The organism is Pseudomonas sp. MSSRFD41 (assembly GCF_014230245.1).
Lineage (GTDB): Bacteria > Pseudomonadota > Gammaproteobacteria > Pseudomonadales > Pseudomonadaceae > Aquipseudomonas > Aquipseudomonas piscis.
Genome location: NZ_JACKZK010000006.1, coordinates 1 through 57,282, shown reverse-complemented (window position 1 = coordinate 57,282; position 57,282 = coordinate 1). Strand labels below are relative to the sequence as shown.

Sequence of the window (57,282 nt, the reverse complement as noted above, 5' to 3'; positions counted from 1 at the left end):
CGACGGTCAGCATAGCCTGTGGGTGGAGCGCACGCCGGCCGGCCAATTGCGCGTGGTGGAACAGCCATGAACCGTCGCCAGGAAGGTTTCACCCTGATCGAGGTAATGGTGGCGATCATGCTCATGGCGGTGGTCAGCCTCATCGCCTGGCGCGGCCTGGACAGCGTGAGCCGGGCCGACGCCCACCTCAAGGCCGGCACCGAGCAGACCGAAGCGTTGTTGCGGGCGCTCAACCAGCTGGACCGCGACGTGGCCCAACGGGCCACCATCGAGCTGCGCGAACCACAGCTTGGCGAAAGCGAGAATGCCGAACCCGAGACCCCGGCGCCCCTGAGCGTGCGCAGCTCCGACAGCAAGGGGTTTCGCCTGGAGGTGATCCGCAGCGCCGCCACCTCCGGCGAAGGCCTGCAGCGGGTGCGCTGGTGGCTCAAGGGCGACACCCTGTACCGCGCGGTGGCCGAGGCTCGCGATCGCTACCCGTTGCCGGCGCCGCGCGACGGCGTGGCGGTGCTGGAGCGGGTCAGCGATCTGCAGGTGCGCGTGTGGAACCCGGACAAGGGCTGGCGCCAGCTCAGCGGCAACCGCCAGGACAACCCCGCCGGCCTGGAGATCCGCCTGGTGCGCCAGACGCCCCAAGGCGAAGAACGCTACCGCCAGGTATTGGGCCCGCTGGATTGAGCCCGGTCCTGGAGCACTTGGCGGACACCGGCGGCGGGTCAGGTCCGTCGGGATCTACGGTCGCTGCGCAACCGGGCGCAGCCTCGCAGGCTCGACAGCGGCTACAGGCCGAACGGTACACGGCTTGGAGTAGCCGCTGTCGCAGGCTGCGCATGGCCGCGTAGCGGACATCGGCGGCGGATCAGGCCGAGCGCGGAGACGGTATCAGCTGAGCAGGACCACGCCGCCAGGCAACTCGGTGCACTTGGCGCCATAGGCGTCGCGAATCAACAGGGCCACGCCGGCCAGTTGATCGAGATAGAAACGCGCCTGGACCTTGCGTTTGCCGAGCTCGGCATTGAGCAATACCAGCATCCCGGGACGGTAGCGGTTGATCTCGCGGACCACGGTATCCAGCGTAGCGTCGTCGAACACCAGCACCTGCTCGCGCCAGGCGATCACCGCATGGGGGTCCACCGCCACTGGCTGGCCCACGCCACGCTCGTCGTAGGTCAGCTGGCGGCCGCTGTCCAGGCCAATGCTGCGCCCGGCCACCTCCACCTGCAGGCTGCCCTCGATACAGGTCACGCACACCTGGCGCTCGGTATTGCGCAGGTTGAAACGCGCCTGGCGCGCGCTCAGCCAACCTTCCCCGGCCTGGACCTTGAGCGCCTGCACGCCCTGGCTGAACACCTCGACCTCGCCCTCCAGCAACTCGATGCCCTGCTCTCCCACTCCCCGTTCACGGCGACTGATACGGGTCTGGGTGTTGAGCTCCAGGCTCACTCCATCGGCCAGGTCGACCCGCCGCTGCTCGCCGACCTCGGTGGAAAAGTCCGCCGTGAGCCCGGCGAAGCCGCCGGGCACCGTAAGGCGCACCATGAACAGTGCCGCCGAGGCCGCCAGCGCGCCGCCGAGAAAGGCCCGGCGCCCAAAAGTCCGGAAGCGTGCCTGCTGTTCCAGGCGCTGGGCCGCCGGCTGCAAGCCATGCCACAGGGCCTTGGCCTGCTCGAAGGCCGCCGCGTGCCCTGGGCTGCGCGCGCACCACTGGCGCAGCGCCCGGGCGTCGGCCGCGGTGGCCCGGCCCGACGTCAGGAGGACCAGCCAGTCCCGGGCTTCGCTCAGCAGTTGCTGGTCCGCCGAGGCCCGGGGAGAAGAAATGCTAAAGATGTTCAAGCGCGCAGATACTCACGGATTGATCAGGGACTCTTTGTCTAGGACGGTTTTCCGGCCCCGGGACCGAACCGCTGAATGACTTTTCTTTCAAGACGCAGGGCGCAATGGCCCAGGGCGGCCTTGAGTTCCTTTTCCACCATCCGTGTGGAAATGCCGAAGCGCTGGGAGATTTCCAGGTGCGGCGCCTCTTCCAGGCGCGCAGCGATGAAGATTCGCCGGCGGCGTGCCGGCAGCTCGTAAAGGGCCTTGAGCAGGATCTGGATTTCCTTCTGGCCACCCACCACCCGGGAGGGGTCCAGGGCCTCGTCGGCGACCTGCAGCAGTTCCTCGACCTCCTCGCCGGTGAGCAGGCGAGCGTCGGACTGACGCCGGTCGGCGGCGATGTTCAGGGCCATGCGATACAGGTAGGCATTGGGTTGGGCAAGGTTCGGCGGCTCCTCCATGCGGTCGACCCGCAGGTAGGTTTCATGCAGGACATCGTTGGCCAGGTCCTCCGACCCCAGGCGCCTGCGCAAGCGCACCCGGAAGTCCTCGTAGGACGTCAGGAACAGCCTGACCATCGCACTGTGCCCGGTGTTCTTCATACCCCGGAAGCTCCTTCCCATTCCTTGCAATCCATGCGTTTCCCTGTCGTGTCCGGTATCAAGAGTAAGGTCAGCGGCTGGCTCAGCGAGCTGGGTGCCTGGCGCTCGACGCGAACCTGCGCCAGGCGCTGCACCAACGCCTCGTCCCGTTGCCAGTCGCCGGTGCTAGTGACCAGGCGACTGTGCTGCACCCTGCCGTCGGCCCCCACCCACAGTTGCAGCAGGGCCCTGAAGCTTCCCGGCCGGGTCAGCGCCGAGGTGCACAAGCTGCGCTCCACCGCCCGCTGCAAGGCCGTGGCATAGCTGCTGTTGAGGCGTGTCCCGCGCCCGCCCCCCGCAGCGGGTTGCGCAGCCGGCTGGCTGGCCGGCGGCACTTGCAAGGTGAAGGCGTCGCTGCGGGCGTAACGAGCCATGAGGCCACTGCCAGCCAGCAAACGCCCGAGCCCCTCGCGAGCGTTGTAGTGTCCCTTGACCCCCACCGAACGCCGGCCTCGAGCCAACTCCCGGTCCACCAGCACCGCCATCCCCGTGGCACGACTGAACGACTCCAGGGCCTGGGCCAGGTCCTGGGCCGGAATATCCAGCGCCAGCAGGGCCTGGGAATCGACCCGGGGCGGCCCTTGCGGACTGTCCTGGGCCCCGGCTTCGGACGCTTGCAGCCACAGCGCGAACCCCAGCACACAGGTCGCCAAGCCCCCGTGCAATGAAGTCCATCGCCCGACCTGCGCTCTGCGTCGCTGCACGGCCTTCCAATCCCTGAAAAGCGTCATCCTGAGGCCAATTTATGAATCTGGTGTTACGGCCACGGCAAAAAAACCATCACTTTTTCAGCACGGTCTTTGCACTACACTCGGCCGCTATCGAAGCCCGCTTTCCCGGGCCAGCCAGGAGGCCTTGATGAAACGATTCAGTCTATATGCCGCAGGTCTGCTGCTCAGCGTCCTGCCGTGGGCGGCCCAGGCCGAGGAAGCGCGCGAGGGGTGCGTGGAGGTCAGCGTCGGCGGCTACAAGGCCCCCGACTACAACTGCCTGAGCCGGCAGATGGGCAACGATCCACAAGCGACCAAGGCTGCCCGGGCCAATGCCGAGGCGATGCGCAAGCCCGTGGAGAAACGCCCGCCGAACCAGCTCGGCCTGTCGACCCCGGCCGCCACCGGCGTGCGCATGGGCAACACCTTCGGCAACTCGGTCACCCCGCAACAGCGTCCTTGAACGACCCGAGGCTAGCGCCGATAGCCCCGGCGCCCCGTGCCCGGCCACTTGCCACAGTTCTTACCGGGCCCGCGCCAGGGCTTCGCTTCGGGCCTCGGGGTGGGCGAACTGCAACGGCTGGGCATCGAGGCACAGCGGGTCCTGCACGCCGATGAAGGCAAAGGCGGCCCGCCGTGCCGGGTTCAGCGCATCCATCCAGGCCATGAGGCTACTCGGGCGCGGGTCGGCGCCACGGCTGGTGAGAAACCGCACTTTCTGCCGGTTCACCTGGCCGAGGACGGGGTATCCGGGTATGTCAACTCGGTGCGGCCGCCGGAACTCCCGGGCCAGGTCCAGGCAGCCGGTTTCCAGGTCCAGCCCCTGCTCCTGCAACTGCTCGATGAAATAACGGCCCAGGGCACGGGAATCGGAACGCTCGCCCTGGGCGCTGGCGTCGATATGAAGCAACTTCATGGGACCACCTGTACCGCCAAAAAGCAGGCCATTGGCAAGCCGGATACTTATACCCGCCTGTAACTTGTTGTCGACTAGATTGCGCGACCATCTTCGGCACTAGTTCAGCAAGCAGACAGTCATGTTGCTCTATGGTGTCGAACCGCTGGCCACCGTATATTCTCGTACCCTTGGAACTAACGAGCGCATGAACAACTTGATGAGACAGGTCACCCAAAGACCTTGCCTGAGTATCTTTCTAGTAGCGCTTGCGCTGTTCATGGGTTTGCAATACAAGCCGGGGATTCTCAACTACACCACGCGCTTCGTCGACTTTGCCGACTATATGCTCCAGCACGGCATGACGCTGTTTCCCATTGCCGATGATTTACAGCCCTATCCTGACTACACCATCGCCAATACTTTCCTCATCTACTTGTCCTCTCTGCCTTTCGGTCGTTTGTCGATACTTTCGATGGGCCTGCCTTATTGCATCAGCGCGGCACTGATCCTGGTCTTCATCTACAAGTTGGGAGCGCTGCACGACAAGCAGTGGGGGTTGTACGCCGCGCTCTTTTCACTGCTGACCTGGGGGTTCCTGGATGCGGTCAACTCGCTGGCCCTGGATGTCTATCCCGCCCTGTTCAGCGTGGCGTGCTTCTACCTGGCCTACTCCGGCCAGTTGAAGCGCCAGCCCTGGCGCCTGGCCCTGGTATTCGTCGGACTGGCCCTGGGCTTCATGTTCCGCGGCCCCATCGGCCTGATCGGCCCGGCGATCGTGGTCGGCGGCTATTACCTGCTGAGCCGGCAATGGCGCACGCTGGTGCTGTTCGGCCTGGTCTCGGGACTGCTGCTTGTCGTCGGCGTAGCCTTGCTGGCCTGGGCCGCCCACGTGCAGGGCGGCCCGACCTTCATGCACGAAGTGCTGATGATGCAGGGCCTGGACCGGGTCGCCAGCGATCACAAGCCCCGTTACTACTTCTACTTCACCGGCGGCCTGATCACCTATGGCATCACCGTGTTCTTCGCCCTGAATGTCATCGCCAGGAAGTACAAGTCGTTCTTCGGCGCCCAGCGCCAGGCCGATAGCGAGCTGCTGCTTTATCTGACGCTATGGTTCGTGGCGTTGATCCTGTTCTTCACCATCCCCAACTCGAAGAAGGCTCGCTATATCGTTTCCATCACCCCCGCCATCGCCTTGCTGGCCGCCTATATCTTCGTCGACAAGAACGATATGTTCATCCGCGCCAGGAACTGGCTACTGGGGTTGTGCCTGAAGTTACCTGCCATTGGTATCGGGCTGGCCGTGGCGGTCTGGATATACAATTTTTACGCGGCCAAGCCATTGCAACCGAACTATCTCGGCGTGTTCGCTAGCTTTATCGCACTCACCGTGGTTCGTTACTTCATCGACCGCAACTACTATGTACATCCCCATCGCCAATTGATCGTCCTGGCCTATGGTGTTGCGGCGTTCCTTGCCCTGGATGCGTTCTTTTTCAACCCCATCACGTTCCACCAGGAACTGGCCATAGAACCGACACCCAAGTTCCTGCCCTACTGGTTCTGGTGAACTTGTCCCGGCTGGCCTGCAGCCAGGCAACTACACCAATGGCCGCACGGACTTACTTGGCCGCGTCATTGGGCATTTCGCGCAAGACGGTAGCCGATGCCTACGCCCTGCCGGCCCCTGAAAACGGCCTGGTGGGCAAGATCGGCCGGGGCACTTGCGCCAGTCCGCGCCCGGTCTAGGCCGAACGCAAGCAGCGTGCCCAAGACCTGGCCTGCGCCACGAGGCCCTATTGGAGCACGCGCGGGCCAGGCCACCGTGCCTCACCTGACAGGCCGGAGTCGAGCCCGTCGGCTCGCAGCATCCGGTGGGCCAGCGCCAAGCAGACCCAACCGGCCAAGCTGCTGGTGTTCAGGCTGATGGACACCCAGGATGAGCTGCTGACGCCCCCTGGAACATGGATTTTGCAAGCGCCGCTGCGCGCCTACGCAGCTTGCGGCAGCGGCGACACGCAGCAGGTTGCAAGATTTGGTAACACTACCGGATAAACACCCAGGTGAAACCCAATGGCCATCATGTTGTCCCATCGCTATCGGTAACGATCGAGACCGCCCGATCCGACTTTCGGGCCCGGCGGGTTGCGCAGCGCGCTACCCCTCTTCGAGCGACCTCGAACCTCTGTTTACCGGCGCGTGCATCCTCCTGCGCAGAATGCCGCACCCACTCAATCAAGGCTGAAAGAGCGAACCATGAAACAGAATATTCTCCTCGTTGCCATCTGCGCCGCCCTGCTCCAGGCCTGCACGCCGGCTTCCACCTCCCATGAAGGATCGCCTTCCATGCCCGCCGCCTCGTCCACCGCTGCCCAACCGGCGCTCCCGGCCTATTACTGGAACCTGGTATCGGCCACCGATGCCTCGGGCAAACCCATCCCGGCCATGGCCAAGGGCACCCAGGGCAAGCTGCGCCTGACCTTCGGCGACCAGAGCCTGAACATCAGCGGTGGCTGCAACGGCCAGTTCGGTGGCTACACCTACCAGAACGGCGTACTGAAGGTGCAGCAACTGGCTTCGACCAAGATGGCCTGCGACAAGAGCCTGATGGAGCTGGACAGCCAGGTCGACCGTCTGTTCAAGGGTGACCTGCGCACCACCGTCACTGGTGATACCCCCGAGCCGATGCTGCAACTGACTACCCAGGATGGCTCGGTGCTCAAGTTCCAGGGCGAAGAAACCCCGGAGACCCGCTACGGCAGCCAGGGTCAGACCATGTTCCTGGAAGTGGCCGCCAAGACCGTCAAGTGCAGCCACCCACTGATCCCCAACTACCAATGCCTGCAAGTGCGCGAGCGGCGCTATGACGACGCCGGCCTGCAACTGCCGACCCAGGGCACTTGGGAGCCAATGTACGACTCGATCCAGGGCTACGAGCACCATGACGGCGTGCGTACCGTACTGCGGGTCAAGCAGTACGAGTGGAAGAACCCGCCGGCCGATGCCTCGTCACACGTCTATGTGCTGGACCTGGTGGTCGAGCAGGACGCCTCGGGCAAGAGCAAGTAAGCACTGCTCTCGCCCAGCCAATACCTGGCGATCCTTATTTTGCCATCGTAGTTGTCCTTCACCCGACAAAAAGCCAAAGCGCAGCCCAAGGGCCGCGCTTTCGCCTTCAGGCGACTGTATGTCGCCAGCTCTGCTTCTGCTGGCTGCTCTTGGCGACGGAGCGGCCCTTCCTACCCCGATCCCCAGCCATAAACGCCTCCCGCACAGACGGGACCAGTGTCACCGCATCCACGGCCTCGCCATAGGTTTGCGCGTGCTGCGGCACCACGCCCAGTGCTTCTTCCCGTTTCTTCATGACTCGCGATTGTTCGATGTGCAGCCGTCCGGCGGCGCAGGCGAAGTGTGGATCTTCAGCGACGGCCTGGAAGCGCCGTGAATGTCTGAACGCCATCGCGATCAGTTATGCCGTCTTACCCTTCCCAACAGCACGAGCACCAGGATCGCCGTCGCTGCCGCAGCCCCCGCCAAGACAAGAAGCTGAAAACGGAATGCGCCTTCATATGCCTGCAACAGCAGCGACCGTCCAGCCGTTGGCCAATGTGCCAGGGCATTGTGTAGGTCACTCATTGCCAACCGGTTGGATGCTTCGACCAAATCTGCATTCGTCATTTGCCCTGATGCGCCATTCGGCACGCAAACCACCAGCCCAGAGAGAATGTTGGCGGCCATCATGGCGCCCACGGCGGCAATGGCCATCCCGTCACCGGCCAGGCGCACCGCATTGAAGATTCCCGCAGCCATGCCCGCCCGCTCCTTGGGAACAACACTCACGGCCAAGCCATCCATCAACCCCCAGGGCAGGCCGATGCCAATGCCGATCACCAGCATCGCCAGCAAGCGCGCGCTTTGCGCACCGCCCGATAGCGTCAAGCCCAACCAGGCCAGTCCGGCTGCCGCAATGGCCAGGCCAATGCCAGACAGCACGCCGACGTTGATCCAGCGCGCCAGCACGCCGGCAATGAAGGGCACCACCAGTAGCGGCGCGGACAGCGCGATCATCATCTGCCCGGCTGCCAGTGCGCTGTATCCTTCGACCCCGATGAATCGGGCTGGCAGCATGACCAGTAACACGATGTACGCATAGGCCGGCGCAATCGCCAACACCTGCACTCCGACGAACCGGGCATTGGCGAACAGCGACAGGTCCAGCATGGGCCTGGCCTGCCGGCGTTCGATGACGACAAAGGCGGCCAGCAACATGAGCGCGCTCGTCAGGCAAGCCAGTACCCAGGCATGGCTCCAGCCTCGCTCGGGCGCAAGAATGATGCCGTAGGTCAGCACGGCCAGACCGGTGGTAAAGCTGATGGCGCCAGGCCAGTCCAGTCCCGTGGCGTCGGGGTCGCGTGTCTCGCGGGCCAATGGTGCAACGAGTGCCGATGCCAGCAAGGCGACCAGCGCCGGCAGAAAGAACACCCATTGCCACCCCAGGGTGTCGATCAGCAGTCCAGCCATGAAGGGGCCGAATGCCGCTCCAGCGCCGAAAGTCGTACCGATCAGGCTGAATGCGCGCGTGCGGGCGTGTCCATCGAACTCTTGTGTCAGTGCAGCCATCGCGCCCGCAAAAGCGGCTGCCGCGCCCAGGCCCTGAATGAGCCGCAGGATGTCGATCCAGAACACCGACGGCATGAAGGGAATGGCCGCTGTTACCAAGGCGAACAACAGCATGCCGGACAGCCAGACCCGCTTGCGCCCATAGGTGTCGGCCAGGCTGCCGGCGGCCAGTGTCGCACTGCCGTAGGTCAGGATGTAGGCGTTGATGATCCAGGTCAGCTCGACCGCGCTGCCACCCAGTGCCTGGTTGATCGAGGGAACGACCACCGCGGGGCCGGCGATGCTCAATGGAATGACGGCGGCGGTCAGGCAACCGGTGACGATCAACGGAGCTTGGCAGAATTTCGCGTCCGACTCGGACACGGTGGTGGTACTCATCGGGTATCCCTCGAAGATAGCGAGGCCATGCATGGCGCCCTCGGACTCACGGTTGCCGCGGCAATGTCGCGACCACCTTGGTGAACAATTGATGATAGAAAGGAACTAGATATGGAAAAATAGGGAAAACATCACGATTAACATGACTATCTAGTCATCAATCGGAGCGTGAAATGGATAGCCACAGCGGCATGACGATCTTTGTGCAGGTAGCCGAATTGCGCAGCTTCGCGACAGCGGGACGGCAGTTGGGTATTTCCGCGTCGGCGGTTAGCAAGGCCGTGGCCCGGCTGGAGCAGAAGCTGGGCGTGCGCCTGTTTCAGCGCAGTACTCGCAGCGTGAGTCTCACAGCGGAAGGCGCGCTGTTCCTGGAACGCTGTCGGCGCATCCTCGCCGAAATCGCCGCGGCCGAGCATGAGTTGGCCAGCACGACGGCGACCCCGCAAGGCCGACTGCGGGTAAGCCTGCCTCTGGTCAGCGGGTTGATGTGGCCGGTGTTGTCGGCTTTTGCCAGCCATTATCCGCAAATCGAACTCGACCTGGATTTCAGCGACCGCTTGGTGGATGTCGTGGACGAAGGGTTCGATGCGGTGGTGCGCACTGGAGAGTTGAGCGACTCCCGACTGATGAGCAAACGCTTGGGCATCAGCCGCTTTGTCTGCGTGGGCGCACCCGGCTATTTCGAGCAGCACGACAGACCCGAACAGCCCGCGGACATCGCCCGACACGCTTGTCTGCTGCATCGCGTCCCAAGCACCGGCCTGCTGGAGAAATGGCGTTTGCGGCGCGGCGACGAAGACGTCGACCTGCGCCCGGCGGCAAGCATGACGAGCAACCATCTGGAGACGCTGCGGCATATGGCCATCCAGGGCCACGGTATCGCCTATCTGCCGGACTTCGCGGTCAAGGCGGCCCTCGATCGTGGAGAACTGGTGACGGTATTGGACGACTGGGCCGGTTCGTCCAGTACCTTCTGGGTATTGTGGCCCTCCAATCGGCAACTGTTGCCCAGGGTGCGGGCGTTCGTTGATTTCATGGCTGAACATCTGTTCCCGGCGGGATCATTCAGATGATTGGAAGTCCGCGTTGCCAGCCAATCTCCACGACACACCTGTACCGTGTACCCCGGCGGCAAGCTGTTGGCCTAGGCGCTGCTCGATCACAGGCTTCCTTGGCAGCAACGAAAACCCCATGCCGTCATCAAGCATGGCCAAGCGCCCGCTGGCGAGCATGATGCAGCGCCGGTAGGTACCGGCCACGCGCTGTCAACGACCAGTGGAGCGATGCAAGGGTCGATGACAGCCTGCGCTGAGTGCGCCTTTTTCCCGAATCCATTGGTTCCTCCTGAGGAAAGGTCAGAAGATGTAAACCTTATTCAGGACGGGACAGCACCATGAAAAAAGCCCCGTATCTTGCGATACGGGGCTTTTGCGTTGCAGCGGGGTCGGTGGCTTACAGGCCCGACTGGCCGCTCATGGCCAGGTCCAGCAGTTCCCGGTTGGCCACTGCGTACATGGCGTAGTCGGTGCCGCTGGCGGCACGGATTTCCACCATCATCGCGCGCCAGCGCTCGACCATGCTCAGGTTCTGCTCAAGCCACAGGGCCACGCGGGCTTCCATGTCTTGCGGGCCGTCGGCCATTTGCAGGACCGAGATGGTGATCGCCCGCTGCTGCCAGTCCACGTCGTCGCGGAAGGCTTCGCGTGCCTGGGCCTGCCAGTTGTTGGCCACCGGCAGATCGCTGATCTGCTGCAGGTACCACGGCAGGTCCAGGGCGCTGCCCACGGCGAAGTAGGCCTTGGCCACATCGGCGGCGTCGTGCCCGGTGACATCCGCGGCCTCGATGATCGGCAGCAGGGTGTACAGGTGGGTCGTACCGGCGACCATGCGTGCCAGCAGCTCCGGTACGCCAGCCTCGACGTAGGCGGTGTAGCGCGACTGCCAGCCTTCACGGGTCGGACCTTCGAGCAGCTCGTCGAGCTTCAGGCCCAGGGCCGCCAGGTGCGGACCGAAGTGCGCCACGTCACGGGCGGCATCCTGCTCGTTGCGACGGCTGCGCAGGAACCAGCGGGTGGCCCGACGACCCAGGCGCATCAGCTCGTCCATCAGCTCCAGCTGCACCTGTGCCGAGACCTGGTGGTCCAGGGCCTCGATCTGTCGGAACCAGTGCGGCAGGTGGAAGATGTCGCGCACGATCACATAGGCGCCGGCCACGTTGGCCGGGCTCATGCCGGTGGACTCCTTCAAGCGCTGCACGAAGGTGATGCCCATGTGGTTGACCAGGTCGTTGGCGATCTGGGTGCTGACGATCTCGCGCTTCAGGCGGTGACGACGCATGGCTTCGGCGAACTTGCTGACCAGGGTCGGCGGGAACGCGGTTTCCATGTCGCGGGTCAGGTAGTCGTCGTCCGGCACCAGGGAGCCCAGCAGCTGCTCCTTGAGGTCGATCTTGCTGTAGGAGATCAGCACCGACAGCTCCGGACGGGTCAGGCCCTTGCCAGCGGCGACGCGCTCGTTGAGCTGCTCTTCGCTGGGCAGGAACTCGATGGCCCGGTCCAGCTTGCCACGGCCTTCCAGGTCGCCCATCAGGCGCTTGTACTCGGCGATCCGCTCGTAGGCGCGACGCGCAGCCAGGGACAGGGCCTGGGTCTGCTTGTAGTTGTTGCCCAGGACCAGGCCCGCCACTTCGTCGGTCATGCTCGCCAGCAGCTGGTTGCGCTGCTTGTCGGTCATGTCGCCGGCCTGCACCACTTCGTTGAGCAGGATCTTGATGTTCACTTCGTGGTCGGAGCAGTCCACGCCACCGGCGTTGTCGATGAAGTCGGTGTTGGAGCCGCCGCCGTTGAGGCCGAACTCGACGCGACCCAGTTGGGTCATGCCCAGGTTGCCGCCCTCGCCCACCACCTTGCAGCGCAGTTCGTTGCCGTTGACCCGCAGGGCGTCGTTGGCCTTGTCGCCGACATCGGCGTGGCTTTCGCTGCTGGCCTTGACGTAGGTACCGATGCCGCCGTTCCACAACAGGTCCACCGGCGCCTTGAGCAAGGCGTTGAGCAGCTCGGTCGGGGTCAGCTTGTCGGCCTGGATGTCGAAGCGCTCCTTCATCTGCGGCGAAATGGCGATGCTCTTCGCGCTACGGGAGAAGATACCGCCACCCTCGGACATGATGCTGGTGTCGTAGTCGCTCCAGGCCGAGCGCGGCAGGTCGAACAGGCGCTTGCGCTCGACGAAGCTGGTGGCCGGATCCGGATTCGGGTCGACGAAGATGTGCAGGTGGTTGAACGCCGCCACCAGTTGCAGCTTGTCGGACATCAGCAGGCCGTTGCCGAACACGTCGCCGGCCATGTCGCCCACGCCCACCACGGTGATCGGGTCTTGCTGGACGTTGATGCCACGCTCGCGGAAATGACGCTGCACGCCGACCCAGGCGCCACGGGCGGTGATGCCCATCTTCTTGTGGTCGTAGCCGGCCGAGCCGCCGGAGGCGAAGGCGTCCCCGAGCCAGAAGCCGTAGTCGATGGCAATGCCGTTGGCGATGTCGGAGAAGGTCGCGGTGCCCTTGTCGGCCGCCACCACCAGGTACGGGTCATCGTCGTCGTGGCGCACCACGTTGGCCGGCGGCACCACGCCACCGTCCTTGAGGTTGTCGGTGATGTCCAGCAGGCCGGAGATGAAGATGCGGTAGCACGCTACGCCTTCGGCGGCGATCTCGTCACGGCTGCCGCCCAGCGGCAGGCGACGCGGCAGGAAGCCGCCCTTGGCGCCCACCGGCACGATCACCGAGTTCTTCACTTGCTGGGCTTTTACCAGGCCCAGGACTTCGGTACGGAAGTCTTCCTCGCGATCCGACCAGCGCAGGCCGCCGCGGGCGACGTTGCCGAAGCGCAGGTGCACGCCCTCGACCCGTGGCGAGTAGACGAAGATCTCGAACTTCGGCACCGGCTTGGGCAGCTCGGGGATCAGCTTGGGATTGAACTTGAAGCTGAAGTACGACTTGTTCTGGCCGTTGGCATCGGGCTGGTAGAAGTTGGTGCGCAGGGTGGCCTTGATCAGGTCCAGGTAGCGTCGCAGGATGCGGTCCTCGTTGAGCACCTGGACGTCGTCCAGGGCGGTGAGGATCGCCTGCTCCAGGCGCTGCTGCTTGTCGTCCAGGTCTTCCTGGGTCAGCTTGCGCGCCAGGTAGAAGCGGGTCTTGAACAACCGGGTCAGCTCGCGAGCGATGTCGGTGTGGTTGTTCAGGGTGCTGGCGATGTAGCCCAGGTCGAAACCGAGGCGGATCTGCTTCAGGTAGCGGGCATAGGCACGCAGCAGCGCCACATCGCGCCATGGCAGGCCGGCGGTCAGCACCAGGCGGTTGAAGGCATCGTTCTCGGCATCGCCGCTGACGATGTGGACGAAGGCGTCCTGCAGCGTGTCGTTGAGCTGCTGGATGTCCAGGTCCAGGCCTTCGGCGGCGGTGAAGGCGAAGTCGTGGATCCAGAACTCGCGGCCATTGTTGTGGCGCAGGCGATACGGGAACTCACCCAGGACCCGCAGGCCGAGGTTTTCCAGGATCGGCAGCACGTCGGACAGCGCCAGCGGGGTATCGGCGTGGTACAGCTTGCAGTGCAGCTCGCGCTGGCCGGTCACCTGGCCCAGGGGCTGGTAGAAGCTCATCACCAGCGGGTTGCTTTCGCTCAGGCTCAGCAGGTGCTGCATGTCCACCACCGCCGAGTGGGCGGCGAAACGCTCGCGGTAGCCGGCCGGGAAACCTTTCGGGAAGTCGGCCAGGACGTTGGTGCCGTGGGCTTCGCCGAAGCTCTCGACCACCAGGCTGGCGTAGTCGTCCTGCCAGCTGCGGCAGGCCTGCACCACTTCGCGCTCCAGCAGCAGCGGATCGATGTCGATGCGCTGTTTCGGGTCGACCCGCAGGATCAGTTGCACACGGGCAAGGACCGACTCGGAGAAGAAGGTCCAGAACTCGCAGTCGGTGGCCTGCAGGCGCTCCATCAGGACCTGCTGGATCTTCTGCCGCACTTCGGTGGAATAGATGTCGCGCGGCACGTAGGCCAGGCAGTAGCAGAAACGGCCGTACGGGTCCTTGCGCAGGAATACCCGGATCTTGTTGCGTTCCTGGATCTGCACGATGGACATCACGGTGCTGAACAGCTCGTCCACCGGCGTCTGGAACAGATCGTCACGGGGCAGCACTTCCAGGACCTGGGCCAGTTCCTTGCCCAGGTGGGCCTTGGGCTGGAAGCCGGAGCGCTGCTCGATGACCTCGACCTTGCGACGGATGTACGGGATCACCCGCACGCTCTCGCCATATACCGAGGAGGTGTAGAGGCCCATGAAGCGGCATTCCTTGATCACCTTGCCGTCGGCATCGATCTGGCGGATCGATACGAAGTCCGGGTAGGCCGGGCGATGCACGCGGCTGGGCAGCGAAGCCTTGGCGAACGACAGCGGCGTCGGTTCGCGCAGGTAGTTCACGGCGTAGTCTTCGATGTGCAGGTCGTCCCCGGTGAGGCCGGCGCGCAGCAGCTTGGCCAGGCCCAGGAAGGAGTTCGGGTCATATTCGATATGCCCGCCATCCTGGTCGGTGCCGACCACGAATTCCTCGTAGCCCAGGAAGGTGAAGTGGTTGTCCACCAGCCACTCGAGGAAGCTCTTGATCTCGGACTTCTCGTCGGCGGCGATGGCGAACTGGCTGTTGTCGATGCTCTGGATCAGCTCCTGGACCTTGGCCTTCATCGGCTCGAAGTCGGCCACGGCGACACGCACCTCGCCCAGCACCTGCTCCAGCTCCTTGCCCAGCACGCTCAGTTCGGCGGCGTTGGCGCAGCGGTCGATCTCCAGGTACATCAGCGACTCTTTCTGCACGCCTTCGCCCTGGGTGCCCTTGGGCAGGATTTCCAGCAGCTCGCCCTTGCTGCCGCGACGCACGCTGAGCACCGCGGTCTGCAGGGTGTGGATGCTGTAGCCGCGACGGTTGAGCTCGGTGCGGACCGAGTCCACCAGGAAAGGCAGGTCATGGTGCAGGACTTCCACCGCGGTGTGGGTCGACTGCCAGCCATGACGTTCGTAATCGGGGTTGTAGACGCGCACTTGCGGTTGCGCGTGATCGAAGCGCTCAAGCAGGCGCCAGGCAGAAAGGGTGCAGCCCGCCAGGTCGGACATGCGACGCTGGGTGAGTTCGTCCAGGGAAATGATGCCGAAGAATTGTTCAGCGAACAGCGCCACTTGTGGCAGTGCCTGTTCACTGATGTGCTGCGCCAGTGCCGCTTGCAGTTGATGCTGGAAGTCGGCCTTGCTGGCTGCGGTGAAGAACGCCATCTGTGGTACTCCGCTTGGGCTTGTTATTGATGGTAGCGTCGCGTATGGCCCCTTGAGGGGCGCCGGGGCATCCTGCTCCTGAATCTCGGGCAGAGGTCGCAGGATGCCAGGTGAATGAAGCTGGACGAGACGCGCAGGTCACATTCACTCCTTCCCGGGATGCGCATCGGCCAAGGCGAACGGGGCCATGCCCTGGCCGGTGATCATCACAAAACAGACGCAACCTATCGCACTTGAGAACAAATTGTCCGCTGCGCAGCTTAACGAGTGCGATGCGACAGCTGCTTGCGATGCTGCGACATATTCGGTCAACGGCACGCAACGGGTCGTTCCCGCCCAGAACAACACTAGCAGCCATGGGAGAAAAACCTTGGATTTTCCCCGCTTTCACGGGACTTACGCACCAAAAATGACCGAGACACCGATTGCGTTCACAACCTGTCCACCATCAGACAAATCAGCAGAAATTCCCCGGCGCTGGCAGAATTGCCTCTTTTGCCCTGCCCCAGGAATGCCTCCATGCAGATGACCACCGCCCACCTGATCGCCAACCCCTGCGATGACGAAGAAGACAACATGGCCATGCTCTGCTGCCACAGCACCCAGGGCGAGATGTTCCTGATGAGCCGCTATCCGGACGAGGACGAGCTGGAAATCACCCTCGACGGCGAACCCTCGACCCTGGACGGGATCAAGGTGACCCTCAGCCCCACCACCCTGCTGATCGAGATCGCCGCGACCGACACCGATGCCCTCAACGGCTCGGACCACCTGCACATCCACCACGCCACCAGCGCCGCCGACCTGGCCGAAGTGGAGTTGACCCTCAAGAACATCCTCAAGGGCACCGGCACCTACATCAGCCAGCTCTGATCCCCCCGGACAACGGCCGCTGCGCGCCCGGGCGCAGCCTCGCAGGCTCGACAGCGGCTACAGGCCCACGTCCCAGTTTCAGGTAGCCCAGGCTTCGTGTAGCCGCTGCCGCAGGCTGCGCATGCCCGCCTGGCGGGCACCAGGCTCCCGTCGTGCCAGCCGCCTTGGGAAAAAGCCGGGATTTTTTCGAAATCGCTCTTTCCCCGTTAGTCGGCGGGGCCCGCTATGGATTAAAGTATCGCCCCCAGCCCGGGCGTTATCACCACGTCCAGGCGCACCCTCTCCAGGAACAGTCACCGATGGAACATCGTGAAGCGCTATTGGCGCTGCGAACCTTTCTTTCAACGCAGATCCTTGGCCAGGACAAACTCATCGAGCGCTTGCTCATCGCCCTGCTCGCCGATGGCCACATGCTGGTCGAGGGTGCTCCGGGCCTGGCCAAGACCAAGGCCATCAAGGAGTTGGCCGACGGCGTCGAAGCACAGTTCCATCGGATCCAGTTCACCCCCGACCTGCTGCCCGCCGACATCACCGGCACCGAGATCTATCGCCCGGAAACCGGCAGCTTCGTGTTCCAGCAAGGCCCGATCTTCCACAACCTGGTGCTGGCGGACGAAATCAACCGCGCCCCGGCCAAGGTCCAGTCGGCGCTGCTGGAGGCCATGGCCGAGCGCCAGGTCAGCGTCGGGCGCAGCACCTATGAACTGTCGCCACTGTTCCTGGTGATGGCGACCCAGAACCCCATCGAGCAGGAAGGCACCTACCCGCTGCCCGAAGCCCAGCTCGACCGCTTCCTGATGCACGTCAAGATCGGCTTCCCGGATGCTGCGGTTGAGCGCCGGATCCTCCAGCAGGCCCGGGGCGAGGCCTTGAACGGCGAGACCCTGCCCGAGCGCCGGGTCAGCCAGCAGGCGATCTTCGCCGCCCGCAAGGAAATCCTCGGCCTGTACATGGCCGACGCGGTGGAGGAATACCTGGTGCAGCTGGTGATGGCCACCCGCACCCCGGGCAAGTTCGACCCGGAGCTGGCCGAGTGGATCGCCTACGGCGCCAGCCCCCGCGGCTCCATCGCCCTGGACCGCTGCGCGCGGGCCCACGCCTGGCTGGCCGGGCGCGACTTCGTCAGCCCCGAGGACATCCAGGCGGTGCTGTTCGACGTGCTGCGCCATCGCATCATCCTGTCCTTCGAAGCAGAAGCGGCCGGCATCGACCAGGACCGTGTGGTACAGCGCATCCTCGACGTCGTTGCCGTCGCCTGACCTCCATGACCCACGCCAGCGCCGAACCCGGCATCCGCATCACCCTCGGTGAATTGATCGAGATGCGCCACCGCGTGCGCGAGGTGCAGCTGTTCTCCACCCCCAGCCAGCGCAGCCCGCTGGTGGGGCTGCACCATTCCAAGCTGCGCGGGCGCGGGGTGGACTTCGACCAGGTACGGGTCTACCAGGCCGGCGACGACGTGCGCACCATCGACTGGCGCGTCACCGCACGGACCCAGGAACCCCACACCAAGTTGTTCCATGAAGAGCGCGAGCGACCGATCTTCATCATGGTCGAGCAGAGCCGCCAGCTGTTCTTCGGCTCCGGGCTGATGTTCAAGTCGGTACTCGCCGCCCAGGCCGCGAGCCTGATCGGCTGGGCCGCCCTGGGCCACAACGACCGGGTCGGTGGCCTGGTCTTTGGCGACGACGAGCACTACGAGATCAAGCCCCGGCGCAGCAAGCAGAGCCTGCTGCAACTGCTCAACCGCCTGGTGCGGGTCAACCAGTCGCTGCACGCCGATGCCCAGCCCCAGCGCGACGCCCTGGGCACCGCCCTGCTGCGCGGCCGCGAAGTGCTGCGCCCTGGCAGCCTGGTGATCGTGATCTGCGACGAACGAGCGCTGAGCGATGCCGCCGAGCAACAACTGAGCCTGCTGTCGCGTCATTGCGACCTGCTGCTGATGCCGCTGTCCGACCCCCTGGACCACGCCCTGCCCGCCGCCGGCCTGATGCGTTTCGCCGAGCGCGGCGCGCAGCTGGAACTCGATACCCTGAGCTATGAGCTGCGCCAGGCCTACCGCGCCCAGAGCGAGGCGCGCATCGCCCGCTGGGAGCGCCTGGCGCAGAAGCTGCGGGTCCTGCTGATGCCCCTGAGTACCCAGAGCGAGATGGTCGAGCAACTGCGCGAGTACCTCAACCCGCAGCGTCCGGGAGCCGGCCGATGAGCAGCCTGGAACAACTGCAACCCCTGCTACCGCCGCCATCGGTGGGGCTGTGGCCACCGGCGCCGGGCTGGTGGCTGCTGGCCGTGCTGCTGCCGGCCCTGGCCTTCGCCCTCTGGCACTGGCGCCACCTGTGGCCACGCAAGAAGGCCCCGAGCCGCGCCGAACAGCCCCTGGACCCGGTGCGCCTGGCCGCCCTGGCGGAACTGGCGCTGCTGCCCAAACCCTACGACGGCGCCCCGGCCGGGGCCTGGCTGCAAGCGCTCAACGGGCTGCTCAAGCGCCTGTGCCGCAACCACTACCCCAACAGCCAGAGCCATACCCTCAATGGCCGCAAGTGGCTGGCGTTCCTCGACAACCGCTGCCCGGCCGCCGGCCTGACCCGCTGGATGGTGCTGGTCGAAGGCGCCTACAAGCCCGAGTGCAAGCTCGACGACAAAGCCATCGCCGGCCTGACCCAGGCGGTGGACACCTGGATTCGCAAGCATGTTTGAGTTCGCCTGGCCGTGGATCTTCGCCCTGTTGCCGCTGCCCTGGCTGCTGCGCCTGGTGCTGCCGGTGGCCGACAGCGGCGAGCCGGCGCTCAAGGTCAGCTTCCTCGGCGACCTGGAGGGCCTGGCCCGGCGCCGCGCCCGGGCCAACCTGCCGGCCTGGCGCCAGCAGGCGCGCTTCATCCTGCTGTGGGTGCTGCTCCTGCTGGCGGCGGCACGTCCGCAATGGCTGGGCGAACCGCTGCCGGTGGCGGCCAGCGGTCGCGACCTGCTGGTGGCGGTGGACGTCTCCGGCTCCATGGACTTCCCCGACATGCAGTGGCAGGACGAGGACGTCAGCCGCCTGGGCCTGGTCAAGCACCTCCTGGGCGATTTTCTCGAACACCGCGAGGGCGACCGGGTGGGCCTGATCCTGTTCGGCAGCAAGGCCTACCTGCAGGCGCCCCTGACCTTCGACCGGCACACCGTGCGGGTCTGGCTGGATGAGGCGAAGATCGGCATCGCCGGCAAGAACACCGCCATCGGCGACGCCATTGGCCTGGCCCTCAAACGCCTGTGCCAGCGCCCGGCCCAGAGCCGGGTGCTGATCCTGATCACCGATGGCGCCAACAATGGCGGCCAGATCGCCCCCATCACCGCGGCGCGCCTGGCCGCCGAGGAAGGCGTGAAGATCTACCCGATCGGCATCGGCGCCGACCCGGACCAGAGCGCCACCCTGGGCATCCTCGGCATCAACCCGAGCCTGGACCTGGACGAGCCGGCGCTCAAGGAGCTGGCCGAGGTCACCGGCGGGCGCTACTTCCGCGCCCGCGACGGCCAGGAGCTGGCGGCCATCAAGGACACCCTCGACCAGCTGGAGCCGGTGGCCCAGCAACCGACCCAGGCCCGTCCGGCCCAGGCCCTGTACCACTGGCCCCTGGCCGCGGCCCTGCTGCTCAGCGTATTGCTGGTGCTGCGCGAACGCTGGCCGCACAACCCCCTGCAACGCTTGCTTACCCAGGAGCATTTCCTGCAACCCTTGCCTCACTGGCGGCAACGCCTCAAGCGCCTGCGTCTGCGGAGGCGTCGATGATCGGACTCTGGCCCCATTGGTTCCGGCCCTGGTGGTTGCTGGTATTGCCACTGCTGGCCCTGCTGCTGTGGAAGCTCTGGCACCGGCAAAAACGCGCCGGCCGCTGGCAGATGATCCTGCCACCGGCCTTCCATGCCGCCCTGCTCAGCGGCGGCAACGGCCGCGAGAGCAAGCTGCCCTGGATCGCCCTGGGCCTGGCCTGGCTGCTGGCGGTACTCGCGCTGCTGGGGCCCAGCTGGCAGCGGGTCGAGCAAACCAGCCAGAAACCCGCCGACCCGCTGGTGGTGCTGCTGGAACTGACGCCACAGATGCTCGCCGGCGACGTACCGTCCAACCGCCTGGACCAGGCCCGGCACAAGCTGCTGGACCTGTTGGCCCTGCGCAGCGACGCCCAGACCGCTATCGTGGTCTATGCCGGCAGCGCCCACACCCTGGTGCCGTTGTCCGATGACCTGGCCACCAGCCGCAACCTGCTCGATGCCCTCAAGCCGTCGATCATGCCCGAGGCCGGCCAGCGCGCCGACCTGGCCCTGCGCAAGGCCCTCAAGCTGCTGGACCAGGGCGCCCTCGGCCAGGGGCGGGTGCTGCTGCTGGCCTCGTCCCTCAGCGAACAGGAGCGCCAGGGCATTCGCCAGGCCCTGGACGGCGATGGCCCGCAGTTGCTGATGCTGGGTATTGGCAGCCGCGACGGGGCTCCGGTGCCGCTGGACGATGGCAGCTACCTCAAGGACGACCAGGGCGCGATCCTGGTCTCGCGCCTGGACAGCCCCGGGCTCAAGCAATTCATCGGCGAAGTCGGCGGGCGCTATCGCCAGGCCCGCCTGGACGACAACGACCTGCGCGGCCTGGGCTTGCTGGGCGGTCCCCGGGGCGTGCGCGACGACGGCCAGACCCTGCGCCTGGACACCTGGGCCGACCAGGGCTATTGGCTGCTGTTGCCACTGTTGCTGCTGGCCGCCTGCGCCGGGCGCCGGGGTTGGTTGTTCTGCCTGCCGCTGTTGTGCCTGGGCCTGCCCCAACCCAGCTACGCCCTGGACTTCAACGACCTGTGGCTGCGTCCGGACCAGCAAGGCGAGCGCCTGCTGCAGCAACAGCGCCCGGCCGAGGCCGCGCGGCACTTCCAGGACCGCCAATGGCAGGGCGTGGCCTTGTACGAGGCCGGAAACTACACTGCCGCCGCCGAGCGCTTCGCCGAAGGCAACGACGCCCGCGCCCATTACAATCGTGGCAACGCCCTGGCCCATGGCGGCGAGCTGGAAGCCGCCATCGACGCCTATGAGCAAGCGCTGGAACTGCAGCCCGAGCTGCTACCGGCACAGCAGAACCTGGCCCTGGTCCGGCAACTGCTGCAACAGCAGCGGGCAGCGGAGCCCCTGCCAGAGGTGAAACCGCAGAGCCCGGAGGCCGAGGACAATGCCCGGCCCGAATCCAGCAGCACCGCCAGCACGCCAGTACCGGGTAGCGAGACGCCACCGGCGTCCGCCAGCAACCCACCAGGTCCCGGAGACGCGACCCAGGCCGACCCGCAAGTGCCCGGCCACAGCGAAGTACCCGGCAGCGAGCTGGACGATGCCCACACCACCACTCCCTTGCGCCCGGTGGACGACAGCCTGGACGCTGAACACCAACAGGCACTGGAGCAATGGTTGCGCAAGATCCCGGACGACCCGGGAGAACTGCTCAGGCGTAAATTCTGGTACGAACAGCAAACCCATCAGGATCAGGGAAAAACTCGATGACTCGCTGCACCGCCCTTCTGCTTGCCCTCGCCTGCTGGACCGCGCAGTCCCAGGCTGCCGGGCTGCTCGCCAGCCTGGACCGTAGCCAGGTGAACGCCGGGGAGACCGTCGAGCTGACCCTTGAATCCACCGACGTCACCCAATTCGGCAAGCCGGACCTCGCGCCCCTGCAAGCGCAGTTCGAAGTCCGCGGCACGCGCCAGGTCAACCAGCTCAACAGCCTGGGCGACAGTCACGCCAGCACCCGCTGGATCGTCACCCTGCTGCCGCGCCACACCGGCACCCTGGCCATCGAGCCGCTGCAACTGGGCGAACTGCACAGCCAGGCCCTGAGCCTGCAGGTCAATGCCAGCCCCGAGCAGGACCAGCAGGCGCACCTGGAGCCGGTGTTCATCGACGCCGAGCTGGACCAGCCCAAGGTCTATGTCCAGGCCCAGGCCCTGCTGACCCTGCACGTCTATCACTCGGTGCCGCTGTTCGACGACAGCAGCCTCAGTCCATTGCAACTCGGCGATGCCCGGGTCGAACAACTGGGCGAAGCGCGCACCTACGAGAAGCTGATCAATGGCGTGCGCCACGGCGTGATCGAGATGCGCTATGCGATCTATCCCCAGCACAGCGGCGTCCTGCAGATCCCCGCGCTGACCTTCAGCGCCACCCTGGCCAACCCCGGTACCGGCCAGGACACCACGCCCCCGGCTGCCCGGCCCGGCAAGCTGATCCACGTCAGCTCGGCCGAGATGGACCTGCCCGTGATGGCCAAGCCGGCGGCCTACCCCGCCGACGTCCCCTGGCTGCCGGCGCGCAGCCTGAGCCTGGGCGAGAGCTGGAGCCCCGAGCCCGAACATCCCCAGGTCGGCGACTCCCTGACCCGCAGCCTGACCCTGCGCGCCGAAGGCCTGTCCAGCGCCCAGCTGCCGCCTCTGCCCGTGGCCGAGATCAACGGCCTGCGCAGCTATCCGGACCAACCGCAGTTGAACAACCAGCAGGTCGAGCAAGGCGTGCTGGGCATCCGCGAAGAGCGCCAGGCCCTGGTGCCGACCCGCACCGGCAACGTCGAGCTACCAGCCCTGGAAGTCACCTGGTGGAACACCCAGGCCGATCGCCTGGAAACCAGCCGCCTGCCGGCCCGCACCCTGCAGGTGGCGGACAACCCGAACCTGGTGGTGGACGCCCCGGCCAGTACCGCCCAGGCCGGCCCGGCCAGCGACAGCCTGTGGTTGTGGCAACTGAGCACCCTGCTGCTGGCCTGCACCACCCTCTTGGGCTTCGGCTTGTGGTGGCGTGCCCGCTCCCAGCCGGCGGTGGCCCGGGTGGTGCAGAGCGGCCCCAGCCCGCGTTCGCTGCTGGACGACCTCAAGCGCGCCTGCCAGGCCAACGATCCCCAGGCCACCCGCCAGGCCCTGGACGCCTGGGCCCGCCAGCAGCCCGAGACCCTGGCCGAGATGGCGGCACGCTTCGTCCCGCTGTCCGATGCCCTGGACGGCCTCAACGGCGCCCTCTACAGCGAGAGCGGCCAGTACTGGCAAGGCGAGGAACTGTGGCGGGCGATCCGTGCCATTCCCACCGCCGAGCGGGTCCAGGCGCCCCAGGGCGATACCATCAGCCTGCCGCCGCTCTACCCCAAGTAACCCGTCCCCAGGAGCAGGCTTGCCGGCGAAGTCGATTTCACGGGCCTTTTCGCAGGCAAGCCAGCTTCCACAGCGCCCCTTGTTCAGCAGCGGCGATAGTGCACCAGAACGCAAAAAGCCCTGCACCCGGCGACAAGCCAGGGGCGCATGCCTGCGCGTAGCTTAAGGCCGTGGGCGCCACAGCCGTCGCGCCCCACCCCGAGAACAACAAGAACTCAGGTGAGCCATGAGCACAGTAGATCCGATCACCCTCGCCGTGGTGCGAGGAGCGCTGGAAACCGCCCAGCGTGAAATGACCCTGACCCTGGAGAAAACCGGCCGTTCCAGCGTCTTCAACCTGGCCCACGACTACTCCAATGCGTTGTTCGACCACCTCCCGGAAATGGTCCTCCAGGGCCAGGACATCCCGATCCACCTCGGCTCGCTGATCCCGGCCATGAAATCCGTGGCCGGGTTCTTCGGCGACGATATCCACGAAGGGGACGTGATCTACCACAACGACCCGGCCTACCAGGGCAGCCATATCCTCGACTGCTGCATGTACAAACCGGTGTTCTACCAGGGCGAACTGGTGTTCTGGGCCGTGTGCAAGGGCCACCTCACCGACATCGGCGGCCCGGTGCCCGCCGGCTACAACCCGGATGCCAGGGAAATCTACGCCGAAGGCCTGCGGATCCCGCCGGTCAAGCTCTGGTCCCGGGGCCAGCGCCGCGAGGATGTGATCAACCTGCTGCTGACCAACATGCGCGCCCGGGTCTACCAGGAAGGCGACCTGAATGCCCAGTACGGCGCCTGCAGCGTCGGCGAGCGGCACCTGCTGCAACTCCTGGAGCGCTACGGTGTAGAACAGGTGCGCGCCTGCATCGGCGAACTCAAGGACATGGCCGACCGGCACATGCGCGCGCTGCTGCGCGAGGTGCCGGATGGCCTCTACCATGGCAGCGCGGTGCTGGAGGACTCGGGCCACGGCCTGGGCCAGCTGACCATCACCGCCCAAGTGCAGATCAGCGGTGATCAGGCCCGGGTGCGCATCGACAGCCCGCCCCAGGTGCCCTACTTCATCAATTCCTACGCCGGCAACTCGGTATCCGGGGTGTACCTTGGGCTGATGATGTTCGCCCAGGTGCCGCCGCCCTATAACGAGGGTCTGTATCGCTGCATCAGCGTCGACCTGGGGGAGCCCGGGACCCTGTGCAACGCCAGCGAACCCGCGCCCCACGTCAACAGCACCACCACCCCCATGGAAACCCTCGCCGACGCGGTGCGCCAGGCCCTGGAACAGGCCGCGCCGGAACGGGTCACCGCGTCCTGGGGCCATGCCAGCGGAATCAACATCGCCGGCCACGACCCGCGCAACGACAACGCCGAATACGTGACCATGGTCCTGGCCTCGATCATCTCCGGGGCCGGGGCCAACCAGGCCATGGACGGCTGGCCGGCCTGCGGCCCGCTGTGCTGCTTCGGCGCGCTGATGTCCGGCGACATCGAATTGCTGGAATACGCCTACCCGATCCTCATCCACCGCTACAGCCTGATCACCGACAGCGGCGGCGCCGGGCAGTTTCGCGGCGGCTCGGGCACCTGCATCGAGATCGAACCCTTGCAGCACCCCATGACCGTGGTGGGTTTCGGCGAAGGCCGGCAATTGCCCACCGCCGGCGCCGCGGGGGCGCGCAACGGCTTGCTGGCGCCCAAGCTCGGACGCCTGATCCATCGCCGCGCCGACGGCCAGGAACAGGCCTACCGGCACAACGCCCAATTGACCGCGCAGCCGGGGGAGCGGGTGATCAACCTCAACCCCGGCGGTGGCGGCTACGGCGACCCTTTCCTGCGGCCCCCGGAACGAGTGGCCGAAGACCTGCGCAATGGCCTGGTCTCCCTCGAAGGCGCGCGCCTGGACTACGGCGTGGTGTTCGACACCGAACAGCGCCTGGACCACAACGCCACCCGCGCCCTGCGCGCCCGCCCCTGACCCCACGGAGCATCTCCCATGAGCAAGCAACACTACCGCCTGGGCATCGACGCCGGCGGCACCTTCACCGATTTCATCCTCGCCGACCAGCTCGGCAACGTGCAGCTGTTCAAGGCCCCTTCGACCCCGCAGGACGGCACCCTGGCCATCCGCAACGGCCTGGCGCAGATGGCCGACGCCCTCGGGCGCAGCCCGGCGCAGATCATCGGCGACTGCGACCTGTGCATCAACGGCACTACCGTGGCCCTCAACGCCCTGATCGAAAAGACCGGGGTCAAGGTCGGCCTGCTGTGCACCGACGGCCACGAAGACAGCCTGGAGATCCGCCTGGGGCACAAGGAAGACGGCCACCGCTACGACGCCAGCTACCCCCAGGCGCACATGCTGGTGCCGCGCCACCTGCGCCGGCCCATCGGCGGGCGCATGCGCAGCGACGGCCAGGAGCACGCGCCCCTGGACGAGGCGGCGATCCTGCGGGCCATCGAATACTTTCGCGAGCAGGAGGTCCAGGCGGTGGCCATCTCCTTTGTCTGGTCGGTGCGCAACCCGGCCCACGAGCAACGCGCCGCACAACTGGTACGCACAGCCCTGCCCGGGGTCTTCGTCTGTACCGGCAATGAAGTGTTCCCGCAGATCCGCGAATACACCCGCACCTCCAGCACCGTGGTCAACGCCTACCTGAGCCCGGTGATGCAACGCTACGTGGAGCGCATCGACAGCCTGTTCGAAGAACTGGGGGCCCAGCAACCGACCCGCTACTTCCAGTCCAACGGCGGCCTGGCCCCCGGCGCGATCATGAGCACCCGGGCGGTCAATGCGATCAATTCCGGCCCGGCCTCGGCGCCCCAGGCCGGGCTGTGCGTGGCCCAGCCGTTCGGCATCGACAACGTGATCACCGTGGACATGGGCGGCACCTCCTTCGACATCACCCTGAGCCAGGGCGGGCGCACCAACTTCAGCAAGGACAGCGACTTTTTGCGCTATCGCATCGGCGTGCCGATGATCCAGGTGGAGACCCTGGGTGCCGGCGGCGGCTCCATCGCCCACCTGGACCCCTTCGGCATGCTCCAGGTCGGCCCGCGCAGCGCCGGGGCCAACCCCGGGCCGGTGTGCTACGGCAAGGGCGGCAGCGAGCCGACGGTGACCGATGCCAACCTGGCGCTGGGCTACCTGGCGGACGGCGCCTTGCTCGGCGGCAGCATCCGCCTGTCACGCCAGGCGGCGCTGGAGGCCATCGGCAGCCGGATCGCCGAGCCCCTGGGCATCAGCGTCGAGCGCGCGGCACTGGGAATCATCACCCTGGTCAACCTGAACATGGTCAGCGGCATCCGCCGGGTCTCGGTGGAACGCGGCTACGACCCGCGCCAGTTTGCCCTGATCGGCGCCGGCGGCGCGGCGGGCATGCACGTGATCCGCCTGGCCGAGGAAATCGGCAGCCAGGTGGTGCTGATTCCCAAGGTGGCCTCAGGGCTATGTGCCTTCGGGCAAATCCTCTCGGACATCCGCTACGACCAGTTGACCACCCTGCCCATGCGCCTGGACGACCAGCACGTGGACCTGGCGCTACTCAACCGGACCCTGGCCCGGCTGCGCGAACAGGGCCTGGAGAATCTGCGCCAGGACGGCTTCAGCACCGGCAACCGGATCGACACCCAGTACCACCTGGAAATCCGCTACCTGGGGCAGATCCACGAATGCAGCGTCGAGCTGGCCAGCAGCGAGCTGGACCCGGCCGGCCTCGCTGCCCTGCGCGAGGCCTTCCACAGGCGGCACGAGGCGCTGTTCTCCTACAGCGAGCCGCAGAGCCCGATCGAACTGGTCAACCTTGAATGCTCGGTGATCGCCCGGCTGCAACACCCACCGATGCCAGAACTGCCGATCCCCGAGCGACAGGTGCCGGCAACGCCCCGAGAACAGCGCTCGATGCTGTTCGACGAGGCTGGCGGCTGGCAACCGACACCGGTCTACCAGGGCGAGCAGTTGCAGGCCGGACAGACCCTCAAGGGTCCCTGCGTGATCGAAGAAGCCACCACCAATATCGTGGTGCCGCCGGGCTGGCAGGCGACGCTCGCGCCCTCGGCCTGCTACCGGCTGACGCCTGCCGATTGACCGACCCGCGCTTTTACCCAAATATCACCGGCACCGTGGCTGACCACCCGGTGCTGTCCTGACTAAAAACACAAGAAAGCAGGAGTGATGATGGTTCAGCGACTTTCCACCCGTTACTGGCCCGAACACCAATGTCAGCCCCGCTGGGCCGAAGCCATTGGCAACGCCTACTTTCCCCTGTCCCTTGAGTTCAGCAGCGACGGCCCCTTCCAGGGCAACCTGCGGATCTGGGAAACCCCCAGCAGCGCCGTGGCCCTGTCGCGCCTGCGCTCCAGCCGCCTGGGCTATTCCCGAAGCAAGGCACAGGTCAGCAACGACACCCAGGCCTGCTACCTGGTGACCATTCCCCGGCGCCACGAAGTGCTGTTCGAACAGGACGGCCGCGAACTGCATTGCCGTCCCGGCAGCTTCATCTTCGAACGGGGCGATGCGCCCTACCGCTTCCGCTACGCCAGCGACAACGACCTGTGGGTGTTCAAGCTGCCGGAACAGGCCCTGCACGGCCAGTTGCGCGGCGCCGAGCGCTACACCCGTTTCTGTTTCGATGCCCGGCGTGGCCTGGGGCGGATCTTCGCCGACCAGTTGGCCATGTGCGCCGCGCGCTTCGACGAATGCTCCCCAGCGGCGCGGCATATGCTGCTGGAACAGGCCCTGGCGACCCTGTTGCTGACCCTGCGCCAGGACGAGCGGGTGCTCAGCAGCGAAAGCTCCAGCCTGGCCGCCCTGCACCTGCAACGCATCGAAAGCTATGTGGACCAGCACCTGGGCTCGACGGAGCTCAACCCCAGGCAGATCGCCAGCGCCTGCGGCATTTCCCTGCGCTACCTGCACAAGCTGTTTGCCGACAGCCCCTTCAGCCTGGGCGAATGGATCCGCCAGCAGCGCCTTTATGCGGTGCACCGCCAACTGCGCGACGCCCATTGCCGCCTGTCGATCGGCGAGCTGGCCGCGCGCTGGGGGTTTGCCGACCAGGCCCAGTTCGCCCGGCACTTTCGCCAGCAGTTCGGGTGCACCGCCAGCGAAGCGCGCGCCGCCCAGAGCACCGCCGCACCGCGCCACTGAACGCCGGCCCCCACACAACGGCGCCGGGGAATTTGCCACGGCGCCGGGCATGAACACGCATTTGCCAGTAAACTCCCTGCCCTTTCGCCGCGATCATTTGCCGTGCGGCCAAGCCTTTTGCATGCGGAGCCTGCCTTGCGTCTGTTTCACACCTCCGACTGGCACCTGGGCCAGAACCTCCATGGCCAGGAGCGCGACTTCGAACACGCCTGCTTCCTCGAGTGGCTGTTGCGCCAGCTCAAGCACGAGCAGCCGGACGCGCTGCTGATCGCCGGCGATATCTTCGACACCGTCAACCCACCGGTCAAAGCCCAGGAACGGCTGTACGACTTCATCGTCAGCGCCCACGAGCAGCAACCGGGCCTGAGCATCATGATGATCGCCGGCAACCACGACTCCGGCTCGCGCATCGAACTGCCAGCGCCATTGATGCGCCGCCTGCGCACCCATGCCCTGGGCCGGGTGCTGTGGCTCGATGACGGCCAGCTGGATGCCGGGCGCCTGCTGTTACCGCTGACCGACGCCAGCGGCAAGGTCGCGGCCTGGTGCCTGGCCCTGCCCTTCCTGCGGCCGGCGGAAGTCACCGGCCGCCATTTGGGCGAGGACTACCTCAAGGGCATCGCCCAGGTCCATGAATGGCTGATCGCCGCGGCCGAGGAGCGCCGCCAGCCAGGCCAGGCGCTGATTGCCGTGAGCCACGCACACATGGCCGGCGGCACGGTTTCCGAGGACTCCGAACGCAGCCTGGTGATCGGCAACGCCGAGGCCCTGCCAGCCAGCCTGTTCGGCCCGCAGATCAGCTATGTGGCCCTGGGGCACCTGCACAAGCCGCAGAAGGTCAACGGCGAGGAACGCATCCGCTACAGCGGCTCGCCGATCCCGCTGTCGTTCTCCGAGATCGACTACAAGCACCAGATCCTCGACATTCGCCTGGACGGTGAGCAGTTGCTCAGCGTCGAACCGCGGCTGATCCCCCGGGCCGTCAACCTGCAACGCCTGGGCCCGGCACCGCTGGGCGAGATCCTGGCCCAGCTCGGCGCCCTGCCAGACATCGACCTGCTGGCCGAGGAACAGCGCCAGCCCTGGCTGGAAGTGCGCATACGCCTGGACGAACCGCAGCCGGACCTGCGCCAACAGGTGGAGAACGCCCTGCAAGGCAAGGCCGTGCGCCTGGTGCGGATCGCCGCCGAATACGCCGGTAGCGCCAGTGGCGACAGCGAGGACGGCATGCCCGGGCTGATCGAACTGGATCAACTGAGCCCCGAAGAACTGTTCCGCCGGGCCTGGCGCGATGCCTACGCCAGCGAGGCGGACGAACAGACCCTCAAGGATTTCGCCCTGCTGTTGCAGGACGTCCAGCACGAAGGTGAGCAGCCATGAAGATCCTGGCCATCCGCCTGAAGAACCTGGCCTCCCTGGCCGGCCCGTTCGAGATCGACTTCAGCGCCGAACCCCTGGCCAGCGCCGGCCTGTTCGCCATCACCGGCCCCACCGGCGCCGGCAAGAGCACCCTGCTCGACGCCTTGTGCCTGGCGCTGTTCGGCGCCGTGCCGCGGCTGAACAACATCGCCAAGGAAAACAAGGTCCCGGATGTCGACAGCGACATTTCCACCAGCGATCCGCGCACGCTGTTGCGCCGGGGCACCGGCAGCGGCTACGCCGAGGTGGATTTCGTCGGCATCGACAGCCGTCGCTACCGCGCTCGCTGGGAAACCAACCGCGCCCGGGACAAGGCCAACGGCAAGCTGCAAGGCAGCCGCCAGAGCCTCACCGACCTGGACGACGGGCAACTGCTAAGCAACCAGAGCAAAGCCGAATACAAGCAGTTGATCGAAGCGCGCCTGGGGCTCAACTTCGAACAGTTCACCCGTGCGGTGATGCTGGCCCAGAGCGAGTTCAGCGCCTTCCTCAAGGCCGACGACAAGGAGCGCAGCGAGCTGTTGGAAAAGCTCACCAACACGGCGATCTACAGCCAGCTGGGCAAGCGCGCCTTCAGCAAGGCCAAGGAAGCCGACGAAGCGCACAAGGCCCTCACTGCCCAGGCCAGCGGCGTTGCCCCGCTGCCAGCCGAAGAACGTGCCGAACTGGACCAGCAGTTGGGCGCCGCCCGTGACCAGCTCAAGGCCCGGCAACTGCAACTCAAGCAGCTGGAGGCCCAGCACGGCTGGCTCAAGGAATTGCGCCAGTGGCAGGAGGCCCGGCACAGCGCCGCCGAGCAGTTGCAGGAAGCCGAGGCAGAGGCGCAGGTCCTGGCCCCCGAACGCCTGCGCCTGGAGCGCCTGGAGCAGTTGGCGCCGCAGCGCCATCAGTTCCTGCGCCAGGTCGAACTGACCGCGACCCTCGCACCTCTGCAACGGCAGATCGAGCAGCAACAGGCGCAACAAGCGCAGTTGCAGCAGCAACAAGAACAACGACAGCAGCAGGTCCAGGACAGTAGCGCCAACCTGGCCCAGGCCCAGGAGCAATCCAGCGCCAAGGCGCCGCTGCTGCGCGAAGCCTTTGCCGAACAAGGCAACCTGCAACGCCTGGAGCAGGAGCTGGCCCAGGCCACCCAGGCCCGGGAGCGCGCCGAGCAAGCCAACACCCAGGGCCAGCAGGACATCCAGCACTTGCAGGAGCAGCAACGCCTGGTGGCCGAGCGTCTGGAACGGATCGCCGGGCAACTGCAGCACAGCGCCACCCTCGCGCCGCTGAGCGAGGCCTGGGATGCCCATCGCGGGCGCTTGCAGCAGCTGGTGCAGATCGGTAATCGCCTGAACCAGGGCCAGGCGGAACTGCCAGGCCTGGAACAGCGTGCCGAGACCGCCGCCCGCCAGCTGGGCGAGCAGCGCGCGCAGCTGGAGCTGCTGTACCGCGAGGCCGGCGCCGAGCCCCAGGCCGTGGCCGAACAGATCCAACTGCTGGGCACCCTGCTCCAGGACAACCGCAAGCAGCAACGTTCGCTCGAGGACCTGGCCCGGCTCTGGGCCCAGCAGCAGGAGCTGGAGCAACGCACCCAGGCCCTGCAGGACAAGCAACAAACGGCGGCCATCGAGCGCGACGCGCTGACCAAGGCCGGTATCCAGGCCAAGGCCGACCTGGCGGTAGCCGAGCAGACCCTGAGCGTGACCCAGGCCCTGCTGGAGCGCCAGCGCCTGGCCCGCAGCGCCAGCGTGGAAGAGTTGCGCGCGCAGCTGCAGGACGATCAGCCATGCCCAGTGTGCGGCAGCATCGAGCACCCGTATCACCAACCCGAGGCCCTGTTGCAGAGCCTTGGGCGCCATGACCAAAACGAAGAGGCCGCCGCCCGCAAAGTCGTGGATGGACTCAAGGAGCAACTGGCCGAACTGCGCGCCCAGGTCCAGGGCCTGATCGCCCAGCAGAAAGACCTGCTACAGCAACAGGAACAGCTGGCCACCCAACAACAGGCCCTGGCCCCGAGCCTGCAAGCCCACCCCTTGGGCGCCCAGTTGCTGGACCAGGACCCAACCCAGCGCGATGCCTGGCTGCAACGGCAGTTGGAACAGCTGCAACAGCGCATCACCCAGGACGAGCAGCGCCAGGACGCCCTGCTGACCCTGCAAAAGGATGCCGCGCGCCTGCAAGGCCAGTTGCAAACCGCCGTCGATGCCAGCCAGCAGGCGGCCCTGCAACTGGAGAAGCAGCGCGAGCAACTGGACGCCGATCGCCAGCGCCTGGACGACGAGCTTGGCGGCTTCAGCCAGTGGCTGCCCGGCGAGCTGCTCGACCGCCTGCGCCACGACCCGGCGGCGAGCTTCATGCAGCTGGACCAGCAAGTGCAGCAACGCATCGAGCAACTGCGCGAACAGCAGGATGAAACCCAGGAACAGCAGCAGCGCCAGCTGGCCCTGGACAAGGAACAAGACCGCCAGCAGACCCGCCAACAGCAGTTGCACGAGGCCTGCCAGCAGGCCGAGGCCCTCAAGCACCAGCAACAGGCGCGCCAGCAGCGGTTGGCCGAGTTGCTGGGAGCCCACGACAGCGCCGAGCACTGGCAGCAGCAGTTGGAACAGAGCGTCGAGCAGGCCCGTATGGCCCAGGCCACGGCCCAGCAGCAAGCGCAGGAACTGCAACAGCAGCTGATCCAGCTGGCCGCCGAGCTCAAGGCCGGCCAGGAGCGCTGCCAGGCCCTGGCAGCCGAACAGCAGCAACTGGCCGCCAGCATCGAGCAGTGGCGCGCCCAGCACCCGCAACTCGACGATGCCGGGCTGCATGGGCTGCTGGAACTGGACGACAGCCAGGTCCGAGCGCTGCGCGAGCGCCTGCAGGCCAACGACAAGGCCATCGAGCAGGCCCGGGTACTGCTCGAGGAGCGCCAGCAGCGCCTGGAGCAGCACCAGGCCCAGCACAACGGCAACCTGGAAGCCGAGGAGCTGGCCCAGGCCCTGGAAACCACTTCGCAACAAGTGCTGGCCGACGAACAGCAAGTGGCCGAGCTGCGCGCCCGGCAGAGCGAAGACCAACGCCGCCAGGAGGCCAACCAGGCCCTGGCCCAGGACATCGCCCAGGCCTACGAGCAATGGCAACGCTGGGCCCGGCTCAGTGCCCTGATCGGCTCGGCCGAGGGCGACAAATTCCGCAAGATCGCCCAGGCCTACAACCTCGACCTGCTGGTGCACCACGCCAACGCGCAACTGCGCCAGCTGGTGCGGCGTTATCGCCTCAAGCGCGGCGGCAGCATGCTCGGCCTGCTGGTGCTGGACACCGAGATGGGCGACGAACTGCGCTCGGTGCATTCGCTGTCCGGCGGCGAGACCTTCCTGGTGTCCCTGGCGCTGGCCCTGGGGCTGGCGTCCATGGCCTCCAGTACGCTGAAGATCGAGTCGCTGTTCATCGACGAAGGCTTCGGCAGCCTCGACCCCGACTCGCTGCAACTGGCCATGGACGCCCTCGACGGTCTCCAGGCCCAGGGCCGCAAGGTCGGGGTGATCTCCCACGTGCAGGAGATGCACGAGCGCATCGCGGTGCAGATCCAGGTCAGCCGCCAGGGCAACGGCCTGAGCCAACTGGAGGTGAAATGAACATGGCCGAACCGATCCTCTACTCGTTCCGCCGCTGTCCCTATGCCATGCGTGCCCGGCTGGCCCTGCGCTATGCCGGGGTGAGGCCACGGATAGTCGAAGTCAGCCTCAAGGCCAAGCCGCCCGAAATGCTGGCGCTGTCGGCCAAGGGCACGGTGCCGGTGCTCAGTGTCGGTGAACAGGTGATCGATGAAAGCCTGCAGATCATGCTCTGGGCCCTGGAACACAATGACCCCGGGGACTGGCGCCTGCTGGGCGATCCCCAGGCCCGGGGGCGGATGGCGGGGCTGATCGAGGAGAACGACCAGGTGTTCAAGGTCCACCTCAACCGCTACAAGTACGCCGAGCGTTACCCCGAGGCGCCGATGGAGCACTACCGGGCCCAGGGCGAGCTGTTCCTGGCGCGCCTGGAGGGCCTGTTGCGCCAGCAACGCTACCTGCTGGCCGCGCACCCGAGCCTGGCGGACGCGGCCCTGCTGCCCTTCGTCCGCCAGTTCGCCCACGTCGACCGCGACTGGTTCGCCCAGGCGCCCTACCCGGCGCTGCAAGCCTGGTTGCAGGGCTGGCTGGAGTCCGAGCTGTTCAGCGCGATCATGGCCAAGCCCGCCTGACACCGAGTTGCGCTTGCCTGGCCGAACGCCGAGGGGCCTGCGGCCCCTGTCGCAGCCTCGCGGGCTCGACAGCGGCTACAGCCCTGTGCAGCTGCCACCAGGCGCAATCGGCAAAATTGCCGTGCTAAGGTTCAGCACCTGTCCTGCAACGGCGAGCCGCCATGTCCATCGTGATCCGTACTCATCCCCGCCTGACCTTCGGTGTCCTGGCCGGCTGCGCCGCCGGCCTGCTGGTGCCAGCGCAGACCCTGACCGGCAAGATCCTCATCGGCTGGAACGTCGCGGTCTGGACCTACCTGGCGCTGATGTTCTGGCTCACGGTCCGGGCCCGGGCCGATCAGGTCAAGCGCATCGCCGAGGCCGAGGACGAAAACGCCGGGCTGGTGCTGCTGATCGTCTGCGTCGCCGCCATCGCCAGCCTGGTGGCCATCACCCTGGAACTGGTGGGCAGCAAGGACCTGGACACCACCCGACGGCTGCTGCACTACGGTTTCACCGGCCTGACGGTGATCGGCTCCTGGCTGCTGGTGGGGGTGATCTTCAGCGTCCACTATGCCCGCCTCTACTACACCTGGGACGGTCCGGAACCGGCCCTGCGCTTCGCCGAGAACCTGAAGGATCCCGACTACTGGGACTTCCTGTACTTCTCCTTCACCATCGGCGTGGCCGTGCAGACCTCGGACGTCGGCGTAGCCACTCGCGAGCTGCGCAGGATCGTCCTCGCCCAGTCGCTGATCGGTTTTTTGTTCAACACCGCGATCCTGGGCTTTTCCATCAATATCGCCGCCGGGCTGTTCAGCTAGCCCGGCAGCGGCTCGCAGCCCACCGCTGGTCAGCTGGGCAAAGAACGCGGGCTGTTTTCCCCCTGCAACAGACTTGACGGCGCAACCGATTCTGCGGTTTCCTGAAACCGGTTTCAGGCCTGTCCCCGGAATCCTGCGAACCGATCATTCCAAGAACAAGGTCAGCGCCCGTGAATCAGTTTTCCGCCGCCCAGCGCAGCCGCGTCACCATGCTCGATGTCGCCCACCGTGCCGGGGTCTCCAAGGCCAGTGTGTCGCGCTTCATCGGCGAAGACCGCGCCCTGCTTTCCGACGCCATCGCCCTGCGCATCGAGCAAGCCATCAGCGAACTGGGCTATCGCCCGAACCAGATGGCCCGTGGCCTGAAGCGCGGGCGCACGCGCCTGATCGGCATGCTGGTGGCCGATATCCGCAACCCGTATTCGATTGCCGTGATGCACGGCGTGGAAACCGCCTGCCGCCTGCACGGCTACAGCCTGGTGGTGTGCAACACCGACCGCGACGACCAGCAGGAAGCCCGGCACCTGGCCAACCTGCGGGCCTATAACATCGAAGGCCTGATCGTGAACACCCTGGGCCACCACCTGGACCAATTGCAGCAATTGCAGGAGGAAATGCCCATGGTGCTGGTGGATCGCAAGCTGGCGCAGTTGCAGGCTGACCTGGTGGGCCTGGACAACCCGGCGGCGGTGCACCTGGCCATCGAGCACCTGGAACAACAGGGCTACCGCGACCTGCTGCTGGTCAGCGAGCCCCATGACGGCACCAGCTCGCGCCTGGAGCGCAGCGCCAGCTTCCAGGCCGAATTGACTCGCCGTCCGGGCTTGCGCGGCCAGGTCCTGGAGACCGGCGCCGGGCTCGATGCCGGCCTGCAAACCTTCCTCGATACGCCCGGCCCCGGGCCCAAGGCGCTGTTCTGCGCCAACGGCGTGGCCACGCTGGCCGCCAGCAACGCCTTGCGTCAACTCGGCCGGCCGCTGTTCGGCAAGCTGGGACTGATCGCCCTCGACGACCTGGACTGGTACCCGCTGGTGGGCAACGGCATCACCGCCCTGGCCCAACCCACGGCGGCCATCGGCGCCAGCGCCTTCGAATGCCTGCTCAAGCGCCTGCGTGGCGATAGTGGCCCGGCCCGGGTGGTGGACTTCCCCGCGCAATTGATCGTCCGCGGCTCGACCTGCCAGGCCCGAGGGTAAGGCTGTGCAAGGCCGTGCGAGCCTGGGTGCATCACGCGTAGCCGCTGCCGCAGGCTGCGCATGGGCACGCAGCGGCCAGATGCAGCGAGCACAGAGATAGACCGCAACACGGCATTGACTCGAACAAAAATGAAACCGGTTTCAGAGGTAGGCAGCATGACTAGATCACCCGTTTCCATCAGCCTGTCCAGCTACGGCGCGGACCTGGTGCGCCAGCACGGCCAGGGGTACTTCATCCCCCTGGTGGCCGCCGCCGGGGCGTCCTGCATCGAGTGGCGCGAAGAACTGCTGAGCGGCGAGAACCCCGCCGAGCTGGCCCAAAGCGCCCGTGAACACGGGCTGGACAGCGTGTACTCCTCGCCCCTGGAGCTGTGGCAGCCGGGGCGCAGCGAACCGGCGCCGAAACTGTCCGCCACCTTGCAGCGGGCCCGGGAGTTCGGCGCCCGCCAGCTCAAGGTGTCCCTCGGCCACTTCAATGAGCATCACGACCTGCGCTGCCTGGCCAGCCTGCTGTTCCGCCAGCCGCTGCAACTGCTGGTGGAGAACGACCAGACCGCCCACGGCGGGCGCATCGAGCCGTTCCAGCGCTTCTTCAGCGCCGTGGAAAGCCTCAACCTGCCACTGCGCATGACTTTCGATATCGGCAACTGGCAATGGCAGGAGCAATCGGCGCTCAACGCCGCGCGGGTGCTGGGCCGGCATGTGGGCTACGTGCACTGCAAGGCGGTGCGCCAGCGGGTGGACGGCAAGCTGGTGGCGATACCGCCCGGCAGCCCGGAACTGCATCAGTGGGAACAACTGCTGCGACACATGACCCAAGGTATTACCCGGGCCGTGGAATACCCCTTGCAGGGCGACGACCTGGCGCGGGTGACCGCGACCCAGGTCGAGCTGTTGGCCCGCCTGGGCCAGTCGCGACTGGAGAACACCCATGCCTGAGATCGACATCCTGTCCTTCGGCGAGACCATGGCCATGTTCGTCGCCGAACACAGCGGCGACCTGGCCCAGGTCGAGCACTTCCACAAGCGCATCGCCGGCGCCGACAGCAACGTGGCCATCGGCCTGTCGCGCCTGGGCTTCAAGGTGGCCTGGCTGAGCCGGGTCGGCAACGATTCCCTGGGCCGCTTCGTGCTCGACACCCTCAAGGCCGAGGGCCTGGACTGCCGCTTCGTGCGTTGCGATCCACTGCACCCGACCGGCTTCCAGCTCAAGTCCCGGGAAGACAACGGCGATGACCCCAAGGTGGAGTATTTCCGCCGCGGCTCGGCGGCCAGCCACCTGAACGTCAGCGACGTCGCCCCGCCACTGCTGCGCGCCCGGCACCTGCATGCCACCGGGATTCCCCCGGCGCTGTCGGATGCGACCCGGGAACTGACCCACTACCTGATGCGCACCCAGCGCGCCGCCGGACGCAGCGTGTCGTTCGATCCCAACCTGCGCCCAAGCCTGTGGGCCAGCGAAGCGCTGATGATCCGCGAGATCAACCGCCTGGCGGCCCTGGCCCACTGGGTGCTGCCGGGCCTGGGCGAAGGCCGGCTGCTGAGCGGCTACGAGGACCCGGCGGACATCGCCGCCTTCTACCTGGACCAGGGCGCCGAGGCGGTGGTGATCAAGCTCGGCGCCCATGGCGCCTACTACCGCACCCAGCTGGATGCCGGTTTCGTCGACGCCGTGCCGGTGCCCCAGGTGGTGGACACCGTGGGTGCCGGCGATGCCTTCGCCGTGGGCCTGGTCAGCGCCCTGCTGGAAAGCTGCGGCATGGTCGAGGCGGTGCAGCGGGCCAACTGGAGCGGCAGCCGCGCGGTGCAGAGCCGCGGCGACATGGAGGGCCTGCCCTATCGCCACGAGCTGCCCACCGACCGGCCATGCCTGGCGACCGCGCTCTAGCGCCGGCCCCGCCGACAGGCCAAGACCCCGACCACCACCTGTTGCGACAAGAACAACAAGCTCAGGAGAACTGCCATGGATACGCTCAAACTCGCCGCCCGCCGTTGGTGGTACATCATGCCCATCGTCTTCATCACCTACAGCCTGGCCTACCTGGACCGTGCCAACTACGGCTTCGCCGCCGCCTCGGGCATGGCCGCCGACCTGAACATCACCCCCGGGCTGTCATCGCTGCTGGGCGCACTGTTCTTCCTCGGTTATTTCTTCTTCCAGGTGCCGGGGGCGATCTACGCGCAGCGCCGCAGCGTGAAGAAGCTGATCTTCGTCAGCCTGATCCTCTGGGGCGCCCTGGCCACCCTCACCGGCATCGTCGCCAATGCCTACATGCTGATCGGCATCCGCTTCCTGCTCGGCGTGGTGGAGGCCGCCGTGATGCCGGCGATGCTGGTCTACCTGTGCCACTGGTTCACCCGGGCCGAACGCTCGCGGGCCAATACCTTCCTGATCCTCGGCAACCCGGTGACCATGCTGTGGATGTCGGTGGTCTCGGGTTACCTGGTGGAGCATTTCAGCTGGCGCTGGATGTTCATCATCGAAGGCCTGCCGGCGGTGCTCTGGGCCTTCATCTGGTGGCGCCTGGCCGATGATCGGCCGAGCCAGGCCCAGTGGCTCGACGAGCAGGAGAAACAGGACCTGGAGAGCGCCCTGGCCGCCGAGCAGCAAGGCATCAAGGCGGTGAAGAACTACGCCGAGGCGTTCCGCTCGCCCAAGGTGATCATCCTGGCCTTGCAGTTCTTCTGCTGGAGCATCGGCGTCTATGGCTTCGTCCTCTGGCTGCCATCGATCCTCAAGCAGGGCGCGCAAATGGACATGGTCGAGGCCGGCTGGCTCTCGGCCCTGCCCTACCTGGCGGCGGTGATCGCCATGCTCGGGGTGTCCTGGGGCTCGGACCGGACCCAGAAGCGCAAGCGCTTCGTCTGGCCGCCGCTGCTGGTGGCGGCCTTCGCCTTCTATGGCTCGTACCTGCTGGGGGCCGAGCATTTCTGGTGGTCCTACGCCCTGCTGGTGATCGCCGGGGCCTGCATGTACGCGCCCTACGGGCCGTTCTTCGCCATCGTCCCGGAGATCCTGCCGGCCAACGTCGCCGGCGGCGCCATGGCGCTGATCAACAGCATGGGCGCCCTGGGTTCGTTCGGCGGCTCCTACCTGGTGGGCTACCTGAACAGCGCCACCGGTTCGCCGGGAGCCTCCTACCTGCTGATGAGCGGCGCGCTGCTGCTGTCGGTGTTGCTCACCCTGTTGCTCAAGCCCGGCGCCAGCACGCCGCAGGCCAAACCCCTGGCGCTGCGCCGGCGCCTGGCCCATTCCTGAATCGCCACAGAGACTTCCATGAAAAAACATCTGCTGCTGTACAAGAAACTCTCGCCGTCGCTGATGGCGCGCCTGCAGGAACAACTCACCGTGACCCTGGTCGAGGACTTGGCCGGCGCCGGCCTGGAGCGACTGCGCGAGGCCCTGCCCGAGGCCCATGGCCTGCTGGGCGCCAGCCTGCGCCTGGATGCGGCATTGCTGGATCGGGCGCCACGGCTGGAAGCCGTGGCCAGCGTCTCGGTGGGGGTCGACAACTACGACATCGACTACCTGACCCGGCGCGGCATCCTGCTCAGCAACACCCCGGACGTGCTTACCCAGACCACCGCCGACACCGGCTTCGCGCTGATCCTGGCCAGCGCCCGGCGCCTGGTGGAACTGGCCGACATGGTCCGCGCCGGCCAGTGGAACCACAGCATCGGCCCGGCGCACTTCGGCAGCGACGTGCATGGCAAGACCCTGGGCATCATCGGCATGGGCCGCATCGGCGAAGCCCTGGCCCAGCGTGGGCACTTCGGCTTCGGCATGCCGGTGATCTACCACAGCCACCAGCCCAAGCCGGCCGTGGAGCAGCGTTTCGGCGCCCGCTACCGCAGCCTCGAGCAACTGCTGCAAGAGGCCGACTTCATCTGCCTGACCCTGCCGCTGACCCCGCAAACCCAGGGCCTGATCGGCGCCCGGGAATTCGCCCTGATGCGCCCCGAAAGCATCTTCATCAATATTTCCCGGGGCAAGGTGGTGGACGAGGCGGCGTTGATCCAAGCGCTACAGGAGCGGCGTATTCGCGGCGCCGGGCTGGACGTGTTCGAACGAGAGCCGCTGGATCATCACTCGCCGCTGCTGCAACTCTCCAATGTGGTGGCCACCCCGCATATCGGCTCGGCCACCTTCGAAACCCGCGAGGCCATGGCGCGCTGCGCGGTGGACAATATCCTCGCCGCCCTGGCCGGCGAACGCCCGGCGAACCTGGTCAACCCCGCGGCCTGGAACCGTCACTAACTCGGTGCCCCTGTGGCCGCTGCGCGACCGTGCGCAGCCTCTGTAGCCGCTGCTGAGCCGGCGAAGCTGCGCCAAGGTCCGCAGGACCTTCCAGCAATCGCCCCCCTGCGACAACGACTGCGCTAGAAACCAAAAGGCCCGCCGGCGCCAGGTCCGCGAGCCTGCTGCTCGACGAAACCTGGCACCGGCGGGCCGGCTTGGCTGGCGTTCAGGCCAGGCGCGCTACGCCAGTTTCTTCTGCGGCTCCAGGGCGAAGCGACGGGCCAGGAATGGCGTGATATCCAGCGGCAGCGCCTCGTCGTGCACCAGCTTGTCCAACAACACCCCGGTGATCGCCGAGGTCAGGATGCCGGTGCGGAAGTGCCCGCAGGCGTTGAGGTAACCCTGGATCCCGTCCATCGGCCCGAGGATCGGCAGCTCATCCGGCGAACCGGGACGCAGCCCCGCCCAGCAGCGCTTGAGGTTGACCTGGGCCAGCTCGGGAATGCAGCGCACCGCGCCCTGCACCAGGCCGTTGATCTCCGGATAGGTGGTGGTCACGTCGAAACCCTTGTCCTCGGTGGTGCTGCCGATGAGGATCTCGCCGTTGTCCTTCTGCGCCATGTAGCAGTCACTGGTGGTCAGGCAACCGTTGAGCAGCTTGGGCATGCGCTCGGTCAGGAGGATCTGGCCCTTGACCGGCTTGACCGGGATCTCCATCCCCGTGGCCTGCAGGCTCAGCTCGGCGGCCCAGGCGCCGGCGGCGTTGATCAGGGTCGAGCAATGGAACACCCCGGCCTCGGCGGTCTGTACGCCAGTGACCCGGTTACCCTGGTGCAAGACACCGGTGACGTTGGTGTTGAAGAACACGTCGACGCCATTCTGCCGGGCGCCCTCGGTGTAGGCGTCGGTGAGGCGGAACGGGTTGACCTGGTGGTCGCAGAGGAACTCCAGGGCGCCCTGGGCCTCATGGCTGATACTCGGCTCGGAGGCGCGCAGGGCCGCCTGGTCGAGCCAGCGCACCTGCTCCGAGAGGTGCGGAATGCAGCCGACGATATGCTCGGCGTACAGCCGGTCTTCATCGTCGTAGATGACGAACTTGAGCCCGGTGTGCTCGAACTTGAAGTCCATGCCATGCAAGCCGATCAGCTCGCGGTGCAGGCGCGGGTACAGCTCGTTGGACTGCAGGGCGAAGTCGAAGAACGATTGCGGCAGGATGTGCGGGGTGCTGGAGTCCACCACCACCGCCGAGCCCTGGGCCTCGCGCTTGCGATTGGCCGACATCATGCGGAAGAAGATCACCCCGCAACCCAGGCCCACCGATTCGCCGATGGCCCACAGGCCGCCGGCCGAGGCGCGGCTGGCATTGCCCGGGCGCTTGGAGTCGATCAAGGCCACCTTCAGGCCCTTGCGCTTGGACAGCTGATAGGCGCAGGACGCCCCGATCACGCCGCCACCGGCGATTACCACGTCATAGTGCTTAGTCATGCTGGGAGACCTCCTGGTCGGCCGGCGCAAAGGCGGAGAATGGAATCGGGTCCAGCGGGAAGCGCGGGCGAATCCAGCCCACATCCTTGCGCCCGGTGGCCTGGCGCAGGCGGTCGCTGCAATAGCCCACGCACATCCGCCCCTGGCAGTCGCCCATGCTCACCCGGGTGCGCATCTTCAGGCTGGCCATGTCCTCGACGCCCTGGGCCAGGGCGCGTTCGATATCGTTGCGGGTGGTGTGCTCGCAACGGCAGATCACGGTGTCGCCCTTGGGCAGTTCTATCTGTCCGACACCACGCGCGGTGTAGCGGTCCACCGCACCGCGAAAACGCAGGATCGAGGCCAGCTTGCGCTCGTAGCCCTGGCGCCGGCGCAGGGCCGCCTCGTTGCTCAACACATCGCGCTGCATCAGGATCGACAACGCCGCGATACGGCCACTGAGCATCGCCGCTTCCCCTCCGCGGATGCCGCCCATGTCGCCGGCCAGGTGGATGTGCGGCTCGCTGCTCTGCTGCCAGACGTTGGCGTTGGCCCGCAGGTAGCCGTCGTCGCTGAAGCTGTGCTCCAGGCCCATCTGCTGGCTGAGCTGGGTGCGCGGAATGAAGCCGTAGCCGATGGCCAGGGTCTGGGCGGCGATGCGCTGGGCCTGGGACATGTCCGGCTGCCAGTCGCTGGAATACGGGGCCACGGTCACTACGCTGAGGGCGTCCTGGCCCTGGGCCTCGACCACGCCCCAGCCATAGCGCAGGGCGATGCCGTGTAGCTTCAGGTAGGCCAGCATGCTCAAGCCATCGAGGAACAACTGCGGCTTGTTGAGCAGGGCCAGGCTCTGCTTGGCGATCTTGCCCAGGGCGCTGGCCTCGTAGACTCCGGCCACCCGCACGCCTGCGGCATGCAGCTGGCAGGCCACCAGGGGCAGCAGCGGGCCGGTGCCGGCGATCACCACCGGGCTCTGGGGCTTGACCACCCCGCTCTTGATCTGCAATTGCAGGCCACCGAGCAGCTTGACCCCGGGCAGGGTCCAGCCGGGGAACGGCACGCTGCGCTCGTGGCAGCCGGCGGCCAGCACCAGTTGCCCGTAGTGCACTTCCTGCACCTGTTCCTCGCCATCGAGCAGCATCAGGCTATGGCTGCCTTCGGCGCCGATCACCCGACTGTTGAGGCGCACGTCGATCATCTGTTCATGGTCGCCGAAGTCGCCGTGCAGCTTGGCCAGCATCTCGCTGTAGCGCGGTCCCAGGTAATCCAGTTGCACGCCATCGCGCAATGGCCCGCGATAGACCACCCCGCCCAGGCGCGAAGCCTCTTCGATCAGGGTGCTGTGCACGCCGTGCTCGGCCAACTCGATGGCCGCTGCCATGCCCGCCGGGCCACCACCGACGATTAGCGGATTCTGGCTCATAGGCTGGGCTCCGTTTCGTTGATGCGGTTGACCAGGGTCTGCACCTGCATGCCTGGCTTGACCAGGGTCTGGCAGGCCCGGCGCTTGTGCCGGCCATCGATCTGCACCAGGCAGCAATGACACACGCCCATGCCACAGTAGGCACCCACCAATTGCCCATGGTCGTTGCGGGCCACCTGGCGCAGGCCGGTGGCCTGGATCACGCTGAGGACGGTCTCGCCCAGCGCGGCGGTGACCGGCTGGCCATTGAGGCTGATGGTCATGTCCGCATGCTGCAGCGGCTGAATGTCGAAGTTGCGGTCTATCTGACGCATTGCGGTTCATCCGTGAAGAAGTGAAAGGCGGTTGCCGGCATCCTGCCGCCCGGGTCCCGGTGCGAGGACGTGGCAACGTCACGGTTCCGGAGGCTCTGCCAGAACCAGGCGCGGGCCAATCTAGTCGGTTTGTCGGACACGAGTATTGACTTGGGCCAAGCAAATGCCCGCGCAACGTCATGAAAATGCCGCCAGTGTCCCGACGTCTCGGGCCACCGCCAGCGCCAGAGCAGCCACCCTCCAGCGCCTGCCTGGGTGGTCAGTAGGTCAGGATGACGCGCACGGTATCGCTGTAGCTGCCGGCCGGGACGTTGCCCTGGGCAGGGTTGCCGATGGCCCGGTAAGGCACGCTCTGCGATACGCCACTGCCGACTCCGCGCTGGGTATTGAGCGTGGTCCAGACCGTCGAGTCGCCGGGCTTGTAGAGGTTGTACTCGATGGCATTGGCGCCGCTGAGCATCCGCCGCCAACCAGCGCTGAAATGATTGCCGTTGTCCAGGCCCAGGCTATAGGAGGCGTTCAAGGTGCAACGCACGCCGATGCTCTGGTTCACCGCCGTGAAGGCAGAAACCAGCGCGGCGCTGCCGAAGCTGACATCCGGGGCGCTGTCGATGAAGCAGTCCTTGAGCACCGTCAGCGTCACGTTGATGCTGCTGGTGGCACTGCCCTCGTCGTAGATACAGACCCCCAGGGCGCCCGCGGCACACAGGTACCAACGCCAGCCCAGGAGAATGGTGTCGCTGTAGGTTCCGGCCGGCAGGTTCATCCGGGTGGCGGTGCGCAGGTAGAGCGGCAAGCTGCCGTCAGGGCCGTTGAACAGCCCGAGGATGCCGAGGAACGTGGTCTTGCTCCAACGGGCCGTGGAGCCGACGTTATAGATCTTGCCGCAGCTGCTGTCGCTGCAGATGACGTAAGGCAGGTAGGCATTGCCACGGGCGTTGTACAGCCGAGGGCTGGAGCCCTGTGCATGGGTGGTGCTGGTAATGGTGGCTTCGATGGTGTTGGTGCTCAGTATCGACAGCAGGCTGCCGGTGCACTTGAAACCCGAGGTCGAGGTGATGGCCTGGGGCGTGCTGGCTACAGTAAAGGAGCTCAAGCTGCCGAAGTCGCCACGACTGGAACTGGTGGTGCAGGCCGCGAACAGCGACGGACTGGCACACAGGGCCAGCAGGCCACAGAGGCCGGCGCATGAGGAATATCGGTTCATGGGTTATCTCCACTGACTGCCCGGCAAGGCAACGGACCGATCTGGCTGACGCTGGGTTTGTGGATGTCCAGCCGGAAACTGGCCTGGCACAGGCCACCATCGCCAAGCCGCACTCGCAGCTGGTTGTCGGCCTGCAGGTCTTCGAAATACACCTGGCCATCCCAACCGACGATGGCCTGCTGCCCGCTGGCCAGGTGCTCGGCCCGACTCCCCAGCGGCAGCGGCGAACCTTGCTCATCCACCAGGCTGATGCTGGCGGCAACCACGGTGCGCATCGGGAAATCCAGCAAGGCCCCGCTGCCCTGGCGCACCGACACCCGCTGCTCGACATCCGGTACCCGGACGTTGGCCGGCAGGCCCAGGGAGTCGACCTGGAACTTCGCCGGGTGGTAGGCCGCGACCCAGGGCACCAGCAAGTGACCGTTTTCATCCGATTGGCCCACCCGCTGGTTCTCATAGCGGATCGGCACCTGGGCGTACCCACCGGTGCTGACCAGCACGAAGGCATCGTTGATCCGGTTGCTGGCGAACAGCGCGCGATCCATCCATACCAGCGAGCCACTGGCGTCGGCCCAGCGCGTGTGGTTGCCAGCCTGGCCATAGAGCCCGGCTCGCAGCTGCACGTTCTGCGTACGCCAGGTCAGGTCCGCCTGCTGGTAGCGACTGGCACCGCCCCCCTGTCCGAGGTTCCAGCCAAACCCGCCCTCGCTGGGCGCGGCCCGGCTCCAGACCACGCGTTCGCTGTAGCGCCCCTGACTGTCACGGGTCATGCCGACGTTCAGCAGCCCATGGACCTCGAAGGGCAGTACCCACTGTAAAAGCACGCTGTAGCCACTGTCGGCGAGGTCCTTGTTCAGCGTCAGGTAGACGCTGCTGCGGTTGCCGAGTGAACGGCTATACGACAGGTTGAGCAGCCGCGTGCGGTTGCCATCGCGTGCCTGGATATCGAAGTACCCGGTGCCGATGCTGCCCTGCCCGTCAAGGCTCAGGCTGGCGCTGACCTGGTCGGCACGCCGGCTCAAGCGATAACCGCCCAGGGAGCTGAGGTCGTGGTAGCCGTCGCTGCGCTGGATATGCTGCAGGTTCACACCGATGCGCCGCGAATAGTAGGAATACCCGAGCAGGTATTGCTGGCCGCTGTCGCCCTGGCCAGCGCTGGCGCTGGTCGCCAGGCTGAGGGTACCGAAGGTGGCCAGGGCGATGTCGCTGCCGACCCCGAGCAATTGCAGTTCACCGGCTGCCTCGGCATGCCCGGCAAGCGTCAGCTGATCGTTGAGGCCATAACGGTAGATACCACTGGCGGCGGTGTCGCCGTAGGCCAAGCTGCGCCGTCCATAGTCCTCGCGCAAGCGTCCCAGGGACAGGTCGAAATCGCTCAAGCCGCGAGCCAGCAAGGTATTGGAGACATAGAACGGCAGGCTGGTCGACACCTGCCGACCCTGGGCATCGGTGGTCACGATCGTCGCCTCCCCCGCACCGCTGATATACGGCACGTTGCTGATGGCGAAGGGACCGGGCTGCAGGTCGCTGCTGCTGGCCTTGTAGCCGTTGATGAACAGGTCGACGGTACTGGGCACCGCGGCCTGGCCGTCGTACCTGAGCAGCGGATAGGTGACAAGGTCGGGGCGCACCTCGAAATTGCGCGAGAATCGCAAGCCGCCCATGCGCACCGGGTTCGTCCAGTTCAGAGCGCCATTGATGTAGTCGCCCAACTGGTAACTGCGCAGGGCCTGCTCGTCGTTGTAGCGCCAGTAGGTGTCATAGCGCAGGTAACGGTTGCCGGGGTTGTCGGCCCCGCCGAAGTAGTGGTTATAGACCCCGGTATTGGAAAGGGTGGCGAAACCATCGAAGGCGCGTTGCTCCAGCAACGCCGACAGATAGGGCGTGGCGTTGTTGGCGGGCGCCGAGTAATACAGGTCGTAGTTGAACAGCGCCCCCAGGCTGCTGCTCGCCGGAATGTGCGCCAGCAGTCCCGGGTCTTCGATCCGCTGCCGGGGCAGCCAATCGGTCGGCACCTGCAGGCGCAGCTGCTGGCTGGCGCTGTCGTAGTCCACCTGCACATCCGTCAAATCATCCAGCACGATCGACCCGACGGGGTTGCCAGGCAACCGCACGCCCGCCTCGCGCAACAGCGCGGCGTCGAGCAGGTAGCGCCCATCCCTGGCGTTGACGGCCACCACCTGCCCACTGTTGCGACCATTGATGACCAGTTCGAGGTAGTAGCGGACCGTTCCCGGGTCGGCCAGGGCCCGTGGCGCAGGGGGCAGGCCCGTCGCCCCCTGCGCCGCTTGTGCGCAAGACAGCAGCGCCAGCCCGACGGACAGCCAGTGGTGACGGCAAGCCTGCACACCGACCGGGGCAACCACGCTGGCCAACCTCAGTAACCAGGAACGCGGACGGCCGCGTCGTTATCGGACAGTTGCAACATCAGGTTCATGCCTTTGCCCGGGGCCAATCCCGGCGGCAGCAACCACCGCATCTGCTGGCCGGGCAGCACGTAGCCGAGCAAGCCATCCAACAGCGGCAGGCTGCGCCCCGCGCCCTCCCAGCGCACGCGGCTGAGCCGTGCATGCACCGCCCCGTCATTGCGCACCTGCAAGTAACGCTGGCCGCCCTCCTCCACCAGGCGCCAGGCCAGCTGCGGCCGGGTGGCGCTGGCGGGATCGCGGTCCAGGTCGGCCCGTGGCTGGGTCCAGATCCCTGCGGCACTGATGAACAGTGGTATCGAGTAGCGCATCTGGAACTGCAAGGCCAGGCCAGCTTGCTTGCTCGCCGGTCCGGAGCCGTCGGGGACTTCATCGATCAGCACCCGGTAGGCCTGCTCCGACACGTTGGGCGCGGCGCCCAGGCGAATCAGCCGGATCAATTGCCGGCGCCCGGCCTCGACCGTGGCGAAAGGCGGACTGGGAATCACCACCTGCTGGCTGCGGTAGACGTCCTGGAACTGCTCCTGGGTCCAGGCCAGCACCCGCACCTGCAAGGTCACCGGCAGGCTGGCGCGATTTTCCAGCCACAAGGCGGTGGCCCCCTGATCGGCCTCGATGGCTGGGTTGACCGGCCAGATGAGCACCGCACCGGCGGCCTGAACCTGGCCGCACAGGAGCAACAACCCGGCCAACAGCCAATGACCGGGGCTCGACACCAATGGGCAACGGGGCATGGGTTTTCCTCCAGGACGGTTCAGAACGCCAGGGTGACGGTGACGGTGTCGTGGTAGCTGCCGGCGGGCGGCATGCGGGCCGCGGCCAGGAGCCGGGCATAGACCTGGTAGACCTGGGTGCCGGGCGGGAAATCGACGATGGTCCGGGCCTGCGCCCCGCTGCCCCAGACCCGGGAATAGGCCGGGTCCTGGTACAACTGATAGGCGAGCCTCTGGCTGGCGCTGATGTGTTTCAAGTAGCGCTGGCCGCCGCTGGCATTGAGCCCATTGTCCAGGGCCACCGAGACCGTCATGCCCGGGGTACAGGTCAGCACGATGGAGCCAGCTCCCGCGGTACTGGCGATGTCCACCGGCCTGGCCAGGCTGCCCAGCGTGCCGAAATCCAGTAACCCCAGGTCGTAGGTGTTGTTGCTCAGGCGGGTGCCGAAGGCACAGCCGTTGGTGACCATGGCCTGGACCCGGAAGGCGCGGCTGACCGGCGACGGATCGCCCCATGCGGCCAGGGAGGCCAACAAGGCCGGCCACCCGAGCAGCGCCAGACAGCGGCAGGACATCGCGTTACCAGCCGATGGTCACGTTGACGGTGTCGCGATAGGTCCCCGCGCCAGGCGTTGGTTGCGCAGGCACCACGCCATGAATGGGGTACCACTGGTCACTGCCGTTGCCGACGGCGTTGACGCCCACCACATCGTCCCAGACGGTGCCCCCAGGCCGGTCGGAGTACAGGTTGTAGATCAGGGTGCTGGAGGCGTTGGCCGCATTGGCCATCCTGCGCCGGGCAACCGTGCCGTGAAGGCCGCCATCGAGCAGGATGGAATAGGACTGGCCAGTCACGCACTTGACCCGGATCGAGCCGGCCCCTTGTTGCCCCGTCACGCTGATGGCGTTGTCCAGCGAAGCGTACTGGCCGAAATCCAGGGTACCGAAGCCGATCGCACCGCCGCTGTCGACCGTGCCCGCCTCACAGGCCGGGAGCAGCGTGGCCTTCAGGGTAATGGTGGCGACCTGGGCCTGGGTCGGGCTCCAGCCAATCAGGCAGGACACGGCTGCAAGATGAACAGGGTTCAGGTTCATCGCTCCTCCTTGGACCCTCAGGTCCCGTTGGCGACCCGGTGGATGCGCCCTACCAGGCGACGGTGACCAGCAAGGTGTCGGTGTAGGTGCCTGCCGCTGGGGTGGTGGTGCTCTGTCCGGTGGGAGCCACGCGGCCATAGAGGGGGATATCGATGGCCGCGCCGCTGGTAACGATATTCACCGGCATGTTCACCTGGATCGGTGAACTGCGGGCGCTGTCCGAGTAGAGGGCGTAGGCGATGGTGCTCGCGGCGGTCGTGGTACTGCGCATGAAGCGCTGGGCGCCGCTGGCATACAGCCCGGCATCCACGGTCAACCTCGGGGTCAGGCCGGTACTGCACTTGATCTGGATGTTGCCGTTGGCCCCCACGGTCTGGGCATCGACCACGTTGGTGAGATCGGCGTGACTGCCGAAATCGAGCGTGCCCCACTGGTTGACGCCGCCATTGATACTGCCGTTGATGATGGTACAGCCGGCGCCGATGACCATTCGTACACCGACCTGGCCGACCAGGGTTCCCGCCAGCGCAGGCAACGACACCAGGCCCAGGAACGCCCCCAGGGATATGGCCTGTAGAAGCACTCCATTCATCTCCTTGATCCTCTTTATGCAGTGGCAATCAATACGCAACATTATTGTTGCCCAACAAGTTTTATTATGTTTCGCCCACAAAGAAGCCGCATGCGCAGTGGCTGACACATGTAAAGACCTCGACTCAAGAATGACGAAAACACCAGCCACGATACATGGATAGCCGGAGTGTTCACCCGAAAACTCTACACGCCTTATTTCGAATAAACGATAGTGTACCCATGAATTTTATTATCGAATGGACGCCGCCCGTCCAATACTCGTCATCCCCCGCAACGCCACAATGCACAACTTCGCCCCAGCGCGAACAGCACTTGGGCAATTCGCTTTTAAAGCATAGGGATAAGTCAACTATCCATCACCGGCCCAGCCCTTTATACGATGCCAGCAGAAGCCTTTGACCCAGCTCAACCTGGCCAAAACGGTCAACCACCAGAGACGGCAAACGATAAAAACCACTGAAAAAATCAAGGACGATGTTATTAAAATGTTATCTGATGGTTATCTTGATAGCATCTTAATTGCCATCTTCCGGATCACTCTTCACTTGAAAAACAACAGGCTTGAATAACATCCACGATGAAAAAACAGTATCAAAGCAATGTCCACCCAGCGCACAGGAGCGCGTACTGTAAAGTTACACTCACCGTTCATTAAGTTTATTTGAATACCCGAAAGCCCTCGCTCACCGAAAGTTGCCAACTGGCTAGCGGATGGCGGGTAATTTCAACTCCATTTCCACGCTCATCAAACCTTGAAGACTCAAGCGAGGCGCCGAAACAAAAAAGCCGCCCCCAGCACACGCTGGCAGCGGCTTGGTCAACCGGGACGAATCAGGACTTGGCGCGGGCGTAGTAGTACAGCTCGCGCCCCTTGAGCCAGGCAAAGCGGCCCAGCCAGGCAATGATCCAGTAACCCAGCAGGAACTGGCCGATGCTGGTTCCAGGCCAAGGCCCCAGGAGCATCAGCAGGATGCACATCGGCAGGCAGGCCCAGGCGCCAAAGCGCAGGCCGAAGAGCATCAAGAGGCCCGGGATGACGGCAGTCAGCGGCGTCAGCAGGAGGATCTTGACGCCCGTGGTCACCAGCAGGCTCAAGGCATGATGCGGCACGGCGCCGACCAGGGCGATGGCCGCGGGTAATGCCAGCAGGATCTGGCTCAGGCTGTTGAGCACCAGGCTCACCAGCAGCAACCGGCCCAGGGGTTTGAAACGGGAGGTCTTGTTCATCGTCGATCGTCTGGAATGGAAGGATCCGGCGCCGGCTTGGCTAGCGCCGCTTGTAGCTTTTATTGCCACTGGGCGTCAGGCAGTAGACCCCGCCCCTGGGCCCGGTGCAGAAGCTGCCGGAGCCGCAACTGCAACCCTCGGCGTCGCGCAGCAACGGTTGCGCCCGGGAGCTGGGCGCAGGTTCGCCGAACCTCAGCGCGCAGTTCTTCTTCGAGGCGCTGATGGAGCCGTCGCGGCACAGGAACAACTCGCCTTCGCAGCGGGCGATGCCGCCCTTGCGCCCGGAACAGGGCTGGTTGCCCGCCAGCGCAACGCTGCTGCCCAGCCACAGGAGCAGGCCCAGGCACAGCAGCGAGGCGGGTTTGCTGCGCATTTGGATCACCCTGCCCATGCTCGTGCCTCCTGGCAAGAAAAGTGGCCAGATGATATCAGCGTTCTGGGCCAGTGACGCTCGATTTCACTGGTCATGATGGGGTGAGTGCGATAGATGAAAGTTTTTTTAGAATCCAGGCCGCGGTTTCTTGGCAGAATGCCCTCCTGTGCCATGACCCCCTGCAACAGGTGCCTCGCCCATGACCCGCATTCTGACCATTGAAGACGACGCCGTGACGGCCCGGGAAATCGTCGCTGAACTGAGCAGCCACGGCCTGGACGTGGACTGGGTGGACAACGGCCGCGAAGGCCTGGTGCGCGCCGTCAGCGGCGACTACGACCTGATCACCCTGGACCGCATGCTGCCCGAGCTGGACGGCCTGGCCATCGTCACCACCCTGCGCACCATCGGCGTGGCGACGCCGATCCTGATGATCAGCGCCCTGTCCGATGTCGACGAGCGCGTGCGCGGCCTGCGCGCCGGCGGCGACGACTACCTGACCAAGCCCTTCGCCTCCGACGAGATGGCGGCCCGGGTCGAGGTGCTGCTGCGGCGCAAGAACACGGTCAAGGATTTCGACACCAGCCTGCGGGTGGCGGACCTGGAGCTGAACCTGATCAGTCGCGAGGCGACCCGCGCCGACCAGCTGCTGAGCCTGTTGCCCACCGAGTACAAGCTGCTGGAATTCCTGATGCGCAACACCGGGCAGATCCTCTCGCGGATGATGATCTTCGAGGAGGTCTGGGGTTATCACTTCGACCCCGGGACCAACCTGATCGACGTGCACATCGGCCGCCTGCGCAAGAAGATCGACCCACCCGGCATGGTCCCGCTGATCCGCACCGTGCGAGGCTCGGGTTATGTCATCGCTGAACCCCTCTAAGGGCTGGCGCTCCTCCAGCAGCCGCCTGCTGGCGCTCTACAGCTCGCTGTTCGTGGCCTGGAGCTGCATCCTCATGGGGGTGCTGTACTACGAGGTCTCCAGCTACCTGGACAGCCTGGCCAAGCACTCGCTGATGCAACGCCAGCACCTGTTCGCCCGCTTCGAGGGCGAGCAGTTGGTGGAAGCCCTGGCCACCAGCATGACCTTCGACATGCGCGCCATCGACGCCTACGGCCTGTTCGACGCCCAGCGCCGTCCGCTCAGCGGGCCGATCCGCGAGATCCCCGAGGACCTGCCCCTGGACGGCCAGATCCACGAGCTGAAGAACTGCATCGACTCCGACGACCCGAGCCTGCCCCGGGACAGTTGCGATGCGGTGGCCACCCTGACCCGCGACGGCCGCTGGCTGGTGCTGGTGCGCGACAACGGCTCGCTGTTCGCGGTGACCCGGATCATCCTCCACGCCCTGCTCTGGGGGGTTTCCCTGACCATCATTCCCGGCGCGGCCGGCTGGCACCTGTTGCGCCGCCGGCCGTTGCGGCGGATCCGGCAGATCCAGGCCAGCGCCGATGCCATCGTCGCCGGCGACCTGACCCGGCGCCTGCCGCTGTCCAATCGGCGCGACGAGCTGGACATGCTGGCGGCCATCGTCAACGCCATGCTCGAGCGCATCGAGCGGCTGATGCATGAGGTCAAGGGTGTGTGCGACAACATCGCCCACGATCTGCGCACCCCATTGACCCGCCTGCGGGCCCAGCTCTATCGCCTGCAGCAGCAGGCCGAGGAAGGCTCGCCCCAGGCGTTGCAGATGGACCAGCTGCTGGCGGAAGCCGACACCCTGATGGCGCGTTTTCGCGGGTTGCTGCGGATCTCGGAACTGGAAGACCGTCGGCGCCGTTCGGGTTTTCTCGAACTCGACCCCTTGCCGCTGCTGCAAGAGCTGCATGATTTCTACCTGCCCCTGGCCGAGGAAGGCCGCCTGAGCCTGGTGCTGGAGGTGCCGCCGAGCCTGCCGCGCATGGTCGGCGACCGGGCGCTGCTGTTCGAGGCCCTGGCCAACCTGTTGAGCAACTCGATCAAGTTCACCCCACCGGGTGGCGAGGTGATCCTGCGTGGCCTGGACGACGGCGGCAGCCCGCGCCTGGAAGTACTCGACTCCGGCCCCGGGATTCCCCCGGCGGAGCGTGCCGCGGTGTTCCGGCGTTTCTACCGGGTCGACGAAAACAACGCCCAGGGCGGCTTTGGCCTGGGCCTGTCGATCGTTGCGGCGATCGTCGACCTGCACGGCTTCAAGCTCGACGTCGGCACCAGCGAACGCGGCGGCGCCCGCCTGAGCCTTGACTGCCACCCCAACCTGATCACCGAATAGCCGCTGCGCGCCCATGCGCAGCCTGCGGCAGCGGCTACACGCAGCGGTCTGCGCCAATCAGGCCCGGGGCAATTGCCAGCCGTAGTGCACCGAGAGCATGCGCAGGGCGAAACACGCACTGCCGGCCAACCAGGCGCAGGCCATGGGCGCCAGCCCCAGGCGTCGGGCGAGGATCAGGGTGGCAGCGCCGATGAAGGCCGAGCTGGCGTACAAATCCACCTGCAAGACCAGGGGAATGCGCGCCAGCACGATGTCACGGATCACCCCGCCACCGACCCCGGTCACGGTGCCCATCAGGGTCGCCACGAACGACGAGATGCCGACGTTCAAGGCCTTCTGCGTGCCGGCCACGGCGAACAGACCCAGCCCCGCCGCATCCAGCAGGATCAGCAGCGGCTCGGAAATCCCCAGCACCCCTTCATGGAACACGAAGGCCAGCCCGCCCATCACCAGGGCCAGGGCCGGATAGCGCCAGTCGGCCACTGCCTTGGGCGGGCTGGCGCCGATCAACAGGTCACGGGTGACGCCACCGCCGAGGGCGACGATGAAGGCGATCACCATCACCCCCAGCAGATCGAGCTGGGCGCGCATGGCGCTGATCGCGCCTTCCACGGCGAACACCGCGGTACCGGCCAGGTCCGCCACCAAGACGATATTGTCCAAACGACCGGGCACACCCTGGACCCGGGCGTTCACGGTTCACCACCATCGGTGCGGGGAAAGGCTGCGGACATGGGGCCGACTCGCAAGGCCGGCCGCGAGCGCGGCCAGCGACCCTTTGCTTATAGTCCAGCGCCAGCGGCGCCGCCATCGAGCAGGCTCAGGGCGTCAGGTCGATGCGCCCCAGGGAGTTGCTGTCCAGCTCATAGAGCAGTTCGTCGATCATCTTCGCCACATCGGCCTCGCTGCGCAGGGCCTTGAGGCTGAGCCCGCTGGCCACCAGGTCGACCCGGCCGCTGCGGGGCTCGAACACCCGCAGGGTCAAGGTGCCGTCACCCGCCGTAGTGAAGCTGCAAGCCAGTGGCGCCAGGCGCTGTTCGATACAGGCCCGTAGCTGCGCCTGGGTAATCGCCCCGGGCATCTCAGCGGCGCCGCAGCAACAGGCCGGCCAGCAGGCCGACGCCCGCCAACAACGCCGCGCTGGCCAGGGGACGCTCCCGGGCCCAACGCCAGCCCCGGTCCAGCACCTCGCCGTAGTGCTGCTGCAACTGGCCCGCGGCTTCGCGGGCCATGCCCCGAGCCTGCATCGGCTCATCGTCCAGCAGTTCACCCACCATCGCCTGGGCCTTGCCGGCCGCCTTGTCCACCTTGCCCTTGAGCTGTTCGCTCGCCATGTCGACTGTCCTTTTGCTGTGGTTGATCGGGCGCCAGGCCGCGACAGCGAACCTGCGCAGGTTTACAGACTAAAAATCCGCAACGCCTGGTAAAAGGCGCATTTGCACTAGCCGAACTAGTGCATGCGCACCCGTTCAACGCGATCCATTGCCCAAGGCTCCGGCGAACAACCCGCGCTCGCGGGCCCAAACGATGGCCTCGCTCCGGCTGTGCACGCCGAGCTTGGAATACAGGGTCGCCACGTGGTTGCGCACGGTGTTGAGGGCCAACTGCAGCTGGGCGGCGATCTCCTTGTCCGCCAGGCCCTGGTAGAGCAACCCCAGTACTTCACGCTCGCGGGCGGTCAGGTCGGCCGAGGACGTGCCCGGGGCGCCAGGGCCACGGCTGTTGCGGACATTGGCGAGCTTTTCGATCAGGGTCTGGCTGAACCAGGAAGCGTCGCGCATCACCTCCTCGATGGCGCCCACCAGTTCCAGCTCGGAGCGCTTGCGCTCGCTGATATCCATCAGCACCAGCAGGTAGCTGGGCTGGTCCTGGATGATCACAGTGTCGGCGTAGGCCACGCAGTCGATCAGCTCGGCGCCCTTCTTGCGCACCTTGAGGTCCTGGCCCATGACGTGGCCGCTCTTCTCCAACTGGCCGAACAACAGCTGGGCCGCGGCCTGCTCGGCGATGAAACCGATGCTGTCGATGGTCTTGCCCAGCAACTCTTTGCTGCTGTAACCGCAGGTGTTGAGGAAGGCTTCGTTGACGTCGACGATCTGCTGCTCGGCGCTGCACACCAGGGTCGGCACCGGGGTCAGGCGGAACGAGCGGGCGAAGCGCTCCTCGCTCTGGCGCAGGGCGATCTCGGCCTTGCGCCGCGGCTCCAGGTCCATGAAGGAAAACAGCATGCAGTCTTCGTCGTTGATATCCAGGGGCTGGCCAGCGACGATCACCAGCTTGCTGCCGCCCTCGGGCAGACGCAGCTCGGCCTGCATCTGCGGAATGGTCGCACCCTGCCCCAGGCGCTCGATGGCCAGGTCCCTGTGCTCGGCGTCCTCCAGCACATCCAGCTCGTACACCGAACGGCCGATCACCTGGTCCCGGGCGTAGCCGGTCATTTCCAGGAAGCCCTGGTTGACCTTGATGTAGCGCAGGTCGCTGAGACGGCAGATCACCGCCGGCGCCGGGTTGGCGCTGAAGGTCTTCTCGAAGCGCTGCTCGGCGCTGGCCCAGTCGGTGGCATCGCTGAGGATCAGCACCAGCGATTCCGGGGCGCCGCCGCGATCAGTGAGGATCATGCTGCGCACCCGGTGCACCCAATGCCTGGACTGGCCGTCGATCTCGGCCTGGACCTCCACCACCACATCGCTGAAGGTTTCGCCGGCGGCTACCCGGCTGATGGGGTAGCTGTCCAGGGCCAGGGGATGGTTGTTGCGATAGCGCAAGGCATAACGCTTGGCGTATTCCCGGACATTGGCACCCAGCTGGCTGACTTCGCCGACCCCGTGCATGGCCAGTGCCGCCTCGTTGGCCCAGAGCAGGCTCCTGGCCTTGTCGGTCTCGATCAGGATCACCCCGTCGGACAGTCCCGAGATGATCTGCTGCAATTGGCGGCGATTGGTTTCGGTGGCAAGTACGGCCTGGCTCATGGCATCTCCTGAAGGCCACGGCAACGGCCGGGCACGGGACAAGGGCAACTGCCTTTACGACCACGGGCCGCCGCCATCGTGCCCGGGCATCGCACCGGCACTCTGGTCCATCACTCTGGCCCTGGCACGCTGGCTCGAAGTAAGCTGCGCCACCCCGACCTGGCAAGGAACGCAGCATGATCACCATCCGAGAAGCCGAGCAGCACGATCTGGAAGCCCTGCAAACCATAGGCCGCGCCACCTACCGCGAGCATTTCGCCTCGATCTGGAGCGCCGAGGGCATGCAGCGTTTTCTCGACCAGGACTTCGCGCCCCAGGTGCTGGAGCAATCCCTGGTCGCCCGGCACGAACATTTGTGGCTGCTGGCCCTGGACGCGCAGCAGGCACCCATCGGCTTCGCCAAGCTCAACTGGAACCGGCCCATGCCCGGCAGCGATAGGGTCGGGGCCGAGTTGCAGAAGATCTACCTGCTCAAGTCCCAGGCCGGCCAGGGCCATGGCCGGCTGCTGCTGGACCAGGTGTTGCAACGGGCCAGCCAGGGCGGCGCGCGCTGCCTGTGGCTCGATGTGCTCAAGAGCAACGCCGGCGCTCGGCGCTTCTATGAAAGCGCCGGCCTGCGCCAGGTCGGCGAAGTACCCTTCAGCACCGACCTGGAGCAGATCGGCATGTGGGTCATGGCCTGCGACCTGCCCGCCCCCACCTTGTAGCCGCAGCTGACCCCGCGAAGCTGCGAAAAGGCCCGTGGGGCCTTCCAGCCCGCGCCCGGACAACCACCCCCTGGCGGCCGCTACGCGCCCGTGCGCAGCCTGCGGCAGCGGCTACACGAAG

General features: G+C 66.1%; 51 protein-coding genes and 1 pseudogene (1 of these 52 only partly in view). 30 read left to right on the top strand and 22 right to left on the bottom strand.

The genetic code is table 11. The features are described from left to right. Window positions 1-70: the 3' portion of a type II secretion system minor pseudopilin GspH gene (gene gspH / locus H7A76_RS12075; RefSeq protein ID WP_185698689.1), read on the top strand. 392 nt of this gene lie to the left of the window's left edge; the window shows 70 of its 462 coding nt (coding positions 393-462); its start codon lies off the left edge, out of view; the stop codon is at window positions 68-70. Then, window positions 67-678, top strand: a complete 612-nt coding sequence (gene gspJ, locus H7A76_RS12070) for a type II secretion system minor pseudopilin GspJ (RefSeq protein WP_185698688.1) — start codon at window positions 67-69, stop codon at window positions 676-678. Before gspH ends, gspJ begins: the two co-directional genes overlap by 4 nt. A gap of 204 nt (window positions 679-882) precedes the next feature. Here gspJ and H7A76_RS12065 read toward each other — a convergent pair whose 3' ends face one another. Genes H7A76_RS12065 through H7A76_RS12055 form a run of 3 tightly spaced genes read right to left on the bottom strand, consistent with a single transcriptional unit; the run spans window position 883 to window position 3,109 of the window. After that, window positions 883-1,833 (bottom strand): FecR domain-containing protein, encoded by a 951-nt coding sequence (locus H7A76_RS12065; protein ID WP_185698687.1) that lies wholly within the window; start codon window positions 1,831-1,833, stop codon window positions 883-885. A gap of 38 nt (window positions 1,834-1,871) precedes the next feature. Further along, window positions 1,872-2,417: a sigma-70 family RNA polymerase sigma factor gene (locus tag H7A76_RS12060; RefSeq protein WP_053129044.1), complete on the bottom strand. Its 546-nt coding sequence runs from the start codon at window positions 2,415-2,417 to the stop codon at window positions 1,872-1,874. Beyond that, window positions 2,414-3,109 (bottom strand): STN domain-containing protein, encoded by a 696-nt coding sequence (locus tag H7A76_RS12055; RefSeq protein WP_409519184.1) that lies wholly within the window; start codon window positions 3,107-3,109, stop codon window positions 2,414-2,416. Before H7A76_RS12055 ends, H7A76_RS12060 begins: the two co-directional genes overlap by 4 nt. 205 nt (window positions 3,110-3,314) lie before the next feature. Here H7A76_RS12055 and H7A76_RS12050 point away from each other — a divergent pair, with 205 nt between their 5' ends. Next, window positions 3,315-3,629: a hypothetical protein gene (locus H7A76_RS12050; protein ID WP_185698686.1), complete on the top strand. Its 315-nt coding sequence runs from the start codon at window positions 3,315-3,317 to the stop codon at window positions 3,627-3,629. 60 nt (window positions 3,630-3,689) lie between these two features. On the opposite strand, the gene H7A76_RS12045 is transcribed toward H7A76_RS12050, so the two are convergent. Then, a complete protein-coding gene (locus tag H7A76_RS12045) occupies window positions 3,690-4,082 on the bottom strand; it encodes an NAD(P)H-dependent oxidoreductase (RefSeq protein WP_185698685.1) in 393 nt (130 codons plus the stop codon). Between the two features lie 259 nt (window positions 4,083-4,341). On the opposite strand from H7A76_RS12045, the gene H7A76_RS12040 reads away from it, so the two are divergent. From H7A76_RS12040 to H7A76_RS32770, 4 genes are all read left to right on the top strand, one after another. Beyond that, entirely contained in the window at window positions 4,342-5,634 is a 1,293-nt protein-coding gene (locus H7A76_RS12040) for a glycosyltransferase family 39 protein (protein ID WP_185698684.1), read from the top strand. Between the two features lie 38 nt (window positions 5,635-5,672). Further along, complete coding sequence (locus H7A76_RS12035) at window positions 5,673-5,813, top strand: hypothetical protein (RefSeq protein ID WP_185698683.1); 141 nt, start codon at window positions 5,673-5,675, stop codon at window positions 5,811-5,813. A 507-nt stretch (window positions 5,814-6,320) separates the two neighbouring features. Next, window positions 6,321-7,133, top strand: coding sequence for an META and DUF4377 domain-containing protein (locus H7A76_RS12030; protein WP_185698682.1), 813 nt, complete (start codon window positions 6,321-6,323; stop codon window positions 7,131-7,133). Window positions 7,134-7,251: 118 nt separating this feature from the next. Further along, window positions 7,252-7,509, top strand: a complete 258-nt coding sequence (locus tag H7A76_RS32770; RefSeq protein ID WP_185698681.1) for a hypothetical protein — start codon at window positions 7,252-7,254, stop codon at window positions 7,507-7,509. Window positions 7,510-7,529: 20 nt separating this feature from the next. On the opposite strand, the gene H7A76_RS12020 is transcribed toward H7A76_RS32770, so the two are convergent. Next, the gene (locus H7A76_RS12020) at window positions 7,530-9,062 is read right to left on the bottom strand and encodes an MFS transporter (RefSeq protein ID WP_185698680.1); all 1,533 of its coding nucleotides are present in this window, start codon (window positions 9,060-9,062) and stop codon (window positions 7,530-7,532) included. A 173-nt stretch (window positions 9,063-9,235) separates the two neighbouring features. On the opposite strand from H7A76_RS12020, the gene H7A76_RS12015 reads away from it, so the two are divergent. Continuing rightward, window positions 9,236-10,135, top strand: a complete 900-nt coding sequence (locus tag H7A76_RS12015; RefSeq protein WP_185698679.1) for a LysR family transcriptional regulator — start codon at window positions 9,236-9,238, stop codon at window positions 10,133-10,135. On the opposite strand, the pseudogene H7A76_RS12010 reads toward H7A76_RS12015, so the two are convergent. After that, window positions 10,124-10,327 (bottom strand): annotated as a pseudogene (locus tag H7A76_RS12010) (DUF3363 domain-containing protein); the annotation flags it as partial. The gene H7A76_RS12015 and the pseudogene H7A76_RS12010 sit on opposite strands and share 12 nt — an antisense overlap. Window positions 10,328-10,514: 187 nt before the next feature. Beyond that, window positions 10,515-15,374, bottom strand: coding sequence for an NAD-glutamate dehydrogenase (locus H7A76_RS12005; protein WP_185698678.1), 4,860 nt, complete (start codon window positions 15,372-15,374; stop codon window positions 10,515-10,517). A 519-nt stretch (window positions 15,375-15,893) separates the two neighbouring features. Between H7A76_RS12005 and H7A76_RS12000 the strand changes: the two genes are divergently transcribed. From H7A76_RS12000 to H7A76_RS11910, 19 genes are all read left to right on the top strand, one after another. Then, window positions 15,894-16,247, top strand: coding sequence for a hypothetical protein (locus H7A76_RS12000; RefSeq protein ID WP_185698677.1), 354 nt, complete (start codon window positions 15,894-15,896; stop codon window positions 16,245-16,247). A gap of 299 nt (window positions 16,248-16,546) precedes the next feature. After that, on the top strand, window positions 16,547-17,506 hold the full coding sequence (locus tag H7A76_RS11995; protein ID WP_022644092.1) for an AAA family ATPase: 960 nt from the start codon (window positions 16,547-16,549) through the stop codon (window positions 17,504-17,506). A gap of 5 nt (window positions 17,507-17,511) precedes the next feature. Next, complete coding sequence (locus tag H7A76_RS11990; protein WP_022644091.1) at window positions 17,512-18,453, top strand: DUF58 domain-containing protein; 942 nt, start codon at window positions 17,512-17,514, stop codon at window positions 18,451-18,453. Beyond that, window positions 18,450-18,944, top strand: coding sequence for a DUF4381 domain-containing protein (locus H7A76_RS11985; protein ID WP_185698676.1), 495 nt, complete (start codon window positions 18,450-18,452; stop codon window positions 18,942-18,944). The genes H7A76_RS11990 and H7A76_RS11985 overlap by 4 nt, the downstream gene beginning before the upstream one ends. Further along, entirely contained in the window at window positions 18,937-20,013 is a 1,077-nt protein-coding gene (locus H7A76_RS11980) for a VWA domain-containing protein (protein ID WP_185698675.1), read from the top strand. Before H7A76_RS11985 ends, H7A76_RS11980 begins: the two co-directional genes overlap by 8 nt. Then, window positions 20,010-21,752 carry a VWA domain-containing protein gene (locus tag H7A76_RS11975; protein WP_185698674.1) on the top strand — a complete coding sequence of 581 codons (1,743 nt, stop codon included), beginning with the start codon at window positions 20,010-20,012 and terminating at the stop codon, window positions 21,750-21,752. The genes H7A76_RS11980 and H7A76_RS11975 overlap by 4 nt, the downstream gene beginning before the upstream one ends. After that, entirely contained in the window at window positions 21,749-23,383 is a 1,635-nt protein-coding gene (locus H7A76_RS11970; RefSeq protein ID WP_185698673.1) for a BatD family protein, read from the top strand. The genes H7A76_RS11975 and H7A76_RS11970 overlap by 4 nt, the downstream gene beginning before the upstream one ends. A 226-nt stretch (window positions 23,384-23,609) precedes the next feature. Further along, window positions 23,610-25,355: a hydantoinase B/oxoprolinase family protein gene (locus tag H7A76_RS11965; protein ID WP_185698672.1), complete on the top strand. Its 1,746-nt coding sequence runs from the start codon at window positions 23,610-23,612 to the stop codon at window positions 25,353-25,355. 18 nt (window positions 25,356-25,373) lie between these two features. Further along, entirely contained in the window at window positions 25,374-27,464 is a 2,091-nt protein-coding gene (locus H7A76_RS11960) for a hydantoinase/oxoprolinase family protein (protein WP_185698671.1), read from the top strand. Window positions 27,465-27,554: 90 nt separating this feature from the next. Then, entirely contained in the window at window positions 27,555-28,526 is a 972-nt protein-coding gene (locus tag H7A76_RS11955) for a helix-turn-helix domain-containing protein (protein WP_185698670.1), read from the top strand. A gap of 135 nt (window positions 28,527-28,661) precedes the next feature. Next, window positions 28,662-29,906 carry an exonuclease SbcCD subunit D C-terminal domain-containing protein gene (locus H7A76_RS11950; RefSeq protein WP_185698669.1) on the top strand — a complete coding sequence of 415 codons (1,245 nt, stop codon included), beginning with the start codon at window positions 28,662-28,664 and terminating at the stop codon, window positions 29,904-29,906. Beyond that, window positions 29,903-33,547, top strand: a complete 3,645-nt coding sequence (locus tag H7A76_RS11945; protein WP_185698668.1) for an AAA family ATPase — start codon at window positions 29,903-29,905, stop codon at window positions 33,545-33,547. The genes H7A76_RS11950 and H7A76_RS11945 overlap by 4 nt, the downstream gene beginning before the upstream one ends. Window positions 33,548-33,549: 2 nt before the next feature. Continuing rightward, complete coding sequence (locus tag H7A76_RS11940; RefSeq protein ID WP_185698861.1) at window positions 33,550-34,158, top strand: glutathione S-transferase; 609 nt, start codon at window positions 33,550-33,552, stop codon at window positions 34,156-34,158. A gap of 161 nt (window positions 34,159-34,319) precedes the next feature. After that, the gene (locus H7A76_RS11935; protein WP_185698667.1) at window positions 34,320-34,961 is read left to right on the top strand and encodes a DUF1345 domain-containing protein; all 642 of its coding nucleotides are present in this window, start codon (window positions 34,320-34,322) and stop codon (window positions 34,959-34,961) included. A gap of 170 nt (window positions 34,962-35,131) precedes the next feature. Continuing rightward, on the top strand, window positions 35,132-36,157 hold the full coding sequence (locus H7A76_RS11930; protein ID WP_185698666.1) for a LacI family DNA-binding transcriptional regulator: 1,026 nt from the start codon (window positions 35,132-35,134) through the stop codon (window positions 36,155-36,157). A gap of 156 nt (window positions 36,158-36,313) precedes the next feature. Next, window positions 36,314-37,096 (top strand): sugar phosphate isomerase/epimerase, encoded by a 783-nt coding sequence (locus H7A76_RS11925; protein WP_185698665.1) that lies wholly within the window; start codon window positions 36,314-36,316, stop codon window positions 37,094-37,096. Beyond that, window positions 37,089-38,045, top strand: coding sequence for a sugar kinase (locus tag H7A76_RS11920; RefSeq protein ID WP_185698664.1), 957 nt, complete (start codon window positions 37,089-37,091; stop codon window positions 38,043-38,045). Before H7A76_RS11925 ends, H7A76_RS11920 begins: the two co-directional genes overlap by 8 nt. Before the next feature lie 75 nt (window positions 38,046-38,120). Further along, window positions 38,121-39,416 carry an MFS transporter gene (locus H7A76_RS11915; RefSeq protein WP_185698663.1) on the top strand — a complete coding sequence of 432 codons (1,296 nt, stop codon included), beginning with the start codon at window positions 38,121-38,123 and terminating at the stop codon, window positions 39,414-39,416. A gap of 18 nt (window positions 39,417-39,434) precedes the next feature. Further along, entirely contained in the window at window positions 39,435-40,415 is a 981-nt protein-coding gene (locus H7A76_RS11910) for a D-glycerate dehydrogenase (protein WP_185698662.1), read from the top strand. 222 nt (window positions 40,416-40,637) lie between these two features. Here the strand turns inward: H7A76_RS11910 and hcnC are convergent, their stop codons facing one another. The 11 genes from hcnC to H7A76_RS11855 form a co-directional block, all read right to left on the bottom strand. Beyond that, entirely contained in the window at window positions 40,638-41,882 is a 1,245-nt protein-coding gene (gene hcnC, locus H7A76_RS11905; RefSeq protein ID WP_185698661.1) for a cyanide-forming glycine dehydrogenase subunit HcnC, read from the bottom strand. Next, a complete protein-coding gene (gene hcnB, locus H7A76_RS11900) occupies window positions 41,875-43,284 on the bottom strand; it encodes a cyanide-forming glycine dehydrogenase subunit HcnB (RefSeq protein ID WP_185698660.1) in 1,410 nt (469 codons plus the stop codon). Before hcnB ends, hcnC begins: the two co-directional genes overlap by 8 nt. Continuing rightward, window positions 43,281-43,598: a cyanide-forming glycine dehydrogenase subunit HcnA gene (gene hcnA / locus H7A76_RS11895; protein ID WP_185698659.1), complete on the bottom strand. Its 318-nt coding sequence runs from the start codon at window positions 43,596-43,598 to the stop codon at window positions 43,281-43,283. Before hcnA ends, hcnB begins: the two co-directional genes overlap by 4 nt. A 259-nt stretch (window positions 43,599-43,857) precedes the next feature. Next, complete coding sequence (locus H7A76_RS11890; protein WP_185698658.1) at window positions 43,858-44,805, bottom strand: spore coat U domain-containing protein; 948 nt, start codon at window positions 44,803-44,805, stop codon at window positions 43,858-43,860. Further along, window positions 44,802-47,171, bottom strand: coding sequence for a fimbria/pilus outer membrane usher protein (locus tag H7A76_RS11885; protein ID WP_185698657.1), 2,370 nt, complete (start codon window positions 47,169-47,171; stop codon window positions 44,802-44,804). The genes H7A76_RS11890 and H7A76_RS11885 overlap by 4 nt, the downstream gene beginning before the upstream one ends. 11 nt (window positions 47,172-47,182) lie before the next feature. After that, complete coding sequence (locus H7A76_RS11880) at window positions 47,183-47,965, bottom strand: molecular chaperone (protein ID WP_185698656.1); 783 nt, start codon at window positions 47,963-47,965, stop codon at window positions 47,183-47,185. Between the two features lie 20 nt (window positions 47,966-47,985). Further along, on the bottom strand, window positions 47,986-48,519 hold the full coding sequence (locus H7A76_RS11875) for a spore coat U domain-containing protein (RefSeq protein ID WP_185698655.1): 534 nt from the start codon (window positions 48,517-48,519) through the stop codon (window positions 47,986-47,988). 4 nt (window positions 48,520-48,523) lie between these two features. Then, window positions 48,524-49,039, bottom strand: a complete 516-nt coding sequence (locus tag H7A76_RS11870; protein ID WP_185698654.1) for a spore coat U domain-containing protein — start codon at window positions 49,037-49,039, stop codon at window positions 48,524-48,526. A gap of 49 nt (window positions 49,040-49,088) precedes the next feature. After that, window positions 49,089-49,631, bottom strand: a complete 543-nt coding sequence (locus tag H7A76_RS11865; RefSeq protein ID WP_185698653.1) for a spore coat U domain-containing protein — start codon at window positions 49,629-49,631, stop codon at window positions 49,089-49,091. Window positions 49,632-50,464: 833 nt separating this feature from the next. Then, the gene (locus H7A76_RS11860; RefSeq protein ID WP_185698652.1) at window positions 50,465-50,860 is read right to left on the bottom strand and encodes a hypothetical protein; all 396 of its coding nucleotides are present in this window, start codon (window positions 50,858-50,860) and stop codon (window positions 50,465-50,467) included. Window positions 50,861-50,900: 40 nt separating this feature from the next. Then, window positions 50,901-51,251, bottom strand: coding sequence for a hypothetical protein (locus H7A76_RS11855; RefSeq protein WP_185698651.1), 351 nt, complete (start codon window positions 51,249-51,251; stop codon window positions 50,901-50,903). Between the two features lie 181 nt (window positions 51,252-51,432). Here H7A76_RS11855 and H7A76_RS11850 point away from each other — a divergent pair, with 181 nt between their 5' ends. After that, the gene (locus H7A76_RS11850; RefSeq protein ID WP_185698650.1) at window positions 51,433-52,116 is read left to right on the top strand and encodes a response regulator transcription factor; all 684 of its coding nucleotides are present in this window, start codon (window positions 51,433-51,435) and stop codon (window positions 52,114-52,116) included. Then, window positions 52,094-53,485, top strand: coding sequence for a sensor histidine kinase (locus tag H7A76_RS11845; protein ID WP_185698649.1), 1,392 nt, complete (start codon window positions 52,094-52,096; stop codon window positions 53,483-53,485). Before H7A76_RS11850 ends, H7A76_RS11845 begins: the two co-directional genes overlap by 23 nt. A 57-nt stretch (window positions 53,486-53,542) precedes the next feature. Here the strand turns inward: H7A76_RS11845 and H7A76_RS11840 are convergent, their stop codons facing one another. From H7A76_RS11840 to H7A76_RS11825, 4 genes are all read right to left on the bottom strand, one after another. Next, on the bottom strand, window positions 53,543-54,181 hold the full coding sequence (locus tag H7A76_RS11840; protein WP_083235646.1) for a trimeric intracellular cation channel family protein: 639 nt from the start codon (window positions 54,179-54,181) through the stop codon (window positions 53,543-53,545). A 124-nt stretch (window positions 54,182-54,305) separates the two neighbouring features. After that, a complete protein-coding gene (locus tag H7A76_RS11835; RefSeq protein WP_185698648.1) occupies window positions 54,306-54,566 on the bottom strand; it encodes a DUF1652 domain-containing protein in 261 nt (86 codons plus the stop codon). Between the two features lies 1 nt (window position 54,567). After that, the gene (locus tag H7A76_RS11830; RefSeq protein ID WP_185698647.1) at window positions 54,568-54,819 is read right to left on the bottom strand and encodes a CsbD family protein; all 252 of its coding nucleotides are present in this window, start codon (window positions 54,817-54,819) and stop codon (window positions 54,568-54,570) included. A 135-nt stretch (window positions 54,820-54,954) separates the two neighbouring features. Continuing rightward, window positions 54,955-56,454: a helix-turn-helix transcriptional regulator gene (locus H7A76_RS11825; RefSeq protein ID WP_185698646.1), complete on the bottom strand. Its 1,500-nt coding sequence runs from the start codon at window positions 56,452-56,454 to the stop codon at window positions 54,955-54,957. A gap of 176 nt (window positions 56,455-56,630) precedes the next feature. Here H7A76_RS11825 and H7A76_RS11820 point away from each other — a divergent pair, with 176 nt between their 5' ends. After that, entirely contained in the window at window positions 56,631-57,161 is a 531-nt protein-coding gene (locus H7A76_RS11820; RefSeq protein ID WP_185698645.1) for a GNAT family N-acetyltransferase, read from the top strand. The last annotated feature ends 121 nt before the right edge of the window (window positions 57,162-57,282 follow it).

Bases quoted from the DNA above. Each gene is read 5' to 3' on its own strand.
- H7A76_RS12000 (WP_185698677.1), top strand. From the start codon at position 15,894: ATGCAGATGACCACCGCCCACCTGATCGCCAACCCCTGCGATGACGAA.
- H7A76_RS12050 (WP_185698686.1), top strand. From the start codon at position 3,315: ATGAAACGATTCAGTCTATATGCCGCAGGTCTGCTGCTCAGCGTCCTG.
- H7A76_RS12045 (WP_185698685.1), bottom strand. From the start codon at position 4,082: ATGAAGTTGCTTCATATCGACGCCAGCGCCCAGGGCGAGCGTTCCGAT.
- H7A76_RS12015 (WP_185698679.1), top strand. From the start codon at position 9,236: ATGGATAGCCACAGCGGCATGACGATCTTTGTGCAGGTAGCCGAATTG.
- H7A76_RS11825 (WP_185698646.1), bottom strand. From the start codon at position 56,454: ATGAGCCAGGCCGTACTTGCCACCGAAACCAATCGCCGCCAATTGCAG.
- H7A76_RS11960 (WP_185698671.1), top strand. From the start codon at position 25,374: ATGAGCAAGCAACACTACCGCCTGGGCATCGACGCCGGCGGCACCTTC.
- H7A76_RS11935 (WP_185698667.1), top strand. From the start codon at position 34,320: ATGTCCATCGTGATCCGTACTCATCCCCGCCTGACCTTCGGTGTCCTG.
- H7A76_RS12035 (WP_185698683.1), top strand. From the start codon at position 5,673: ATGGCCGCACGGACTTACTTGGCCGCGTCATTGGGCATTTCGCGCAAG.
- H7A76_RS12030 (WP_185698682.1), top strand. From the start codon at position 6,321: ATGAAACAGAATATTCTCCTCGTTGCCATCTGCGCCGCCCTGCTCCAG.
- H7A76_RS11820 (WP_185698645.1), top strand. From the start codon at position 56,631: ATGATCACCATCCGAGAAGCCGAGCAGCACGATCTGGAAGCCCTGCAA.
- H7A76_RS11965 (WP_185698672.1), top strand. From the start codon at position 23,610: ATGAGCACAGTAGATCCGATCACCCTCGCCGTGGTGCGAGGAGCGCTG.
- H7A76_RS12060 (WP_053129044.1), bottom strand. From the start codon at position 2,417: ATGAAGAACACCGGGCACAGTGCGATGGTCAGGCTGTTCCTGACGTCC.
- hcnB (WP_185698660.1), bottom strand. From the start codon at position 43,284: ATGAGCCAGAATCCGCTAATCGTCGGTGGTGGCCCGGCGGGCATGGCA.
- H7A76_RS11835 (WP_185698648.1), bottom strand. From the start codon at position 54,566: ATGCCCGGGGCGATTACCCAGGCGCAGCTACGGGCCTGTATCGAACAG.
- H7A76_RS11890 (WP_185698658.1), bottom strand. From the start codon at position 44,805: ATGAACCGATATTCCTCATGCGCCGGCCTCTGTGGCCTGCTGGCCCTG.
- hcnC (WP_185698661.1), bottom strand. From the start codon at position 41,882: ATGACTAAGCACTATGACGTGGTAATCGCCGGTGGCGGCGTGATCGGG.
- H7A76_RS11855 (WP_185698651.1), bottom strand. From the start codon at position 51,251: ATGGGCAGGGTGATCCAAATGCGCAGCAAACCCGCCTCGCTGCTGTGC.
- H7A76_RS12020 (WP_185698680.1), bottom strand. From the start codon at position 9,062: ATGAGTACCACCACCGTGTCCGAGTCGGACGCGAAATTCTGCCAAGCT.
- H7A76_RS11860 (WP_185698652.1), bottom strand. From the start codon at position 50,860: ATGAACAAGACCTCCCGTTTCAAACCCCTGGGCCGGTTGCTGCTGGTG.
- H7A76_RS11845 (WP_185698649.1), top strand. From the start codon at position 52,094: ATGTCATCGCTGAACCCCTCTAAGGGCTGGCGCTCCTCCAGCAGCCGC.
- H7A76_RS11915 (WP_185698663.1), top strand. From the start codon at position 38,121: ATGGATACGCTCAAACTCGCCGCCCGCCGTTGGTGGTACATCATGCCC.
- gspJ (WP_185698688.1), top strand. From the start codon at position 67: ATGAACCGTCGCCAGGAAGGTTTCACCCTGATCGAGGTAATGGTGGCG.
- H7A76_RS11945 (WP_185698668.1), top strand. From the start codon at position 29,903: ATGAAGATCCTGGCCATCCGCCTGAAGAACCTGGCCTCCCTGGCCGGC.
- H7A76_RS11880 (WP_185698656.1), bottom strand. From the start codon at position 47,965: ATGCCCCGTTGCCCATTGGTGTCGAGCCCCGGTCATTGGCTGTTGGCC.
- H7A76_RS11990 (WP_022644091.1), top strand. From the start codon at position 17,512: ATGACCCACGCCAGCGCCGAACCCGGCATCCGCATCACCCTCGGTGAA.
- H7A76_RS11985 (WP_185698676.1), top strand. From the start codon at position 18,450: ATGAGCAGCCTGGAACAACTGCAACCCCTGCTACCGCCGCCATCGGTG.
- H7A76_RS32770 (WP_185698681.1), top strand. From the start codon at position 7,252: ATGTCGCCAGCTCTGCTTCTGCTGGCTGCTCTTGGCGACGGAGCGGCC.
- H7A76_RS11875 (WP_185698655.1), bottom strand. From the start codon at position 48,519: ATGTCCTGCCGCTGTCTGGCGCTGCTCGGGTGGCCGGCCTTGTTGGCC.
- hcnA (WP_185698659.1), bottom strand. From the start codon at position 43,598: ATGCGTCAGATAGACCGCAACTTCGACATTCAGCCGCTGCAGCATGCG.
- H7A76_RS11870 (WP_185698654.1), bottom strand. From the start codon at position 49,039: ATGAACCTGAACCCTGTTCATCTTGCAGCCGTGTCCTGCCTGATTGGC.
- H7A76_RS11970 (WP_185698673.1), top strand. From the start codon at position 21,749: ATGACTCGCTGCACCGCCCTTCTGCTTGCCCTCGCCTGCTGGACCGCG.
- H7A76_RS11980 (WP_185698675.1), top strand. From the start codon at position 18,937: ATGTTTGAGTTCGCCTGGCCGTGGATCTTCGCCCTGTTGCCGCTGCCC.
- H7A76_RS11975 (WP_185698674.1), top strand. From the start codon at position 20,010: ATGATCGGACTCTGGCCCCATTGGTTCCGGCCCTGGTGGTTGCTGGTA.
- H7A76_RS12040 (WP_185698684.1), top strand. From the start codon at position 4,342: ATGGGTTTGCAATACAAGCCGGGGATTCTCAACTACACCACGCGCTTC.
- H7A76_RS11940 (WP_185698861.1), top strand. From the start codon at position 33,550: ATGGCCGAACCGATCCTCTACTCGTTCCGCCGCTGTCCCTATGCCATG.
- H7A76_RS11955 (WP_185698670.1), top strand. From the start codon at position 27,555: ATGGTTCAGCGACTTTCCACCCGTTACTGGCCCGAACACCAATGTCAG.
- H7A76_RS11995 (WP_022644092.1), top strand. From the start codon at position 16,547: ATGGAACATCGTGAAGCGCTATTGGCGCTGCGAACCTTTCTTTCAACG.
- H7A76_RS11830 (WP_185698647.1), bottom strand. From the start codon at position 54,819: ATGGCGAGCGAACAGCTCAAGGGCAAGGTGGACAAGGCGGCCGGCAAG.
- H7A76_RS11925 (WP_185698665.1), top strand. From the start codon at position 36,314: ATGACTAGATCACCCGTTTCCATCAGCCTGTCCAGCTACGGCGCGGAC.
- H7A76_RS11865 (WP_185698653.1), bottom strand. From the start codon at position 49,631: ATGAATGGAGTGCTTCTACAGGCCATATCCCTGGGGGCGTTCCTGGGC.
- H7A76_RS11910 (WP_185698662.1), top strand. From the start codon at position 39,435: ATGAAAAAACATCTGCTGCTGTACAAGAAACTCTCGCCGTCGCTGATG.
- H7A76_RS12005 (WP_185698678.1), bottom strand. From the start codon at position 15,374: ATGGCGTTCTTCACCGCAGCCAGCAAGGCCGACTTCCAGCATCAACTG.
- H7A76_RS11850 (WP_185698650.1), top strand. From the start codon at position 51,433: ATGACCCGCATTCTGACCATTGAAGACGACGCCGTGACGGCCCGGGAA.
- H7A76_RS11920 (WP_185698664.1), top strand. From the start codon at position 37,089: ATGCCTGAGATCGACATCCTGTCCTTCGGCGAGACCATGGCCATGTTC.